General features: G+C 33.8%; 61 protein-coding genes and 1 tRNA gene (1 of these 62 running past the window's edge). 43 read left to right on the top strand and 19 right to left on the bottom strand.

What is annotated here, in order from left to right:
- The 5 genes from J3U56_RS02250 to tenA form a co-directional block, all read left to right on the top strand.
- A protein-coding gene (locus tag J3U56_RS02250; protein WP_267333007.1) for an FAD-binding oxidoreductase crosses the window boundary here: on the top strand, nucleotides 1-793 show its 3' portion. Its footprint begins 566 nt before the window's first position; the window shows 793 of its 1,359 coding nt (coding positions 567-1,359); the start codon falls outside the window, past its left edge; it ends in the stop codon at nucleotides 791-793.
- 876 nt (nucleotides 794-1,669) lie between these two features.
- Entirely contained in the window at nucleotides 1,670-1,933 is a 264-nt protein-coding gene (locus J3U56_RS02245; RefSeq protein WP_081297501.1) for a SemiSWEET family transporter, read from the top strand.
- Nucleotides 1,934-2,406: 473 nt separating this feature from the next.
- Entirely contained in the window at nucleotides 2,407-2,631 is a 225-nt protein-coding gene (locus J3U56_RS02240; protein WP_065634167.1) for a hypothetical protein, read from the top strand.
- Nucleotides 2,632-2,783: 152 nt separating this feature from the next.
- Nucleotides 2,784-3,194: a DUF1161 domain-containing protein gene (locus J3U56_RS02235; RefSeq protein ID WP_267333006.1), complete on the top strand. Its 411-nt coding sequence runs from the start codon at nucleotides 2,784-2,786 to the stop codon at nucleotides 3,192-3,194.
- A gap of 238 nt (nucleotides 3,195-3,432) precedes the next feature.
- Complete coding sequence (tenA, locus tag J3U56_RS02230) at nucleotides 3,433-4,095, top strand: thiaminase II (protein WP_267348521.1); 663 nt, start codon at nucleotides 3,433-3,435, stop codon at nucleotides 4,093-4,095.
- Nucleotides 4,096-4,141: 46 nt separating this feature from the next.
- Here the strand turns inward: tenA and asnA are convergent, their stop codons facing one another.
- The 5 genes from asnA to J3U56_RS02210 form a co-directional block, all read right to left on the bottom strand.
- Nucleotides 4,142-5,134: an aspartate--ammonia ligase gene (gene asnA / locus J3U56_RS02225; RefSeq protein ID WP_267366553.1), complete on the bottom strand. Its 993-nt coding sequence runs from the start codon at nucleotides 5,132-5,134 to the stop codon at nucleotides 4,142-4,144.
- 996 nt (nucleotides 5,135-6,130) lie between these two features.
- Nucleotides 6,131-6,520: a replication initiator protein A gene (locus J3U56_RS12110; protein ID WP_416380269.1), complete on the bottom strand. Its 390-nt coding sequence runs from the start codon at nucleotides 6,518-6,520 to the stop codon at nucleotides 6,131-6,133.
- Nucleotides 6,521-6,830: 310 nt separating this feature from the next.
- On the bottom strand, nucleotides 6,831-7,091 hold the full coding sequence (locus tag J3U56_RS02220) for a helix-turn-helix domain-containing protein (RefSeq protein ID WP_267366551.1): 261 nt from the start codon (nucleotides 7,089-7,091) through the stop codon (nucleotides 6,831-6,833).
- A 24-nt stretch (nucleotides 7,092-7,115) separates the two neighbouring features.
- Nucleotides 7,116-7,745, bottom strand: a complete 630-nt coding sequence (locus J3U56_RS02215; protein WP_267366549.1) for a hypothetical protein — start codon at nucleotides 7,743-7,745, stop codon at nucleotides 7,116-7,118.
- A gap of 87 nt (nucleotides 7,746-7,832) precedes the next feature.
- Complete coding sequence (locus tag J3U56_RS02210) at nucleotides 7,833-8,015, bottom strand: hypothetical protein (protein ID WP_267366547.1); 183 nt, start codon at nucleotides 8,013-8,015, stop codon at nucleotides 7,833-7,835.
- A gap of 215 nt (nucleotides 8,016-8,230) precedes the next feature.
- Between J3U56_RS02210 and J3U56_RS12105 the strand changes: the two genes are divergently transcribed.
- The 15 genes from J3U56_RS12105 to J3U56_RS02140 all read left to right on the top strand — a co-directional run bounded on the left by J3U56_RS12105 (nucleotide 8,231) and on the right by J3U56_RS02140 (nucleotide 21,068).
- The gene (locus J3U56_RS12105) at nucleotides 8,231-8,425 is read left to right on the top strand and encodes a TraY domain-containing protein (RefSeq protein WP_416380254.1); all 195 of its coding nucleotides are present in this window, start codon (nucleotides 8,231-8,233) and stop codon (nucleotides 8,423-8,425) included.
- A 5-nt stretch (nucleotides 8,426-8,430) separates the two neighbouring features.
- A complete protein-coding gene (locus J3U56_RS02205) occupies nucleotides 8,431-9,048 on the top strand; it encodes a hypothetical protein (protein WP_267366545.1) in 618 nt (205 codons plus the stop codon).
- A 19-nt stretch (nucleotides 9,049-9,067) separates the two neighbouring features.
- Nucleotides 9,068-9,364, top strand: a complete 297-nt coding sequence (locus J3U56_RS02200; protein WP_267366543.1) for a hypothetical protein — start codon at nucleotides 9,068-9,070, stop codon at nucleotides 9,362-9,364.
- Between the two features lie 38 nt (nucleotides 9,365-9,402).
- On the top strand, nucleotides 9,403-9,768 hold the full coding sequence (locus J3U56_RS02195; RefSeq protein ID WP_267366541.1) for a VirB3 family type IV secretion system protein: 366 nt from the start codon (nucleotides 9,403-9,405) through the stop codon (nucleotides 9,766-9,768).
- On the top strand, nucleotides 9,737-12,133 hold the full coding sequence (locus J3U56_RS02190) for a hypothetical protein (RefSeq protein WP_267366539.1): 2,397 nt from the start codon (nucleotides 9,737-9,739) through the stop codon (nucleotides 12,131-12,133). Before J3U56_RS02195 ends, J3U56_RS02190 begins: the two co-directional genes overlap by 32 nt.
- 4 nt (nucleotides 12,134-12,137) lie before the next feature.
- Nucleotides 12,138-12,797, top strand: coding sequence for a type IV secretion system protein (locus J3U56_RS02185; RefSeq protein WP_267366537.1), 660 nt, complete (start codon nucleotides 12,138-12,140; stop codon nucleotides 12,795-12,797).
- A 2-nt stretch (nucleotides 12,798-12,799) separates the two neighbouring features.
- Entirely contained in the window at nucleotides 12,800-13,738 is a 939-nt protein-coding gene (locus tag J3U56_RS02180) for a type IV secretion system protein (RefSeq protein ID WP_267366535.1), read from the top strand.
- Nucleotides 13,739-13,909 carry a hypothetical protein gene (locus tag J3U56_RS02175; RefSeq protein WP_267366533.1) on the top strand — a complete coding sequence of 57 codons (171 nt, stop codon included), beginning with the start codon at nucleotides 13,739-13,741 and terminating at the stop codon, nucleotides 13,907-13,909.
- Entirely contained in the window at nucleotides 13,906-14,652 is a 747-nt protein-coding gene (locus J3U56_RS02170; RefSeq protein ID WP_267366531.1) for a virB8 family protein, read from the top strand. The genes J3U56_RS02175 and J3U56_RS02170 overlap by 4 nt, the downstream gene beginning before the upstream one ends.
- Nucleotides 14,636-15,412, top strand: a complete 777-nt coding sequence (locus tag J3U56_RS02165; RefSeq protein WP_267366529.1) for a TrbG/VirB9 family P-type conjugative transfer protein — start codon at nucleotides 14,636-14,638, stop codon at nucleotides 15,410-15,412. The genes J3U56_RS02170 and J3U56_RS02165 overlap by 17 nt, the downstream gene beginning before the upstream one ends.
- Entirely contained in the window at nucleotides 15,402-16,607 is a 1,206-nt protein-coding gene (gene virB10 / locus J3U56_RS02160; protein WP_267366527.1) for a type IV secretion system protein VirB10, read from the top strand. Before J3U56_RS02165 ends, virB10 begins: the two co-directional genes overlap by 11 nt.
- Nucleotides 16,608-16,741: 134 nt before the next feature.
- On the top strand, nucleotides 16,742-17,758 hold the full coding sequence (gene virB11 / locus J3U56_RS02155) for a P-type DNA transfer ATPase VirB11 (RefSeq protein WP_267366525.1): 1,017 nt from the start codon (nucleotides 16,742-16,744) through the stop codon (nucleotides 17,756-17,758).
- Between the two features lie 2 nt (nucleotides 17,759-17,760).
- Nucleotides 17,761-19,677 carry a type IV secretory system conjugative DNA transfer family protein gene (locus tag J3U56_RS02150; RefSeq protein ID WP_267366523.1) on the top strand — a complete coding sequence of 639 codons (1,917 nt, stop codon included), beginning with the start codon at nucleotides 17,761-17,763 and terminating at the stop codon, nucleotides 19,675-19,677.
- 35 nt (nucleotides 19,678-19,712) lie between these two features.
- Complete coding sequence (locus tag J3U56_RS02145) at nucleotides 19,713-20,012, top strand: TrbM/KikA/MpfK family conjugal transfer protein (RefSeq protein ID WP_267366521.1); 300 nt, start codon at nucleotides 19,713-19,715, stop codon at nucleotides 20,010-20,012.
- A gap of 732 nt (nucleotides 20,013-20,744) precedes the next feature.
- Nucleotides 20,745-21,068 carry a hypothetical protein gene (locus J3U56_RS02140; protein WP_267366519.1) on the top strand — a complete coding sequence of 108 codons (324 nt, stop codon included), beginning with the start codon at nucleotides 20,745-20,747 and terminating at the stop codon, nucleotides 21,066-21,068.
- Between the two features lie 937 nt (nucleotides 21,069-22,005).
- Here J3U56_RS02140 and J3U56_RS02135 read toward each other — a convergent pair.
- Complete coding sequence (locus J3U56_RS02135) at nucleotides 22,006-22,572, bottom strand: hypothetical protein (protein ID WP_267366517.1); 567 nt, start codon at nucleotides 22,570-22,572, stop codon at nucleotides 22,006-22,008.
- Nucleotides 22,573-22,726: 154 nt separating this feature from the next.
- Nucleotides 22,727-22,855, bottom strand: a complete 129-nt coding sequence (locus J3U56_RS02130) for a hypothetical protein (RefSeq protein WP_267366516.1) — start codon at nucleotides 22,853-22,855, stop codon at nucleotides 22,727-22,729.
- Between the two features lie 576 nt (nucleotides 22,856-23,431).
- Between J3U56_RS02130 and J3U56_RS02125 the strand changes: the two genes are divergently transcribed.
- Entirely contained in the window at nucleotides 23,432-23,554 is a 123-nt protein-coding gene (locus tag J3U56_RS02125; RefSeq protein ID WP_267366514.1) for a hypothetical protein, read from the top strand.
- A 421-nt stretch (nucleotides 23,555-23,975) separates the two neighbouring features.
- Here the strand turns inward: J3U56_RS02125 and allD are convergent, their stop codons facing one another.
- From allD to allC, 5 genes are all read right to left on the bottom strand, one after another.
- Nucleotides 23,976-25,025 carry an ureidoglycolate dehydrogenase gene (gene allD / locus J3U56_RS02120; RefSeq protein ID WP_065634163.1) on the bottom strand — a complete coding sequence of 350 codons (1,050 nt, stop codon included), beginning with the start codon at nucleotides 25,023-25,025 and terminating at the stop codon, nucleotides 23,976-23,978.
- A 40-nt stretch (nucleotides 25,026-25,065) separates the two neighbouring features.
- Nucleotides 25,066-25,968 carry a carbamate kinase gene (locus J3U56_RS02115; protein WP_267366512.1) on the bottom strand — a complete coding sequence of 301 codons (903 nt, stop codon included), beginning with the start codon at nucleotides 25,966-25,968 and terminating at the stop codon, nucleotides 25,066-25,068.
- Between the two features lie 283 nt (nucleotides 25,969-26,251).
- Nucleotides 26,252-27,031, bottom strand: a complete 780-nt coding sequence (gene allE, locus J3U56_RS02110; RefSeq protein WP_267333002.1) for a (S)-ureidoglycine aminohydrolase — start codon at nucleotides 27,029-27,031, stop codon at nucleotides 26,252-26,254.
- 137 nt (nucleotides 27,032-27,168) lie between these two features.
- Nucleotides 27,169-28,416: an MFS transporter gene (locus J3U56_RS02105; protein ID WP_267348519.1), complete on the bottom strand. Its 1,248-nt coding sequence runs from the start codon at nucleotides 28,414-28,416 to the stop codon at nucleotides 27,169-27,171.
- Between the two features lie 12 nt (nucleotides 28,417-28,428).
- Nucleotides 28,429-29,655, bottom strand: coding sequence for an allantoate deiminase (allC, locus tag J3U56_RS02100; protein ID WP_267343888.1), 1,227 nt, complete (start codon nucleotides 29,653-29,655; stop codon nucleotides 28,429-28,431).
- A gap of 482 nt (nucleotides 29,656-30,137) precedes the next feature.
- Here allC and fdrA point away from each other — a divergent pair, with 482 nt between their 5' ends.
- The 8 genes from fdrA to J3U56_RS02060 all read left to right on the top strand — a co-directional run bounded on the left by fdrA (nucleotide 30,138) and on the right by J3U56_RS02060 (nucleotide 38,871).
- Nucleotides 30,138-31,805 carry an acyl-CoA synthetase FdrA gene (gene fdrA / locus J3U56_RS02095; RefSeq protein ID WP_267332999.1) on the top strand — a complete coding sequence of 556 codons (1,668 nt, stop codon included), beginning with the start codon at nucleotides 30,138-30,140 and terminating at the stop codon, nucleotides 31,803-31,805.
- A gap of 14 nt (nucleotides 31,806-31,819) precedes the next feature.
- Nucleotides 31,820-33,076, top strand: coding sequence for a DUF1116 domain-containing protein (locus tag J3U56_RS02090; protein WP_267332998.1), 1,257 nt, complete (start codon nucleotides 31,820-31,822; stop codon nucleotides 33,074-33,076).
- 3 nt (nucleotides 33,077-33,079) lie between these two features.
- Nucleotides 33,080-34,033 carry a DUF2877 domain-containing protein gene (locus tag J3U56_RS02085; RefSeq protein WP_267366510.1) on the top strand — a complete coding sequence of 318 codons (954 nt, stop codon included), beginning with the start codon at nucleotides 33,080-33,082 and terminating at the stop codon, nucleotides 34,031-34,033.
- A gap of 3 nt (nucleotides 34,034-34,036) precedes the next feature.
- A complete protein-coding gene (allS, locus tag J3U56_RS02080) occupies nucleotides 34,037-34,960 on the top strand; it encodes an HTH-type transcriptional activator AllS (RefSeq protein ID WP_267332996.1) in 924 nt (307 codons plus the stop codon).
- Nucleotides 34,961-35,015: 55 nt separating this feature from the next.
- Nucleotides 35,016-36,251 carry a pyridoxal-phosphate-dependent aminotransferase family protein gene (locus J3U56_RS02075; RefSeq protein WP_267332995.1) on the top strand — a complete coding sequence of 412 codons (1,236 nt, stop codon included), beginning with the start codon at nucleotides 35,016-35,018 and terminating at the stop codon, nucleotides 36,249-36,251.
- 354 nt (nucleotides 36,252-36,605) lie between these two features.
- A complete protein-coding gene (locus J3U56_RS02070; protein ID WP_267332994.1) occupies nucleotides 36,606-37,388 on the top strand; it encodes a basic amino acid ABC transporter substrate-binding protein in 783 nt (260 codons plus the stop codon).
- A 12-nt stretch (nucleotides 37,389-37,400) separates the two neighbouring features.
- The gene (locus J3U56_RS02065) at nucleotides 37,401-38,162 is read left to right on the top strand and encodes an amino acid ABC transporter permease (protein ID WP_267332993.1); all 762 of its coding nucleotides are present in this window, start codon (nucleotides 37,401-37,403) and stop codon (nucleotides 38,160-38,162) included.
- Entirely contained in the window at nucleotides 38,149-38,871 is a 723-nt protein-coding gene (locus J3U56_RS02060; RefSeq protein WP_267332992.1) for an amino acid ABC transporter ATP-binding protein, read from the top strand. Before J3U56_RS02065 ends, J3U56_RS02060 begins: the two co-directional genes overlap by 14 nt.
- Before the next feature lie 125 nt (nucleotides 38,872-38,996).
- Here J3U56_RS02060 and fabB read toward each other — a convergent pair whose 3' ends face one another.
- Nucleotides 38,997-40,208 (bottom strand): beta-ketoacyl-ACP synthase I, encoded by a 1,212-nt coding sequence (fabB, locus tag J3U56_RS02055; protein WP_267332991.1) that lies wholly within the window; start codon nucleotides 40,206-40,208, stop codon nucleotides 38,997-38,999.
- Between the two features lie 303 nt (nucleotides 40,209-40,511).
- Between fabB and J3U56_RS02050 the strand changes: the two genes are divergently transcribed.
- Together J3U56_RS02050 and J3U56_RS02045 are read left to right on the top strand one after the other, a co-directional pair.
- On the top strand, nucleotides 40,512-41,777 hold the full coding sequence (locus tag J3U56_RS02050) for a putative DNA modification/repair radical SAM protein (protein WP_267348511.1): 1,266 nt from the start codon (nucleotides 40,512-40,514) through the stop codon (nucleotides 41,775-41,777).
- Nucleotides 41,778-41,780: 3 nt separating this feature from the next.
- Nucleotides 41,781-42,584 (top strand): TIGR03915 family putative DNA repair protein, encoded by an 804-nt coding sequence (locus J3U56_RS02045; protein ID WP_267332989.1) that lies wholly within the window; start codon nucleotides 41,781-41,783, stop codon nucleotides 42,582-42,584.
- 51 nt (nucleotides 42,585-42,635) lie between these two features.
- On the opposite strand, the gene J3U56_RS02040 is transcribed toward J3U56_RS02045, so the two are convergent.
- The gene (locus tag J3U56_RS02040; RefSeq protein ID WP_267332988.1) at nucleotides 42,636-43,394 is read right to left on the bottom strand and encodes an MlaA family lipoprotein; all 759 of its coding nucleotides are present in this window, start codon (nucleotides 43,392-43,394) and stop codon (nucleotides 42,636-42,638) included.
- Nucleotides 43,395-43,520: 126 nt separating this feature from the next.
- Here J3U56_RS02040 and J3U56_RS02035 point away from each other — a divergent pair.
- Nucleotides 43,521-43,592 (top strand) — tRNA-Arg (locus J3U56_RS02035).
- Between the two features lie 346 nt (nucleotides 43,593-43,938).
- Here J3U56_RS02035 and J3U56_RS02030 read toward each other — a convergent pair.
- Complete coding sequence (locus tag J3U56_RS02030; protein ID WP_065634191.1) at nucleotides 43,939-44,187, bottom strand: hypothetical protein; 249 nt, start codon at nucleotides 44,185-44,187, stop codon at nucleotides 43,939-43,941.
- 538 nt (nucleotides 44,188-44,725) lie between these two features.
- Between J3U56_RS02030 and J3U56_RS02025 the strand changes: the two genes are divergently transcribed.
- The 3 genes from J3U56_RS02025 to J3U56_RS02015 are packed head-to-tail and all read left to right on the top strand — an operon-like array spanning nucleotide 44,726 to nucleotide 46,946.
- Nucleotides 44,726-45,514 carry a transporter substrate-binding domain-containing protein gene (locus J3U56_RS02025; RefSeq protein WP_267366508.1) on the top strand — a complete coding sequence of 263 codons (789 nt, stop codon included), beginning with the start codon at nucleotides 44,726-44,728 and terminating at the stop codon, nucleotides 45,512-45,514.
- 7 nt (nucleotides 45,515-45,521) lie between these two features.
- Nucleotides 45,522-46,205, top strand: a complete 684-nt coding sequence (locus tag J3U56_RS02020) for an ABC transporter permease (protein WP_267332985.1) — start codon at nucleotides 45,522-45,524, stop codon at nucleotides 46,203-46,205.
- A 15-nt stretch (nucleotides 46,206-46,220) separates the two neighbouring features.
- On the top strand, nucleotides 46,221-46,946 hold the full coding sequence (locus J3U56_RS02015) for an ABC transporter permease (RefSeq protein ID WP_267366506.1): 726 nt from the start codon (nucleotides 46,221-46,223) through the stop codon (nucleotides 46,944-46,946).
- A 64-nt stretch (nucleotides 46,947-47,010) separates the two neighbouring features.
- On the opposite strand, the gene J3U56_RS02010 is transcribed toward J3U56_RS02015, so the two are convergent.
- Nucleotides 47,011-47,382: a hypothetical protein gene (locus J3U56_RS02010; protein WP_267332983.1), complete on the bottom strand. Its 372-nt coding sequence runs from the start codon at nucleotides 47,380-47,382 to the stop codon at nucleotides 47,011-47,013.
- A gap of 51 nt (nucleotides 47,383-47,433) precedes the next feature.
- Complete coding sequence (lexA, locus tag J3U56_RS02005; protein ID WP_267332982.1) at nucleotides 47,434-48,060, bottom strand: transcriptional repressor LexA; 627 nt, start codon at nucleotides 48,058-48,060, stop codon at nucleotides 47,434-47,436.
- 369 nt (nucleotides 48,061-48,429) lie between these two features.
- Between lexA and coaE the strand changes: the two genes are divergently transcribed.
- The 4 genes from coaE to tsaD are packed head-to-tail and all read left to right on the top strand — an operon-like array spanning nucleotide 48,430 to nucleotide 51,039.
- On the top strand, nucleotides 48,430-49,038 hold the full coding sequence (gene coaE / locus J3U56_RS02000; protein ID WP_267343894.1) for a dephospho-CoA kinase: 609 nt from the start codon (nucleotides 48,430-48,432) through the stop codon (nucleotides 49,036-49,038).
- Between the two features lie 2 nt (nucleotides 49,039-49,040).
- Nucleotides 49,041-49,778, top strand: a complete 738-nt coding sequence (gene zapD, locus J3U56_RS01995) for a cell division protein ZapD (protein ID WP_267366504.1) — start codon at nucleotides 49,041-49,043, stop codon at nucleotides 49,776-49,778.
- A 38-nt stretch (nucleotides 49,779-49,816) separates the two neighbouring features.
- A complete protein-coding gene (gene yacG, locus J3U56_RS01990; RefSeq protein WP_416379730.1) occupies nucleotides 49,817-50,020 on the top strand; it encodes a DNA gyrase inhibitor YacG in 204 nt (67 codons plus the stop codon).
- On the top strand, nucleotides 50,020-51,039 hold the full coding sequence (tsaD, locus tag J3U56_RS01985) for a tRNA (adenosine(37)-N6)-threonylcarbamoyltransferase complex transferase subunit TsaD (RefSeq protein ID WP_267366502.1): 1,020 nt from the start codon (nucleotides 50,020-50,022) through the stop codon (nucleotides 51,037-51,039). The genes yacG and tsaD overlap by 1 nt, the downstream gene beginning before the upstream one ends.
- An 83-nt stretch (nucleotides 51,040-51,122) precedes the next feature.
- Here tsaD and J3U56_RS01980 read toward each other — a convergent pair whose 3' ends face one another.
- A complete protein-coding gene (locus J3U56_RS01980) occupies nucleotides 51,123-51,470 on the bottom strand; it encodes a DUF4282 domain-containing protein (RefSeq protein WP_065634591.1) in 348 nt (115 codons plus the stop codon).
- A 123-nt stretch (nucleotides 51,471-51,593) separates the two neighbouring features.
- Between J3U56_RS01980 and ycaO the strand changes: the two genes are divergently transcribed.
- Entirely contained in the window at nucleotides 51,594-53,360 is a 1,767-nt protein-coding gene (gene ycaO / locus J3U56_RS01975) for a 30S ribosomal protein S12 methylthiotransferase accessory factor YcaO (RefSeq protein ID WP_267366500.1), read from the top strand.
- A 55-nt stretch (nucleotides 53,361-53,415) separates the two neighbouring features.
- Here the strand turns inward: ycaO and J3U56_RS01970 are convergent, their stop codons facing one another.
- A complete protein-coding gene (locus J3U56_RS01970) occupies nucleotides 53,416-54,246 on the bottom strand; it encodes a shikimate 5-dehydrogenase (protein WP_267332976.1) in 831 nt (276 codons plus the stop codon).
- Between the two features lie 75 nt (nucleotides 54,247-54,321).
- On the opposite strand from J3U56_RS01970, the gene J3U56_RS01965 reads away from it, so the two are divergent.
- The 3 genes from J3U56_RS01965 to J3U56_RS01955 all read left to right on the top strand — a co-directional run bounded on the left by J3U56_RS01965 (nucleotide 54,322) and on the right by J3U56_RS01955 (nucleotide 57,264).
- The gene (locus tag J3U56_RS01965) at nucleotides 54,322-54,657 is read left to right on the top strand and encodes a nitrous oxide-stimulated promoter family protein (protein WP_267343899.1); all 336 of its coding nucleotides are present in this window, start codon (nucleotides 54,322-54,324) and stop codon (nucleotides 54,655-54,657) included.
- A gap of 302 nt (nucleotides 54,658-54,959) precedes the next feature.
- Nucleotides 54,960-56,600, top strand: a complete 1,641-nt coding sequence (locus tag J3U56_RS01960) for a hypothetical protein (RefSeq protein WP_267366498.1) — start codon at nucleotides 54,960-54,962, stop codon at nucleotides 56,598-56,600.
- Between the two features lie 112 nt (nucleotides 56,601-56,712).
- Entirely contained in the window at nucleotides 56,713-57,264 is a 552-nt protein-coding gene (locus J3U56_RS01955; RefSeq protein WP_267332973.1) for a hypothetical protein, read from the top strand.
- Nucleotides 57,265-57,671: the final 407 nt, after the last annotated feature.

Genomic DNA, 57,671 nt, shown 5'->3' with positions numbered 1-57,671 from the left:
TATTGGCAGTGAAGGGACACTGGGTATTATTACGCAATGCACTTTAAAGTTAATTGCTAAACCAAAAGCTTTCGAAACCTTAATTATTGGTTTTAAAAGTATTGATTTAGCTATAGCAAATATCACAACTATATTACAAACGTTAACACCCACAGCATTGGAGTTTGTAGAACGTCAGGTTGCGCAGTGGGGTGAAAGATATTCAGGTTTTCAATTTCCATTACCCAATGCACAAGCCTATCTTATTATTATGTTAGATGGTGCTGATCATCAAACTATATTACAACAGCGTCAGCAACTATTGGCTAATTTGACTGATTGTGAACATTTTATTGCAGAAACAGTAGAACAAGCTAGTCAAATTTGGGCAGTGCGCGGGTCGCTTGTTCGCGCTGTTGAAGCGGTGACAGAGCAAGATCCTATTGATATTGTTGTACCCATTAATAAAATTGCTGATTTTATTCATTACACCAAACAATTAGAAGCGAAAACCGGTGTAAGAATGTTAGCTTTTGGACATGCTGGTGATGGCAATATCCATTTATGTCTATTACGCGATGGTAGAGAGCAAACGCAATGGCAACGCTTACTAGAACAAGTCCATTGTGCTTTGTATCTAAAATGTCATCAATTAGGCGGGCTTCCTTCTGCTGAACATGGAATTGGTACTGCTAAAGTTAACTATTTTAAGCAGGCCATACCAGAAGATAATCGCCAATTAATGCAAGCAATTAAACAGCAGTTTGATCGTAAAAATATTCTTAATAATCAGGTTTATATTTTGCAAATTTAGATGTTTTTTTATTTGTAATTAACTGAAAAGTCTTTGATGATAATCAAAGGCTTTTTGTTATTACCTAAAGCAAAGGTTTGCTCATAAAAATAGGGTAACTTTACACGCTCAATAAACATCATAACAAAACCCTTTTTTTTACTATAATTTAAACTTGTTTATAATCAATAGGTTAAATTTTAATGTAAAAAAAGGGTTTTTAAGCCTAAAACAAACATTTATCTTTTACCTAACAAGCGTTATAGTGTATCGGTTTCTAGTTTAACGCCGTGTAGGTGGTTTAGAAAGTGATTTTCTATATTTGAGACAGCAGAACCTGGTTTAACGCCGTGTAGGTGGTTTAGAAAAATATACATTTCGGAATTATCACCTTTAGTCCGTTTAACGCCGTGTAGGTGGTTTAGAAATGTTGCGCTTGAGCGCGTTTTAAGTGACGAAGGTTTAACGCCGTGTAGGCGGTTATAGTTTTTAAAATTCCATTTAAAAGATGGGATTAAAGGTTATGCCAGATTTATCTGGGTTAGATGAGTTGCGCCTGTTATCATTTTTAGGTTCTGAATCCTCCCTTTACCCATTGCGGTATATTTTTTATCTGCATGATTAAATAAAGTATTTTTGAGTTTAGTCTTTCGCTTGTTTTATAAATTGATAATTTTAATATGTTATTTGGCCTACATTAAACAATCAACCTCGACAGCACACATTACTCTTTTTATTAGAAGGTATTAACTTGTGATGCTGGGCGTCATGAATGCAAAATCTTGTTAAATCCTTTATCAATAATTAACATTCGGGATCAAGTTTATGAGTACAATTTTTAAGGGATCTATGCTAGAGTTGAATCCCTTATTTTTCGACTCAGTAGGGAGGTAGGTCTTGAATCTTTCACCTAAAGCATTTCATTATTTGGGCGTAATTGCTACTATCGCTTCACTTGGTATGTATGTTTCTTATATTCCACAAATCATTGATAATCTTCATGGTTACAAATCTAATCCCACTCAACCATTGGCTGCAGCAATAAACTGTTCGTTATGGGTTTGCTATGGTTTATTGCGTGAAAAGAAAGATTGGCCAATTGCTATTGCCAATTCACCGGGTGTCATTTTTGGCTTAATGGCTTTTTTCACCGCTTTATAAATCGCATTATTGATTAAACTACAGTGAAATCGATCTCAATTCCTGTAGTTTTCTCTCCTTTTTTCTCTTAATTGTGCTGTCGTTGATTATGTTGAATGCATATTTTAATAAAGTTTGAAATTAATACAGCAGCAGGTTAATATTTAACCTTAGTAATAAGATTAAATAAATCAATACAATACGGAGTTATCAACAGGTTTGTTAAATACTTATCAAATAGTACAGTGAATAATTTGCTAGTTATCCCCTTTTAATGGTTTTATCACTGTGCAAAATTTGTTCATTGTCATGTCGTTTATATACTATTATAGTAAAAGCGATTAATTCGATTTTTTATCTGGATTTCAACTTCAAAAAATTTTTGATAAATGTTAGTGGTTTAATTAGAAACGTTGTATTAGCAAAGTCGTACCACAAATCTGGCAAGATGATCGTTTTGCTGGGTAAAAATCGTGATAAAGGAAGGAAATATTATGACAGAAATTAATCTTTCAGATGAGTTAATAAAAGACTTCATTTATTCAGTTTATCGAAAAGAAGTATTGTTAAATTTAGATGGGGTGGTTTTAACTGAAGATGATCGAAAAACGTTACATGAAAAACGAGATTTTGTTAATAGCTTGAGCGAAACAGAACTAGCTAATATTCGATCATGGATCATCAATAAATTAAAATCATTAGAAGATAAACACCATTAAAATTGCGTGAGTTTACTGCGTTTTAGGCGGGCTAACGTTCCTTTTATTTTAATAAAAATATTTTTTTATCTTTATCAAAAACACTATAGACAGATTAACCAATAGTTTTATAATGCATTCGATAAAATATCATTTATAAAAAAGGAAATAATATGAAAAAGTTAGCCTTTGTTTTATTCGTTAGTCTACCAATGATAGCTAGTGCATCCAACTGTGATGAGATCAGCGCTAATATCGCAGAAAAAATTAAAAATAATGGTGTTGAAGCCTCTCAATTTCAATTGAAACTCGTTTCATCAAATGAATCTCAACAACAAATTGAAGGGCAAATTGTGGGGTCTTGTGATCGTGGACAACAAAATATTGTCTATGTACGTTATGATTCTGCTAGCAAAGCTGCAAAAAGCACAGATAAAAAAGCAGTTGATACAAAGTCTCAACCTGAGCAACCAAAAGCAGAAACAGTAGCTCCAACTACGACAGCGCCAGTTGATTCTAGTGAACAACAAAAAACGGAAAACCAAACAAGTCCTAACCAAACATCAGAATCAACCACTAACTAGTAATGTTGATAATAAAGCGTCGATTAGAATTAAACATTCAATATCCAAAGCGAGTTTTTGTTAATTAAGTTGTTTAATTTATTTTTCGACGCTGCTCATTAATCCAATATGCTTTGGGCTCAAATTATACCCATTGAATCTGATTTGCTTAATGTCGACAAAAGGCGTAAAACACGTGTTTATTAGGTAAAATCAGTTTTATGCCTTTATAAATTGATTATTTAAGTGATAGTATTTTATGTTTTCATTTTATTCCCTTATTGATTCATGCCAGACAGATTGGAATAGTTATATACAGCATGAGTTTATCGAACAACTTGGTAAAGGAACCTTAGATAAGTCTTGTTTTCAACACTATTTAAAGCAAGATTATCTATTTTTGGTTAACTTTTCGCGGGTTTGGGGACTTGCCGTTTATAAAAGCCGTAATCTTTTAGAAATCAAGCAGGCATTACATAGCCTTAAAGCTATTGTTGAAGTAGAACTGGATTTACATATTGGTTATTGTAAACAATGGCATATCACTGAATCAGAATTAACCCGTTTAGTTGGAGCCAAAGCTAACATAGCTTACACCGATTATGTTTTAGATGTAGGCTTAAAAGGTGATATTCTTGACTTACATATTGTTTTAGCGCCATGCTTGATTGGTTATGGCATGATTGCAAATTGGATAACAGCCCAGTCTTGGTATAATGCAGAAAATAATCCTTATACAAGTTGGATCGACATGTATTGTGGTGATGAATTTCAAAAAGCAGTGCAAAATGAAATCAATTGGATTAATGATAATTTATCTAACATCAAGTCAGAACGTTTTGAACAGTTAAAAACCATTTTTAAAACGGCAACCCAGCTTGAAGCTGGTTTTTGGCAGATGGGATTAGAAAAAAGCTGTTAATAATTATCATACTTCACCAATGATGGCAAAGTATGATGTAATAAGGTTATAGCAAATTCGAGTAACTTTGTTTGGTTTTTTCATCCCAAACACTTGCTTGTACTTGTCCAATATGTTTTAGTTGTAACAACAACATGACTAATCGAGATTGTCCAATACCACCACCAATAGTTTGTAATAACTCACCATTGACTAATGCTTGATGCCAAGCTAATTGTAATCGAGATTCATCATGAGTGATCTTAAGTTGACGTTTCAATGCTTCAGGATCAACACGAATGCCCATTGATGAAATTTCAAATGCACTATTTAATGCTGGATTCCAAACTAAAATATCACCATTCAAGCCTTTAGAACCCATTTCATTATCACTACTCCAATCATCATAATCGGGTGCACGGACATCGTGTTTTTCGTTATTAGATAAATAGCCGCCTATACCAATTAAAAATACAGCCCCCAGTTCTTTAGTAATTGCATTTTCACGCTCTTTTGGCGATAAGTTAGGGTAACGTTTTAACAGTTGTTCACTATCCATAAATGTAATGGATTCCGGCAAAAAGCGTGAAAGGTGATATTTTTCTGATACGGCTTTTTCTGTTGCTTTAATCGCTGAATAGATCTTTTCAACAGTTTGCTTTAGGTAAGTAAGAGTACGATCTTTTGGACTTATTACTTTTTCCCAATCCCATTGATCGACAAATACGGAATGAATTGGTGAAAGCTGATCTTCATCCGGTCGTAACGCTTTCATATTAGTATATAAACCTTCACCCTCAGCAAAATGGTGATCAGTTAATACTTTACGCTTCCATTTAGCTAAAGAGTGAACGACTTCAAATTGTGCATTAGCAATCGTTTTAACTTTAACCTGAACTGCTTTTTCGGTACCAGATAAATTATCTTGAATTCCATCACCAACTTGACTTAATAATGGTGCTTGCACTTCAATCAGGGATAAATTTTCGGCTAACTTATCAGCAAAAAAATGTTTCACAAAGCTTATTCGTTGTTGTTGTTCTTTGAATGATATCGTCATGTTTACTCTCTAATTATTGTCAATTTGTGTATGTAAATTAAACTAGAAAATAGAAATATGCAAGTTTCAATACGGTAAAAATAGATACAAATAGCGATGAGTTTGTCTCTCAACTTTATTGATTATTATAATTGTTATCTATTTTGTGTTAATTGCTGATTAAAAAGAACATTAAGACAAAAATTGAACAATTTAGTGGGTTGCATTTTTAAGTCAGCAACCAAATCGATGAAACTAGGATGTTGATCAGTTTAAGGTAACTATCTGTAAAAACGGATATTTTATTTCAAATTAATTATTATTTAATGATATTATCAGGATAATAAACGTTGAAATCATCCCTCCAAGGGGATTGATACCTGTTATTTTTTATATAATCAACTGATGACAATTGCACAATTGTTTCTTGGATAATGCTAAATATCAATGCCCGGCGTGTATAACTTATTTTATATACCATCAGTCATTTTTTATATCGTAGATTACAAGCTAATTAAACCTGTCAGCATTGCTAAATAGCAATTCTCATGACGAATTTATATTTGAGTATCAAGTTGGATCTTTTGCCTAAAAACTTCGACAAAGCTGTTTATAAACTCACAATTGAATGCTAACGCGTATACGACTAACCCTTTTACCAACCCTTTTTTTTTATCAAATATAAAAAATAATAAAATCAATACATTACAAATCACATAAAAAAAAGGGTTTTTTAGTAGCAAAACATCATTTACCTTTCTGCCAACAACAGTTATAGTGGTTTAGCTTCTAGTTCACTGCCGTATAGGTAGTTTAGAAATGCGCAGTTGTATTTTCCAGATTTGAAAATGAGTTCACTGCCGTATAGGCAGTTTAGAAAACCACCTAACGCTTTATCAAGTGCTTGCTGAGGTTCACTGCCGTATAGGCAGTTTAGAAATTAATCATTTTAATCTCCTAATTTTTGTTTCTGTTCACTGCCGTATAGGCAGTTTAGAAAAATCACAGCGAATGAAATTAAAGCAGTGGCTCGTTCACTGCCGTATTCTCGATTAGACTGAAGCTATTTGTTTCACAAGTTTTATTAGTTCTTAGATTTTTCGTTATTCTTATTCCGCCCAATCGTTCCAGTGAGTTTTCCAACTGTTTATACGTTCTCCTTATATATCTTTGTTTGCCGTTACTGAGAAATAATATGTTGTAAATCGAATCTTTCTCTTCTGTTCTTTTTTTGAATTTAGCCTGCATTAACTTAAATATACAATGTATCCAAACGCCTTTATCAAAGATGTTAGCGTGACCTAGTTCAACAGCAGGTTTAATTAAAATATTTACATTGTTATGATTAAATTTAATAGCATTAGTATCACCCTGTTTTAAGGAAAAAACAGATGCTACATACTTAATAAGTCGTCAGAAAAGATATAATATTGTATATCTCAGCAACAAAGAAATATAAATCATTGTATTTTGGGGGGATATTGTTGATATTTTACTTGTTTCTATCTGAATTTACACATGGCTATTTGAGATCTACATATAACGATATATTTTTTATTTATGAAAAATAACATGTAATTACAATTTATTATTTCTTTTTAATACGATCTCTTAATAAAAATAAAATAATTAGAATTTTATTGTGGATAACTCAATAGCACACAAGCTAAAGCTTGTGTGCTATTACAGCGGGATTTTTGAGTTATCGCCAGCTAAATCAAATTTTATTTTTTTTAGGTATGTAAGTTTTTCTAGCAATAAGTACTAATTCATAGCCACACGGTTTAAGATATCTTTTCAATGTTTCAATTTTTGGATTACCTCTATTGCCGTTCTCTAGATTTGATATATTGCCTATTGAAATATCAGTACTCAGACTGATATCTAACACACGTAAATTAGCTTTTAATCTAACGTTTTTTAATTTTGTTAAATCATTAATAATAATATCATCGTTTTTTATATTTCTAATATTCACTGTTTCTTTCCTTATTTAAATAAATTAAATTTCCATTTCATCTAATAAAATTGATGTGTTTTCGATATTACAATTAACATGAAAATTCAATATCCAGTTTTTAAAACTATCGTTATAAATAAGTGTGTCTATCGGTAAATTGAATAAATTTTTAATTTTCTGTTTTGTATTAAAAACATGAGTTACTGTTGTATTAGCTAAACGTGCAATTAATTTTGATTCAAATTTAAATATAAGAAACCATAAAATATTTTTTTCTTTTGTACTTAATTTGTCTAATAATTCAATTGATAAATCAACATTATTATTTTTTATAATAATAAAATTGAGGGGTATTGTTTTAAATTCATTTCCTCCAAAAAATACATCATTATCATCAAGAGAAATTTTATTTATCAAATAAAATTTACGCTTATTATCAATGTGATCGACAATGTAATAATCTAATGTTGTTATTTTCTTTTTTTGATTAAGTAATTTATTGTAATAATTGAAAATATTTATATTTTCATTATTGCTGAATATTTCAGCAGTTTTATCGTTAAGAGGCGTAAACGTTTTATTTTTTTCTTTTATTCCGACTATATCAAATGCTATATTTAACTTTGCATAAAGTTGTTGATAATTACTTTTATAATTAATATTATCTATCACTCCAACTATCCTCATAGTTTGGTTGGTTTTGTTTTTCGTCCTTGCCTGCCCCCACAGGGAAGGGCGATCCTTTTTTGTAAATTAATTTTATTTTTTTCCCTTCTTTCTTTTATCTCCATCTTCTTTTAATTGTTCAAATACTTCAGGTGATAAGCAATAAAATGCTTTTTTATTATGGTTTAAAATTAATAAAATTTGCTTATCTTTCATAAAAGACATTGGATTTTTTTTAAAATCCGAAATACCTACTATGTTTTGTTCAATTATCATTTTTATTTCACCTTACTGTGTGTTTTTTGGGTCTAAATTTTGATCAAAATATAAACCTAAAAAAAGTAAAAATCAACTACTATAAAATGTTGATTAATTGTTGATTAATTGTCGATCAATAACTGATTTATATATAAATATAAATTAAATTTTAGTCTATAAGATAATTTTAAAACGTATAAAATTCAATTCATTATTTATTGGCATAGAAATGGATGAGAATGCTTATGTATGAGAGAGCAATAACAATTACATTAATTCTTGATGAAGAAACTAATAAGGCATTAATTCAAGCTACTAAAAATTCAAGAAGGTCTAAAAGAACCGAAGCAACAATTAGGTTAAAAGATCACTTAAAAAAATATCCCTTCTCAAATGATAACTTTAGTCAAATTCAGAATGAAGGATAATCAAAATGAGCATTACAAAAGAATTATTGCTAACGTTAGCAATGCAATGTTCACCAAATATTCCAGTTGATGAAATACTTTTGCTTTCTGAAATTACGTCAAACCATACACAATTTTTAGTGACGACGATGGGGGAGAGTGTTGATTATAAGAACGAAATAGAAGCCAAAAAGAAATTGAAATATTTGTTAGAAGAAAAGAAACCAGTCCAAATTGGGGCATTACAAGTTAATTCTTTATTGTTTGAAAAATATGGCGTCGATCCGATGGACGGTTTCAATGCATGTAATGCTTTAAAAATAACCGAAAAAATTCTTAATGAATGTACGGTTGAAGAAATGGAAAAGGATAATTTCACGGATGATGAACGACTTCGAGGTGAACTTAATTGCTTTATATCAGCAAATGATGTAGGCAACTTAGAAAATGATGATAATCGTCAAGCTATGCAAAAAAGATTAACAAAAAGTTTAGAAAATTATTTAAAAGGAGGTAATCAGGAAAAAATTGTCGAAGTAAAAAAAGAAAAAGATATACAACAATCTAAAAAACGCTCAGCTGTGAGCGATGTAGAAACCCCCCTCAAAAACAAAGAGGTTTGGGATGTTTTTGGGGATTTTTAAAAATTATAAAAGGTCTTTTATGAACAAATTAAAAATTAATAAATTTCAATTGGTTATTTTTACTTTATTAATGTCATTCATTAGCGTTGCTTCAGCTGGTGGAGGATTGCAAGCTGGTACCAATGCGTTAGAAGAATTTAAAACTTGGCTATTCAGTATAGCTGGGATCGGTGCATTAGTTTATCTAATTTACAATATTACAATGGCATTTATGGAGCGTAAACAATGGAATGAAGTTGGAATGGCTTTTCTTTATTGTAGTGTAGCTGGTGGTGCATTAGTTGGTGGAAACTGGATGTTAACACTTTTCAAATAAAAAAAAGGGTTTAAATGACCCTTTACAAAGGTATTGTCATGGAATCAGATAAAAAAGTAGATGAGTATATTACTTATAACGGTTTAAATCGACCTGCTCTAGTGATGGGAGTTCCGCTCCTTTTATTATTGGGATTGGGTATGTTTGGAATGTTTGGGTTTTTTCTTTGTTTTGTTTTGCTCGGTTTTTTTAAAGCAATAATATTTCCTTTTATATCTGGAATGATTTTTTTTATTGTTAGGTCTATGTGTGAAACTGAACCGAATGCAATGAGAATTACAAAGTTAAGATTGAATGGTTATTTACTAAAAGTGTTACAACGTAATAACGTTATTAGTTTTCATTGTGGAGATATGTTTATAAGGCGTAAGTATGAAAAGCAAAAATTCAAATTCGAAAATTAGTAATGAACCAAATCAACAATCGTCATCGATTGACAGATATATACCAGACTATGGTTATCATTTAAGCGATAATATTATATCGATTGGTAGTAATAAATTATTGTGCACATTAGTTATTGATGGCATGCCATTTGAATCGGTTTCTGATAATCAAATTGAGTTAGCATTTTTAAACTTCAAAGATTATTTAACGGTATTAGGTAAAGAATATAGTGGCTCATTGGGCATATGGACACATCTAATTAAGAAAAAGATAAAGTTAGATACAAAATACAATTTTGAAAATAATCTTTTTGCTCAGAAATTTGTTAATAAATATTGCAATCTATTTGATAACAATAATTTTTTTAAAACAGAATATTATGTCAGTTTCATATTAAAAACGTCGGATATTATTGAAGGCATGGAGTTTTTGAACACAATAATAGAGCAATCTAAAGCCGTTTTAAAAACATTTAGTGTTACTGTTTTAGGTAGAAATGGTTTTAAATCAGAGATCGCAGAATTTTTAGCATATTTACTAAATAATCAGTCACTCGATATTCCGCTTTCTGATACACCTATTCGACAACAAATACCTGAAAGTGAATGGTATTTTGGCTATGATTTATTAGAAATTAGAAATAAATCAACAACAAAAGTAAAATATGCAACAAATTATATTTTAAAAGGTTTCTCTTTTAGAACAGTAATGAGCCAATGGGATTTTCTTTTAGCGTTGCCTTATGAATTTGTGCTCACACAATCTTTTATTTTTGCATCAACAACTAAAGTCCAGAAGCAAATTGATCAACAAATAAATCAATTAGAATCATCCGGAGAAATGAGCGAAGCTACAGAGGAACTTCTAATTGGTAAAGCTACTCTAGCAGAAGGCAAAGCAATGTTTGGTAGTTATCAGAGTTCTTTGACTGTTTTTGGTGAGACAGCTAAAGAAGCATTGGACGGGGGGACAAAAGTATCCAGTGAATTTTTAACTAGCGGAGGTGGCTTCAGTTTGATGAAAGCGACTGTTGAAGGTTATCAAGCTTTTCTTAGTTGTTTACCCGATTCAAATTTGCGTCCCCTTGATTCTAGACGAACAACAACTAATTTAGCTTGTTTGTTTTCGATGCATAATTATTCGTTTGGTAAAGAAAAAGGCAATCCGATTGGTGATGGAACGGCTATCATGCCGCTTAAAACTGTTGCAGATGGATTATATTTTTTTAATACCCATTACAGTCATCCTCACAAAAATGTAACAGGAAAAGCTATTGCCGGTCATTTTCTATTACTTGGTGCGACAGGTGCGGGGAAAACAACATTAGAAGGTGCAATTGCAACTTTTTTACAGCGCTTTCACCCTATGATGTTCGGTATCGATTATAACCGTTCTCTTGAAATGACATTTAGAGGTTTTGGTGGGGCGTATTTTTCTATAAAAGAAGGTGAATTTACTGGTTTTAATCCATTTCAGCTTGAAGAAAATGCTAGTGATAGCCTGAAATCATTTTTATATCGTTGGGTTGAATCTTGTGCCAGAGATGTAGATGGTAGAGTGACAGATGAAGACGCTGAAATAATTAGACGTTCTGTTAATGCTGTTTTAGAAATGCCGTTATTTATGCGTCGATTCGGTTTACTACTCTCGTCAATTAATAAAGGTTCTAGTCTTCGTTTACGTTTAAGTAAATATTGCGAGAGCGAGGGCGGAAAGTTGGCTTGGGCGGTTGATAGTCCGACTAATACATTTAATCCTATTCATTATACAAAAGTAGGTTTTGATACTACTGTCGTACTTGAAAAAGATTCATCTGGTAATGACCATCCGGCATGTGAACCTTTATTAGCCGTTTTGTTATATTACAAACAGGTAATGCAACAGCATAATGCGGGTAAGTTGATGTTAACGTTAATTGAGGAGTTTTGGAAACCCGCAAATTATCCGACCACACAAGAATTAATTAAAAGCACGTTAAAAGCTGGGCGTATTAAAAATGAGTTTATAGGACTTGTTTCACAATCTCCAGCGGATGCTATTAAATGTAATATTTTTGAAGCTATTGTTGAGCAAACACCGACTAAAATATTCCTACCAAATCCTGATGCCGAATATAAAAATTCATATGAGAAAGTCGGCCTAACAGTTAAAGAGTTTGAACGATTACGACGTTTAGATCTTGCTAGTCGTACATTTCTTATTAAGCAATCTAATTCATCATGTTTTGCAAAAATGGATCTAGAAGGTTTTGATGAGTATTTACCAATCATATCAGGTACACATAAAGGAATTGAAATTTGTGAAAGAATTAGAAAAGAGGTTGGAGACGATCCAACAATTTGGATGCCTATTTTTATAGAAGAAATATTACATAAGGAGTAATAAGATGAAAAAATTTTTTTTATTAATGGGATTACTTGTTAGTTTTAATTCCTATTCTACTGGTATTCCAACCGTTGATGCTGCTGCAATAGCTCAAACGATACAAAATGCATTACAGCAGGCTCAACAAGCGATGGAACAATTAAACGCTTTAAAAGAACAAATTGATGAAGCAAAAGATATTAATGCAAAGTTGAAAAAAGAGTCAGAAGAGCAACTTCGTCGATTTGAGGGAAACTGGGGGCTTGGTAATGTCTTTGTGGATCCGACCATTTCGAGTTACTTAAACATTGACGATTGGAAAACTGAGATGAATGACTCTCAAAATTTGCCATCATTGCGTGAAAAATTTGGGGTTATTTCTGAATCAGAATCATTTCAAAAAAACATCGATTCTTTGCTGATTTCTTATGATCTCATGCAACAGTCATATGATGCTAGTACAAAACGAGCTAAAAACATCGCTGATATAGCAAAATTGCTAAATGAAGCGAAAACACCACAGGAAAAAGAAGATTTAAATAATCGTCTGGCATTTGAGATAGCACAAAATCAAATTGATAAAACTCGAATTGATACAATGGCTCAACTTTTAGAACAACAGGATAGACTTAAAAAAAATAAGATGGCTGTCGAGTTTGAAAAATTCTATCGAGGTAAATAAGAATGGCTTTTGGCGACAGCATTTTGACCAGTCTACATGATAATGTATCCAAACTCGTTGATTCACAAATAGCATCGAATATAACATCAATAAGCACCGCTATCTTGCCACTGATTTCTGCGGCAATCATGGTGTATTGCGTTTATGTCGCATGGCAAATTGTTACTGCTCAGAATGATATGTTTATAACGGACATATTAAAAAATATAGTGATGATTGTTCTGGTCGGCGCTGTTTGTTATTCGACCAAATATTATCAAACATATGTTACACCGTTTGTTTTAGAAGCGGGTGACAATCTAAGCTCCGCACTTTTTGGTGATAATAAAGTAAGCACAACCATGCTAGATGAATTTATGGCACAGATCAATAAGTCACTTGACAAAATGCAAGAAAAAATGAAATTTGGGTGGAGAGATAATTGGGGCTTAGGTATGCAAGCCGTTTTTTATTGGCTTTTACTCTGGATAACATCTGGCGTTTTTGCGTTATTCGCAACGGCATATTTGCTTGTTGCAAAACTAATGGTTGCTATCTTGTTGTCTGTTGGGCCAATATTTATTTGTCTATCAATTTTTCCTGTCACTAGAAGCATGTTTACATCATGGTGTGGTCAATGTGCTAACTATATTTTATTAACACTTGGATATTGCATTGTTTTGAAACTATTTATTTCGTTTATTAATGAGAAATTTAAAACAGAAACACTAAATTTTGAGGGTGCATTTCAAATCGTTATTGTGATGCTTATAGGCGTTTACATTCTCGGCCAAGTGGGAACATTGATTTCAAGTTTAACAGGTGGCGTGGGTATAAATAGTTTAAATGGCAATATAAATAGTATGTTAGGTCGTATGGGCGGAGGACTTAAAGGTGGGGCTAAGGCCACTAGCAAAATGGCTAGTAGTTTAATTGGTTTAATGAAAGGGAAAGGGGGATAGATGGTTAATATGTTGAAAGTTCTATTATTGAGTTTTGTTTTTGTCAGTGTAATTAGTTGTTCTGCTCCTATGCCAAAACAACCAAAGGGTAAGTGGGAAATGGTTAATCCTGCTATTCAAAAACAAGAAAAATTAGATAATAAAAATACTCAGCAAGGAGTAAATAAGTGATAAAACAATATTACGATGAAAATATAGAAAAAACACAAATGGCATCGAAAGCATTGACGTCAGAACAGAAAAAAGAAGCTGATCTATATTATAAGTCGATTCAAAACTTTATTGTCAATGAAAATGAACGTAATTCAAAATTCTCAAAAATGGGGTGGAAACTGACGATAGTGCTTAGTATTTGTTGTGTTTTGCAAAGTATTGCACTTACAGTTTTAACCCCTTTAAAAACTGCCGTTCCCTACGTTATGCGAGTAGATTCAACGAGTGGCTATATTGATATTGCCAAACCTTTAGCTGACGATAAAGTCACATATGATGAAGTTTTGTCTAAATACTTTTTAAAAGAATTTGTCATTAATCGTGAGTCATATGATTGGGATACCATTCAAAATATGTTTGATATAACAAAGTTATTAAGTAATAACAATGTATTTTCTGAATACGAGTTTAATATTCAAAGTGCGTTATCTCCTTTAAATGTTTTGAGAAAAGATAAAAAAGTTGTTGTAACAGTTCGCGGGATTACATTCATTAATAATTTAGCACAAGTTCGGTTTGTAAAATTGGTTAAAAATAAAGATGGTACGCCAGCAACTGGTTATAAGCCAACAACTTGGATAGCAACGATAGATTTTGATTATAAAAAAGAAATTAAAACTGAAGCGGAACGGCTAGAAAATCCGCTAGGTTTCGAAGTTATTAGTTATCGGGTGGATGTGGAAAATGTTGAAGTTAAATAAATATAAATATCTTATTTGTCCTCTTATTTTTTGTATTTCAATGCCTGTATTTGCTGAGATTAATCCGCAACGTACTGGTTATGATAAAAGAGTACAAGTTGTTAAATATAATAGAGATGATGTAACAAAAATTAGTGTTAAAGAAGGTGTGTCAACCCTTATTCAATTAGATAAAACAGAAGTTTTAACAACAAATAATGCAGGCATGGGATTAGGAGATCCGCTTGCATGGAATGTTTCTGTTAGAGCTAATAATATTTTTATTAGACCGATTGCTAAACAACCCGACACGAATGTAACGCTTGTTACTAATAAGAGAACGTATGTTTTGAGTCTAAAAACAGCGTCTAGTGCTGATAACGCAAGCTGGCTTGTTAGATTTACATATCCAGAAAATGAAGTTAACGAAGAACGAACTACGCCATGTTCAACTAGTTTTATGAATTGGAATTATTATAAAAAAGGCGATAAAGAATTATCCCCATCAGCTGTATGGGATGATGGCCGTTTTACCTGTATGCGTTTTTCATCTGCAAAAGATTTACCGATTGTTTACAGAGTAATGGAAGATGGAAAAGAAGCTATTACTAATACACATCTAGAACGTGATGTAATGGTCATACATGAAATAAGTAATAATTATATGCTTAGACTCGGAGACCGAGTAATGGCTATAAAAACTAATAGTAGTATTCCTCAGTCATACAATGACGATGGTACGACAACAGGAGAGAAGAGGACTGTAATTAATGACTTCTAATGATCAAATTAATGATAATGAGGATTATATTCCCCCATTAACAGGCAAAGAGGGAAAAGATAGAGGAAAAATAAATGTAACAGGACGTTCAAAAAATAAGAAGTTGATGATGTTACTAGTGTTATTTTCAATCTTTTTCATAATGCTACTTATTTTAAGTTCTATTTTATTTCGTAGTAGTGAAGATTCATCATATGAAACTAAAAAAGATGAAGCGCTTAATGTTGGGGGAGACTATAACAATAAATCTAGTATTAATTCGACGATGGCTGAGATAATCAGACAAGAAGAACAGAAAAAGCAGGAGGAGGCGGATAGAAAAAGGAAGCAAGAAGAGGCTGAACTTAAAAGAATAGCTGAAGAAGAAGCACAACGTCAGAAACTTTTACAAGAAGCAGAGCTGTTAGCTGAGAAGAATGGAAATTTATCTTCATCTTCATATTCATCTAATGGTGATAATTCTAATGATAAACAACAGCACCCAGCTGATAGAAAATTATTGGGTGAAACACTGGTTGTTATCTCATCAGGCAGTGAATCTAAAGAGAGTTCAAGTACTGATTCAAGTTTAAATGATTCATTGAAGGGTGAAGATTTCGAAAATGGGAGCATATCCCAGCTTGAGGATCTGAAGTTTTTGTTATCTAGAGGTACTTTACTACCATGTGTGTTAAAAACAAAAATTGTAACTGATTATCCAAGTGTACCTGTATGTATTTTAACTAAAGATATTTATTCCAGTAATGGTGATGTTTTATTATTGCGAGCAGGAACCACGTTTATGGGTGAACAGAAAAAAGTTATAAAACAAGGAAAAGCTAGAGTATTTGTTAACTGGACTATAGCACAAGACGGAAAAGTCCGCATTAAAATTGATAGTCTGGGAACAGATACGCTTGGTGCAAGCGGTGCACCTGCGTGGGTCGACACTCACTTTTGGGAGCGTTTTGGCGGAGCTATTATGCTGTCTTTTGTAGATGATGCTTTTAAAACTGTATCTAATAATTTATCGAAAAGCGATAACCGAATTAGTTATGATTCGACAACCGACTCCATGAATAACATGGCGTCAATTGCTCTTGAAAATACTATTAATATTCCGCCGACGGCATATATAAACCAAGGCACGATGCTTTATATTTTAGTGCCTCGTGATGTCGATTTTAGAGATATATACAGGACAGTAAGAAAATAGGAAATAACAATGATCAATAAAATGACCATAGTTGAAAGGTTGGGGCAAAATCCAATTTTACATTATTTAATGGATAGTACGCCGAGAGTAGCATTTATTGTTGCAACAAATGATGAGATGGTTGGATTCATTCTATGAATATTCCACATAATAAATTGATGGCTTACCAATTTCTGAAGAAAGTTGGTATTCAGGAAATATTAGATCTAGAAGGGATAACAGAAGTAGCTGTTAATCAACCCAATAGAATTTGGTTTGATCGGGGAAATGGCTGGGAATTTATCGATGAGCCTAGAGCAGATTATGCATCATTAGAGCAATTAGCAACGGTGTTATCAGTTATGAGTAATGATGGTATACCTTTGGATTTTAATAATCCAGTTTCGTCAGTTATTTTGCCGGATGGCGAACGGGGACAAATTGTAATTCCACCAATGGTTGAGGACGGTAGTATATCAATGACATTTAGAAAGCCCTCAAAATCAAGGTTTACCTTATCTGACTATGAAAATACGGGAAGATTGAGCGGCTTTAAATATGCAAGTCGAGCAAGTAATGGTTTAACTGATCAACAGGCGATCTTATATAAGCTTTACAAGGAGGAAAAAATAAAAGATTTTTTCACTATGGCTGTTGAAAATCGCCTAAATATTTTGCTTGTTGGAGGAACAGGTTCAGGCAAAACAACAATAATGAAGGCATTAGTTGATCTTTACCCTCCAACAAGAAGAATATTTACTATTGAAGATGTTCATGAGCTTGATTTACCCAATCATCCCAACCATTTACATCTTTTCTATAAAAATAAAATTCGCCCACCTAGATACGTTATTGAATCATGTATGCGCATGAAGCCAGATCATATATTTTTAGCTGAATTACGTGGAGATGAAGCATGGAACTATATTGAAGCATTAAATACAGGTCACTCGGGGAGTGTTACCACTACACATGCAAATGATTGCTATAGTGCATTTAGTCGTATTACTGGATTGGTCAAGCAATCAGAAGACGGCCGAACATTAGACTATGATCACATTTTTAAGATTGTTAGGTCATCAATCGATATTGTTTGTTTTTTTAAAGGTTCGTTTTTAAAAGAAATATTTTTTGATCCTATGGAAAAAAATGAAATTTTAGCAATGGGTTAAATATGAATAGACAAAAAAAAATAAGCTTATTTTGTTTCGCTTTATTGGTTACTTTAGCATTTACTATTGGTAGTCAGTATGTGGCTGGCTTTATTTTTATGAAAATAAAGGGATTAGATGTAGCTTCTCTAGGGATTTTTAGTTTTTGGAAATATTACTTTAATTACCGCCAATTTGACAGTAATCAAGTTGCATTTATTTGTGGTTTCATTGGTATGGCCATTACTTTTTTATTGCCATTCATTTTTACCATAATTATTTTATCAAATTTACGAAAAAAGGAAGAATTGTTTGGTAGTGCAAGACTTGCAAATGATATGGATTTATCTAAAAGTGGACTTTTTCCTTCTAATAAAGAATTGATGGACAGTAAATATCCTGCTGTATTAATCGGTAAGATGCATAAAGGACGTTATAAAGGTAAATTTTTGCAATTTATTGGTCAACAATTTATTTATATTGCCGCACCAACCCGATCGGGTAAAGGGGTTGGTGTTGTTATACCGAATCTTCTAAATTATCGAGATAGTGTTGTTGTTCTCGATGTTAAGCTAGAAAACTTTATTTATACGGGAGGATATAGAAAATCGAAGGGTCAAGAAGTGTTTTTATTTTGTCCCGATGGTTATTCATTCACTGATGCTGAGTTTAATAAATTTAAAAGCTCTGATAAATTCAAATCGATGTCTGAAGAAGAACAAAATGACATTATCAATAGATATGAAAAAGGCGAGCTTTTACGGTCCCATCGATACAATCCTTTAACATATATAAATCGAAATCCTAATTTTAGGGATGGCGATATTATGAATATTGGTAAGATTTTATATCCAAATAGTGGGGGTGATAATGATGTATGGAATGAACTAGCAATTAACCTATTTAAGGGGTTAGTGTTGTATATGCTTGATCTCGAATACACCGATATGCCAGTTACTATGGCCCAATTATTAACTCTAACTTCACCAGAGCAAGGTTTGGCAACATGGATGGACGAAGAAATCGAAATTGCAGATCTCAAAGGTCGGCCACTTTCCGATGGCTGTATTGCGGAATTTCGGCGTTTTATGGCTACGCCCGAAAGAACACAGGGTAGTATTTTATCAACTCTTACCGCTCCACTGTCCATATTTACTAATGCAGCTTGTAAAGCTGCAACTGCCGGTGACGATTTTGATTTGCGTGACGTTCGAACTAAGAGAATGTCTATTTATCTTGGACTTGCTCCGACTTCATTAATGACTTATGCAAAATTGACAAATCTTTTCTTTAGCCAATTAATTTCCGTTAATACTAAAACATTACCGGAACAAGACCCATCTTTGAAATATCAGTGTCTGTTAGTATTAGATGAATTTACATCTATGGGTAAGGTTGAAATAATCGAAAAATCAATTGCTTATACAGCAGGATATAATCTTAGATACATGATAATTATACAAACTAGGGGACAAATAGAAAACGATAAACTTTATGGAAAGGAAGGAGCTAAAGTATTAATAGATAACTGCGCAGTACAAATAAATTATCCGCCAAAATTAGTTTCTGATGATGCAAAAATTATCAGTGAAACCATTGGTAAAAAAACAGTCAAAGTAAAAAATAAATCAAATTCACGTTCTAAAGGCGGAGCATCTAAAAGTGATAATTTTTCGGAGCAGGGACGTGATGTTTTATTACCGCAAGAAGTTGTAGAACTTGGCTCAGAAGTTTATATAACTCGTGCAGGTAAAAAAACTAATTTAGGGATTAATGAAATTGTGATCATGGAAAAAGTTCGCCCTTTTATTGCCCATAAAATAGTTTATTTTGATGAACCGGCTTTTATTGAAAGAAAAACTTTTTCTGAAAACAACATTATAGACGTTCCGTTACTAAACCTAAAATTTAATTCATTTACATCTACTCATATAGTTTAAAGAGATGATGTACCAGAAATAAAGGAGAATAAATTATGAAAAAAATGTTAGTTGTTCCATTCATTGCTTGCTCGTTGTTAACAGCACCGTCGGCATTTGCAAAAAGTGATCCGTGCGAAGTTGTTTTATGCATGTTTGGTAAAATGAAGGGTGCAAATCCATCCGAATGCTCTTCGGCAGTAAAAGACTTTTTTAGTATAGTTTCTAAAAAACATGGAAAATTTAACGGTGTTCGTACCTCAAATGCTAGAAATAGCTTTTTAAACAGCTGTCCTACTGCTGATCCAAAAATAGTTAAAGATATTATTTCTAAATTTGGTGCTTTAAGAGGTTGATTAATAGATAATTTTAAAGCCCTTTAGGGCTTTTTTAAGAAAATATGCGAGTATTTATAGCAGAAAAACCAGAGTTAAAAGAAAGCTATCGCTGATGCTCTTGGAGATTGCGAAAAAAACGGGTTATCATAAATGTGGTGATGATACTTTACTTGGTATGTTGCGCATTTATAAGCATTAGCATCACTGGAGAAGCATAATTTTAATTATGTTTTGTTGATACAGCTCGGGGAAATGGGCAAATTCAATGGTTCATTCTAACTAATATTTATTTAGTGTTAAGGGATAAACAAAAAAACTATTGCAGAATTTCATTTTTTATTACAAGAGATAGGGGGATAAAATAAGATGAAAAACCATAAATAAAAAAGCCGATTATTTCAGATTCAATGCTGTCTTTTAAAAATGAGAAAGATTTTATAAATGATGTTTCACATGGTAATGTAGTATCTGATCATTGAAAAAATAAGCTGTGTCAAAATTAGATAAAGCAACAAACAAAAGGGGCAACACGAATGTTTTGTAAGTTATCATAAAGTGATTAATGTTATTCATCTGGAAAAATTTATTAGAGGTAGTTTAGGTGTTAATCAACATAGCCATTCGTTAACTAACCTTGAAAAAAATTATTACTAAATTGTATAATGAATATATAAATAAACTTTATCAAGCTAATATTAATGATAAATATCAACAAATTGAAAACAATATAAATTAGATTGGAGAAAATTAATGATGTTAAAAAAAGTAATGGCAGTTTGCCTTTTTTCTGTTGCCCTAGTTGGTTGTAATGATAATGTTTCAGGAAAATTTTCCGGAACGTGGGTTGAGCCTAATCCTGACTCTAATTCAAGTACCGTTACAATTACTGCAAAAGGTGATCATTATGAAGTGAATCATGTAGACCCGATGATGAAAAGAAATTCAACATTTGATGTAAAAGAAGATTCCAATTATTTAAAAACTATAAGTAGTGATCATATTGAATATACTTTAATTTCACCCAATGAACTTGCATTCGGTAATGATAAAAAAGTCATGTGGATCAAGAAATAGAAATCGTGTGATATCTTAAATGGTACTTGTTACCATTTATCGTTGACTAAATTATTAATAAAAATTTGTCACAATCACTGAAAATTAACTTTGCTGTACATTTAGCCCTTCCTTTTTGACTGTACTCAGTACATGTAAACTTATTTCGAGTTCCTGCATTTTTATCCATCGGTTTTTGTAATTGTTATTGTGTTATCTACATTCGATATTTTAATGTCGTTATTATTTACTATTTTTTAATTTATTAATTAACTCGATGTTATCCAGTTTGTTAAAATGTCATGATTAGCTTTTGATATATTCGACACTTTCAGAATATTTATCATACCAAGATATTTTAAACTCATTACTTAGTAAGTTATATACAACTTGCTGGAGTAAGCCATCTTTTATAATGTAGTGTGTCATTTGTTGACCCGTTTTTCGCCTTGTAAACCAGTATTTGATGGCATCAATCTGATTGATCCCATTTTTTTGATCCCAGACTCTATCATGATATCAGCTTCTATATTATGATCATGTTCATTATGTTGCCAGACATGGCATATTTCATGATGCTAGTTTTGATAGCGTATCAGCCAGCGAACGTTCTACAAAATAATTTGGGTTTAATGCTACTTCTGATACAGTTGATTTTCAGTAAATCGTTCAAAAGAGGAGTAACCAAATGTGTATTTTCTTCGTTGTAACGTAATCAGTAAATTTGGTAATTTATTATTAAATAGATTTTCATTAAAAAAATCTTAGGTATTCTAAAGTTCTTTATATCCAATAATCGATGGTTTCATATTCTTAACCATTACAATTAGATAGGATAATAAACGAAGCGGGACAATTAAATACTTAACAGTTAACTCAATCAAATCAAAATGAATCCGGGTTTTATATCTAGTAAAAATCTAAAACTATATTTTATAGTTTTAGATTTTTGTTAATATTAAAAAATTTTCCGACTTTTTAAAAACTGCTCGTCTATAAGTATCTGATATCGTTGTATACTATCGTTATCTTGAAATATAGTTAATAAAAAAGAATTGTTAAATGAAATCAGATTAGCTCCAATGCTTTTATCGATATAAATTATTCCATTATCAAGATAATTATTGTAGTTGACAGTAATACCTAATTTCGTTAAATCATCGATAATATTTTTATATATGCTTTTGGTTATAATTCTGACTCTAACCCCCCTGCTGTTTGCCATTTTAATTCTATCTAATAAAGCTAAGTCAAAAGAGGGAAGTATTAAATCAATTTCAAATTGAGAATTATCTATCATATCTCTAATGGTTGAATTAATCTGTGAGTAATCTATTAAAAACTCAGAATGATAATTAACTCTATCCACAAAATTTCTTACTCTATTTTTTTCACTCTCGATAATATTAACAACTGGATCAAGTTGCGATTTTTCACCCCAAAATTGCAACAATATAATAATGAAAATAACAGCTACCCAGACTTTTATAAAGCTATTATTTAAAAGTTTAGTCAAAAATGTCATTAAAATTTCATCCCATCATTTCGATTTACAGGTTGACGACTTTTTGTATTAATGGATTAGTGGCTTTTTTAATAAAATCGCTAAAATTGCTAACTTCTTTTGTAATTTTTATTAAATTATTGCCTAATTTAGCAATAGCAAGTTCTAAACCTACTTATATGTCGTCACTTTCTTGATTCTTTTTATCAAATACAATTTTATCTTCACAACCTATAAACGGACGTTCTTTGCTTTCTGCAACAAAATATTGTATATGTCCATTCTTATTAGATTTTTCAGCCATTAGATCACGCATTTTAATCAAAAATTTTCTTCTCACTCCTTTTTTTTTCTCTAATATTATGGTATCACTCAACTTATCGAGAATTAATCAACTTGATACGCTATTTTCGGTATCATTTGTACGAATATTTGTTACTATTTTTTTAAGCTCAGATATCATCCTTGTGTTACATTTCAAAATCATTTACAAAAATCTTTTTTTGTTATTAATAAAATCATGATATTTATTATTTAAATTATCATCAATAAAGGTGATTGTATTGATTTTTTGCTTTACGCACCTATTAATAAACTTAGTTTTAAATTCGTTACTACCCATTAAATTAATATTGTTACCATATTTAATAATATCAGTGTCACAGCATTGGTTATTGTTTTTTATTCAAATTTGTAATAATAAATTTATCATGTTTATTAACAAAATATTTTGAAAAGTTTTTATTTGATTTTAAAAAAATTTTATATTAATCAATGTGTTGTTAATTAAAAATTGGTCAATTTATAATAATCGCTTTTTTTTTGTTAAAATATTCTTTAATATTTTGAACAATTTTTTCAAATTGAGCAGTTTTTTGCAATGAATAAAAAATTAAAAAATACTGCATTAAAATCATATAACATATCTCAAAATATAATTAAATTATTGCCAGCAGACAAACAAGGAAAAGCTAAATATCTATTAGGTGATTCTGTAAAATAAAAAGCTTAATATTTTATAACTATATCATATATTTATAAATAAACTTAAAACTATATGGTATAGTTTAAAAAAGAAAACTTAAAATTAAATTGTACATCTAATAGTTAACCCTCAAAATATATAATATAGTCATTAAAAAACTTAACTAACTCTATACGATAGAGTTTTATGTTGTTTTGATAAAATTTGCTTTCTTGCTATATTTTATTCGTGATATATTGCTATTGATTAGTAAATTAATACCAGTAGGTTTTCTGTTAATCATTACTGCTGATAGTTGGCTTTAATTTGTTTATAAGCGATAGAACTAAGCTTTTAATATTTGTTTTGGTTGACACCTGTAAAGCCGGTATCAACCATGAATAAGCAATGATGTTCGTATGCGAACAGGATTTTACTTACCTATGTCAAAAAATCGTGTTTACTCGGCAAATTTATTTTTATGATCATACCGGTTGTAGTGGATGTCATCACTAATTAAATAGTTATAAATATCATCGACAATTTCGATACCATTTTTTAGGTAGTCTGCTTCACGTTTTTTACCTCGTTCACCAGGAAAGAATACTTGGCTATTGCCTTTAGCGGGTTTGACATTTTTTAATTGATCGAGCATCGAAGACATAGTTTGTTTGAATATTTCAAGGCCGATAAAATATTCTGGGTTAATGACAATATGTAAATGCCCAAGATCGCGTCCTTTGGATAAGTCCGCATACATTGACGAGACATTTTTACCAAAAGGTAAGCCTAGTAATATCCCCGATAAGATATCAACCATCATCATCAAACCATAACCTTTTGCATCAGCAATTGGTAATAATGCATTGACTTTATGAGGATCGGTGGTTGGTTCACCGTGCTCATCAACGGCCCAAGTTGGCGGAATAGGAGCGCCTTTGGATCGTGCATAAAGTACTTTACCCCAAGCTTGCACCGTAGTTGCCATATCAAATGATACAACTCGCTCATCAGCTGTTGGGGCTGCAAATGCAATTGGATTGGTACCAAAAAATTCTTCGGCTCCACCATAGGGCACAGCCATTGGATCTGATTGACACATTGAAATGGCAACTAAATTTTGTGCAGCTGCCATTTCGGTAAAGTAACACAGTGATCCACTGTGTGACATACGGCGTATACCGACGACCGCGACACCATTCTTCTTCGCCATTTCAATGGCTTTATCCATGCCAACTTTGGCTGCAACCAAACCACAGCCATTATCAAAATCGAGAATAGCGCTCGCTGGACCTGTTTCTTTATAAGTGATGTTAGGATTAACGGTCATGCCACCTTTAGCAATACGCTCTGCATAGTATTCAACCCTTACGGCACCATGCGAATGAATGCCTCGGGCATCAGCAAAAGCTAATGCATCGGCAGCGATGTTTGCATGTTCCTGACTTAAACCGGCTTTATGCATTTTATTCGCGATTAGATCATGTAATGTTTTTTTGTCAACTCGCATCGTAAACTCCCTTAAATATATGTTTTACTGTTTGGTTATCTTATTTTGTAATGATTGTACCTTTAGTACCCGCTAATAAAGACTCTATATCCGTTAGATTACCGATGTATGCCTTGTTACTGGTTTTTTCAACAAATTCAATGACAGATTTGACTTTAGGACCAATAGCACCATCATCAACTGCAAGCGGTTTTAATCGTTCTGTATTAACATGATGTAATGGCGTTTGTTGTGGGGTTCCCCAATTTTCATATACCGCATCAGCATCAGTTAAAATCATTAAGTGATCGGCTTTTAATTGTATGGCTAATTGCGCTGCACTGTGATCTTTGTCGATAACCGCTTCTATACCTTGATAACCAAGTTGATTTTTAATGACAGGTATACCGCCACCGCCATTACAAATGACAATAGTGTCTTGGTTAAGTAATTGTTTGATAGCATCGATTTCGAGGATTTTTTGCGGTTTGGGGGACGGCACTACTCGACGTAAATACTGTCCATCTTGTTTAAATTGCCATCCATATTGTGTTTGTAACTGTTGCTGTTGCGCTGGTTGATATACTGGCCCTATATACTTGGTTGGATCTTTAAAAGCAGGGTCGTTGGGATCAACTTCAACTTGGGTCAGCACGGTGACAACATGTTTAACATGTTCGTGTTGCTGTAAACTGCGACCTATCATATACCCGAGCATACCTTGCGTTTGGGAAACCAGAATATCGAGTGGGTAGGCAGCAACCTGTGTATAAGCCGCATTTTGTAGTGCTAATAAACCTACTTGTGGGCCGTTGCCATGCACAATCACTAAATGATATTTTCCCGCTAGTTTTGCGATAAGCTGGGTTGTAGCATCAATGTTTCGATATTGATTCTCTATTGATAGTGGTTCATTTCGTTTAGAAATTGCATTGCCGCCTAATGCAATAACAATCAGTTCCATATGATATCCTTGATCATTTATTAAAATTGCTTATTGTTTTAAAGTATTAACACATTTACTCGCCATTCACTGTGTTTTCTTGTTAATATTGAGCTAATTAAATGCGGTAATACCGCTTTTTTTGTCACTATCCGAATAAGAAAGTGACCTGGTTTTTAATGATGCATTTACCTACTTAGTCATTCATAGATTCGCTATATTCGTCTATCGATATTGCTTTGGTAACTGTAGTTGCTTAACTCAACTCACCGATTTGGCTTCAGAAATAAAATAGTACGCTGCTTTAAATTTCGACATCACGATGGCAATCTTTTGAATAAATATAACTTAATGGCTCTTTACCCACGGCATAACAAGCTTGCAATGCATAAGCGCCCATAAAAATATAGTCATCTTTTTTGACCGGTATCCACTCATTGTCAAGCAAGTACATACCTTCACCACTGAGTAAATACGCGCCATGTTCCTGAACATGAGTTTCAATATAGCCATGACTTGCGCCTGGTTGGAAAGTTAAAATATGAAAGTTCATATCAAAGCCAAGTTCTTTTGGTAATAAGTCTTGCACAAATACATTATCCATATTCTCATAATGAATATTTTCCAGATTGATAACATGGTTCGAAACAACCCGAGCTTGGTATCCATCAAGCGGGGTATAACGTCTTTTGTACAAGAATAGGCGAGATGAGCTGGTCATATTTTGTAAATAAAGTTTTACTCCGCAAGGACAGTAAAGATAGCCGCCTGTTTGTAAATGAAACGGTTGTTGATCAGCTTTAGCGGTTATTTCGCCTTGAATAACATAGACAAAAACTTCAAGATCTTTACCACCAAATCCTTGTAGGTTTTTGCCATCTTTATGCATGGTGACTAAATAATCAACAAATGACGCGCCCAATTTAGGGGTTGATAAAATGGTGATGTCACAATTATCAAAACCAGGAATGATATTTTTTACCAATCCATCAGGCGGAATGAGCGCGTAATTTTGTCGTTTAATAATTGCTCTTGATGCTAATAAGTCTTTTGGGTAACCTGTGTTGTTGTTGATATATCCCATAATTATCTCCTTGGAACATATTGATTTTTTACTTCGGCTGACTATTTTTTAGGTAATACAATAGCGCGCCATTAAAAACAGCTTAGTTTAGAAAAATGTGTGTTGCCGATCATAAATATAATGATCGGCACAGATTATTAATTGTTATTTGCGCTTTTATGCATGTTAAGAAGGAAGAACAGCACGGTTGCAACAATTAAAATAGCAATTGCCACATAGAATCCGGTAATTTTGGTGCCGGTAAAATCTGCTAAATAACCAGTTAATGGTGGCGCGATAACAGACGAGCTCATACCAAAAAAGTTAAATACGCCAAACGAAGTGCCATAATTGGTTTTAGGGGCAGTTTCGGCAACATGTGAAATCAGAATTGGTTCTACAGTTAATTTACCAAATAAACCGTAAAAAACTAATCCAGCGAGTAAGAAAGTAATCGTTGCTGATTGCACTGTAGTTAGTAATGTTGCTGCGGCGATTAGTTCAAGTGCAATGATAAATAATAGGCGTTTATTTCTGTATTTATCAGAAATTTTACTGATGATTAATGCCCCAGGAATAGCTGCAAATGCAACTAAAGAAGACGCAGAGCCAATGCTACCACCAGTAAAACCACGTTCTGTTTCAAGAAAGTTAGGTAACCAACTGACAATCATATAATAACCATAGCATGTGGCAAAATACATGATATATGATGCAACCATCTGACTACTAAAAAAGCTATGTGTTTGTGATTCTACTTGATCAGCAGAGCGTGTGTTAGCGGTATTTTCATGTTGTTTTGCTTGTTTAATTTTCGGTTGTTCTTTAATAATAATTGCAAAACCTGCAACTAAACAAAGTAGCAATGCAGCAATTATGTATAACATGTATTGCCATGGCATGCCTAATGATTTGACTAAAAAGCTTGTTGCTAACAAACTAATCCCCATACCTAAAGCCGAGCCGGTATTGATAATTGCTGATGCAAAGCCACGGTGCTCTGACGGAATATTTTCAGCTGAAAGTGACCATGCCGAACCATAATAAGAACCACAGCCTAAACCAGCAAGCAAACTACCAATATAGATCATTGTGATTGAATGAGCATTACCGATCATTAACGCAGCAATAGTGAAGAGTAAAAAGCCGGGGATAACTACCGCTTTTTTACCAAACTTATCAACTAACATACCTGCGGGTATTTGCATTGCGGTGTAGGCAAAGAAGTAACAGCTGGCAATGAGTCCAAGAGCAGTATTGGATTGTGGTCCTATAGTTTGTTGAACTTCTGGAAAAATCGCGGTTAATACTGGGCGATAAATCCACATAACTGTCCAACCTAGGCATAATAATACAACGATTTTATGCCAGTATTTAATTCCACCCGTTTTTTCTATTATGGTCATGTTAATTCCTTATTATTCTTGATAAGCTAATTTATATAGGGCGTGCGTGAGTGCTTTAATGCCTTCTACTAAATCTTTTGTGTCTGTATCTTCAGCAGGATTGTGACTAATACCTTTAATGCTTGGCACAAATAACATTGCTGTAGGCACACGTGGCGCAAATATTTGTGAATCATGACCCGCACCACTGTGCATTACCCGATAACTGAGTTTTTCTTCTTTACATATCGCTTCTAACATTTTGATTAGCTTGTTATCCATTGGGATCGGATCTTCATCCATCCAGCGATTTATGTCGATTTCAAGACCAAGTTCGTTGGCGATACGCAGCATATCAGCTTCGATTTCTTCGGTGAATTGAACTAATTGGGCTTTATTCGTATGACGACAATCCATAGTGAATAATACTTCACCGGGTACAACATTGACGACATTTGGTTTGGGTTCTACGTGACCAAAAGTAAGCACAAGTGGATCACCAACTTTGATTGCTTTGTTGATTGATTCATTACAGATTCGACTAAATGCATACACCGCATCTTTACGATATCCCATAGGCGTTGTACCGGCGTGATTGGCTTCACCAACTAATCGAATGTTATAACGTCGTTGACCTACAATACTGGTTACAACACCAATACTTTTTTGTTCTTTTTCTAGAACGCCACCTTGTTCAATATGAATTTCTAAAAACGCTTTAATATTGTCGCGTGCAGGTTGAGTATTGAATTTAAATCCACATGTTTGCATGGCATCAACAAATTTTATGCCTTCGCTGTCTTGTATTGTTTCGACATCGTGATGATTAGCGATAGCAAATACATTTTTACTGCCCCAAAAAACGTAAGGAAAACGGCTACCTTCTTCTTCTGCCATCGAGATTAACTCTAATGTGCGTAGTGGTTGACCATAGTTTTCTTTCAGGTATTGCATTGCAAGTAAAGCCGCTATAATGCCTAACTGTCCATCAAGTTTTCCACCGTTTACTACAGTATCAACATGCGAACCTGACATGATAACTTCATTTTTGTATTTACTGCCTTCAAATCGTCCATATAAATTTCCAATGTCGTCAAAATAGCTATGCATGCCAATTTCGGTCATTCTTTGTTTCAGTGCATTTTGGGCAGCGAGCCATTCGGCGCTATAGAGTAGGCGCGTTGTACCACCTTGTTTTAATCCGCCAAAGCTAGATATCCAGTCTACTGCGTTAGCAACATCATCATATAAGATATTCATGTGTATTTACCTGTTGTTCAACTTGTTACTGTCATTAAGTGTCTTTATATATAATGAAACACATTAAAAGTGAATTTGTCATCTACCATACTATTAATAGCAAATAATAATGTGATCAAACTAGCTTTTTTATTTTTTTAAAATTTAATTAAATTAATGAATTGGTATTATAAAAAATTTTTTAATAATCATTTATGTTACTGATTTTAATATGTTTTATTTTTTATGATTAATCGTCAATTTGTGACATCCAACCTATTTATTCACTATTTTTTACGTAATATATAAATACAATCTGTAAATTAGATGTGATAGTGTCATACTATTTATTGTTATCAATCAGAATTATCAAAAACGGGTAACAGGATGCCACCTGTAAAATCAATCATTCCCGTCTATGAAAGTATCTCAATAAGTAATAAGTGAGTATTGTCTATATCTAAACAGAACTTAATTTTTTCATAACTGAAAGGCCAAATCTCATGATTCAATCTTTTATAAAAAAAGGCAGCTTTCAAGATTCAGTTAGTTTAATGCTAATTTCAAAAAAACTCAGTAATCTTGACGAAGTTGATGAAGTTTCCGTCATGATGGGTACCCCAGCCAATAAATCGCTGCTTACTGCAACCGGTTTTTGGGATGATATGTTTAATGAAGCAACACCCAATGATATTTGTGTGGCCATTAAAACCCATGATAATTCTTGTAATGTGGTGGCGTTGATTAGTGAACAATTGGAAGATGCGTTAAAAAATATTGCGCAGCAACAGCAAGGTGGGCGTAAATTACTCAAAGCAAGACGTTTTGCTAGCGCTAATCAAAAATTGCCTGATGCTAATTTGGTGCTTATTTCTATAGCCGGTGAGTATGCTGCTGGGTTGGCTGAACAAGCTTTGGATGATAATAAAAATGTGATGATATTTTCGGATAATGTCTCACTTGATGATGAAATTCGCTTGAAAACCAAAGCGTCAGAAAAAGATTTGATTGTAATGGGACCCGACTGCGGTACTGCCATTATTGCTGGTGCACCTTTAGCTTTTGCCAATGTCATTCCAAAGGGAAATATTGGTGTAATTGGTGCATCTGGAACAGGTATTCAAGAAGTTATTTCACAAATTGCCTTATTAAATCAAGGGATTACTCAAGCTATTGGTTTGGGTGGGCGGGATTTATCTCAAGAAGTCGGTGGCATTAGTGCGTTAACTGCGTTAGATATGCTAGCTGCGGATCAGGCAACACAGGTGATCACGTTTATTTCTAAGCCACCAGCAGAAAGTGTGCGTAAAAAAGTGATTTCTGCCATGAAGTTGATTAACAAGCCAATTGTTGCAATATTTTTAGGTTCTAACATAGATAAACCACAAGATGAAAACATTTATTTTGCCAGAACGTTGGATGAAGCGGCGCGATTATCATGTTTATTAGCTAAAGTAGAAGCAAGTGCAACTCAATTAAGTCATGCGGAACATCGTTCTATTTTAGGTTTATATACTGGCGGCACATTAGCTTCAGAAGCGGCGATGTTACTTGCTCACGAGCTTGGCTTAGCGGTTAGCAAAAATCATGATAAAGGCATCATGTTAGCGCAAAATGGTCATAAGATAATTGATCTTGGTGATGATTTTTATACTGTAGGTCGCCCACATCCAATGATTGATCCTTCAATTCGTGAACAAGAAATTTGTCAGTTAGGTGATAACACAAGTGTTGGTGTTCTATTATTGGATTTGGTTATTGGCTATGGCGCTAATACTAACCCTGCCGAATCCATTATTACTGGTTATCAAAAAGCGTGTGCTAAACGTGCTGCTGATAATCCTTTAATTGCCATTGTTACTGTAACCGGTTCTGAGCAAGATCCACAATGCCGTAGCAAGCAGATTGATGCCTTAAAAGCTGCCAATATTGTGGTAATGGACAATTTACCGGAAGCAATTTTATTGGCAAAAAAACTCATTTCACCATTAAAGCAAATACGTTCGTTAAAACAGTACCCATTACTTGATCATATTAGTGTGATTAATGCAGGTCTTAGAGGCTTTGCTGACGATCTTCAAGCATCGAATGTGCCTGTTGTGCATTATCAATGGGCACCAGTAGCGGGTGGTAATCAAAAATTAGCGGCTATTTTGAAGAAATTAAATTAAGAGGTTTTGACAATATGAATACATCAATAAATGAAGCAAATCAAGCTATTATTGAACGAATTAAAGCGGCTAGGCCTCATTGGATTGGCGTAGTTGCAGCAAAAGAAGCGGTACCAACGTTAGCACAAGGACAAAAATTATTGCATGCTGGCCCACCTATTGTTTGGACTGATATGACAGGACCAATGCAAGGTGCTTGTATTGGTGCCTGTTTATTTGAAGGTTGGGCGAAAGACGAAAATGAAGCTTTACAGTTATTACAGTCAGGTAAAGTAGAATTTATTCCTTGTCATTCAGTCAATGCCGTTGGTCCAATGGGCGGAATTACCTCTGCTAATATGCCAATGGTTGTTGTTGAGAATGTTACTCATGGTAACCGAGCATACTGTAATTTGAACGAAGGCATTGGTAAAGTCATGCGCTTTGGTGCTTATGGTGAAGAAGTCTTAAATCGTCATCGTTGGATGAAAGAATCATTAGGTCCAGCATTAAATGATGCACTTAAACTATTTGATAAAGGCATTGATTTAACTGCATTGATGGCGCAAGCCATTACTATGGGAGATGAATTTCACCAACGTAATATTGCCGCTTCTGCATTATTATTACGTACATTGTCACCAAAATTAGCTGTACTTAAACGTAGTCAAGAAGAGATGGCAAAAATCTTTGATTTTTTAAGTGTCACAGATCAATTTTTCTTGAATTTAGCAATGGCATTTTGTAAATCCGTAATGGATAGTGCCGCCCAGATTCAAGCTGGTACTATTGTTACAGCGATGACACGTAATGGTAAAGATTTTGGTATTAAAGTTAGTGGTCTTGGTGATCAGTGGTTTACCGCTCCAGTAAATACACCTCAAGGACTATTTTTTACCGGTTATTCACAGCAAGATGCTAATCCCGATATTGGTGACAGTGCTATAACTGAAACTTTTGGTATTGGAGGCGCCGCAATGGTTGCTGCGCCAGGTGTTACGCGATTTGTTGGTGCTGGTGGTGCTGATGTTGCGTATGAGGTATCAGAAGAGATGAGCGAAATATTTTTAGAACATAACATGCTATTTCAAATACCATCTTGGAATTTTCAGGGCTGCTGTATGGCATTAGATATACGCCGAATTGTTGAAACAGGAATCACACCATTAATCAATACCGGTATTGCTCATAAAAAGGCAGGTGTTGGTCAAATTGGCGCAGGAACAGTGCGTGCACCGTTAGCTTGTTTTGAAAAAGCACTAGAAGCACTGGCTAAAAAGCTCGAAGTATAATTTATGAACATTATGCATGCTAATGGCAATCGATTAAATCAACATATTGATAATTGCTTATTAAACTCGAGTTTTACGCTGAATAATCGGTATAGCTGCATGTTATCGAATCAAAATTACTTACATAAAATTAAGCCTTTGCTTGTTAGTGCGCATGCGCCAACAATCGAAGGTGCTTTATCGTTATTTAGTTTACATCAGCACACGATTAATTTAATTAATACGCATCAGCAGTTAATTACGCTTCATCGATATGCAAGTGGCATATCACCAATGGGGTGGGTGCTTAAATCTGAAGATTTTGATTATATTAAATCGGTTTTATTAAACAATGAATTCAAAATAGATCAACTCATGAATGGTGATTTGATTTGCGGTGATATTTTAATCATGAATCATACTCATAAATGTCATTTGCAAATCAAACGTGATGAAAAGCTGAGTTTCAATAAACAGTCTATTGTACAGCTATTACAACACGTCGATTATCCGACTGGATTGTTTGGCAATTTGAAAGATAATATTATTGATAAATCGCCACCGCAACTTGATTTATTGTGTGCTAAAATTAAACAATTGATGGATGGACAAGTTGTTGACATTACACCATTTATCGGTTTAGGTCCAGGTTTAACACCTAGTATGGATGATATTTTAGTGGGGATTCTCGCGGTCATTTCAAGCGATGTTCGTTTTGTCGGTAAATTAAGTCAACTAAAGCATGGCTTGTCAGCGTTATCTTTAAATTCTTTGACAACGTTAATTAGTGCATCTTTTCTAAATTATGCATTAGAAGGTAAGTTTTCGTTATTAGTACTACAGATGGTTAAGGCGCTTAACCAAAATAGGTTAGATCATTCATCAATAAATAAATTATTAAATTATGGTCATACCTCTGGCGCTGATCTTTTACTTGGTATGTGGTTAGGCATTGATCGTTTTATTTTAGAGGATTGAATCATGTTAGATACTGAAACAATGCGAACATTTACCAAAGTCGTTGAATGTAATAGTTTTTCAAAGGCGGCTAAATTACTTTATAAAACGCCAGCAGCAATTAGTTATCGCATTAAATCATTAGAAACTGACTTAAATACCCAATTATTTGAACGGACCACGCGATCGGTTTCGCTTACCTTGGCAGGTCAACATCTTTATGAACATTGTAGTCAATGGTTGCTTTGGTTATCGACCATGCCCGATGAGCTCCAGCAAATCCGTGATGGTGTTGAGCGTAAAGTCAATGTAACAATTAATAATTTATTATATGATGTTGAAGCCGTAACAGAATTGTTGGCCCATTTAAAAGAGAAATTCCCTTTTACCAATTTTAACTTTACTCGCCAAGTTTATATGGGGGTTTGGGATTCATTATTGCATGGCGAATGCCATCTTGCGATTGGTGCTACCGGTACTGAATCGCTAGATAATATGATCAATATTTTTCCATTAGGCGAAGTAAGTTGGATTTTTGTTGCCGCTAAAAATCATCCGGTAACACAAATTGAGGGGCCATTATCTAATGAATCATTACGAAAATTCCCAGCCATTAACGTTGAAGATACTTCAGTACATATGAATAAACGCGTAGCTTGGTTATTACCGAGTCAATCAGAAATTATTGTACCAAATATTTCGACCAAATTAGCTTGTCATTTAAAAGGTCTTGGCATTGGATTTTTACCAAAATCGATTTGCCAACCCTATTTAGATTCAGGCGATTTAATTGCTTGCCAAGTGGTTAACGAACGAAAACCCTCTCCATTATCACTAGCTTGGAAAAAAGCACATATGGGAAAGGTTATGAGTGAAATTGTTAATTTATTCAAATTTCATCATCCTTTAGCAAATAATTTTTTAAAAAATATTGATAAAAAACGATAAATCACTATGCCGTGTGATTATTGAAATAATTAAATATAAACAAAGGAAAAAATAAATGTTAGACCTAAACAAATATGATCAAATTAATCCGCCTACGCGGTTACTTATGGGTCCTGGTCCAATTAACGCAGATCCACGCGTGACAAGAGCAATGGCTGCTCCATTAATTGGTCAATTTGATCCTGTTATGACTGATTATATGAATCAAACCATGGAACTTTATCGAGAAATTTTCAAAACTAAAAATGAGCAAACATTTGTTATTGATGGTACCGCTCGTGCAGGTATTGAAGCGGTGCTTGTTTCTACCATTCGTCCTGGTGATAAAGTTTTAGTGCCTGTTTTTGGTCGTTTCGGTTTATTACTTTGTGAAATAGCTCACCGTTGCCGAGCAGAGGTGCATACCATTGAAGTCCCATGGGGTGAAGTTTTTGATCCAAATGTGATTGAAGATGCCATTAAAAAAATCAAACCTCGCTTATTACTTTGCGTACAAGGTGATACCTCAACGACATTGTTGCAACCATTAGATAAGATTGGTGAAATTTGTCGTCGGCATGGCGTATTATCTTATGTTGATGCCACTGCATCTATTGTTGGTAATGAACTTGAAGTCGATAAATGGCAGTTAGATGGTGTTTCGGTCAGCTTACAAAAATGTCTTAGTGGCCCTCCTGGTGTTGCACCCTTAACGTTAAGTCCACAAATGGTTGATATCATTCAAGCACGTAAATGTGTGGAATTGGGTATTCGAGCAGATGGCGATAGCAGTGGTAGTGACGAAATTATTTATTCTAACTATTTCGATATTGACATGATCATCCGTTATTGGGGGGCTGAACGTATCAATCATCATACTGAAGCAACATCGATGCTTTATGCTGCCCGAGAATGTGCACGCATTGTTTTACAAGAAGGATTAGACAATGTTATTGAGCGTCACCGTGTTAATGGTGCGGCAATGGTTGCAGGATTACAAGCTATGGGACTTGAGCTATTTGGTGATATTTCTCATAAAATGAATAATGTGGTTGGGGTTAAAAAACCAGAACATATTAATGATCTAGAAGTCCGAAACCTCATGTTAAATGATTTTGGCATTGAAATTGGCGCATCTTTTGGTCCACTTAAAGGTAATGTATGGCGTATTGGTACTATGGGATATAACGCTAGAAAGCAATGTGTAATGCAAACGTTAACTGCATTTGAAGCTGTTTTAAACCGTGTAGGCTTTAAAACAACCCAAGGTGCTGGATTACAGGCTGCTTGGGATATCTATCAGAATCATTAATCAATCAATAGTATAATAATAAGCTCACATGTGTGAGCTTTTTTATGTTTAGCTCTACTTTATTTAATACTAAAAAATGAGTTTAACAGTAGTCAAAATAAATCATTAAAACAAAATGTTAATCACATCATGTTTTTAAATTATTATTCATTGAGTTAATGTAGTTGTAATGCATTACCAAAGCGTTGGTTGTGCTAGAAAATTTTTGCTAGTGATTGTGATTAATCAGTAAAAAAACGCAGTACTCTATTATAACTATTAACGTTATTTGTTAATACGCTCTAATATAGTGTTGCAATATTTTGTTCAAAAGTTATTATATTTTTCCCCATTTATTTCAAGGCAGGATAGACAATGATCAAATCTTTTTTTTCACTCATTTTTAGTATTGTCATTTTATTAACAACCAGTTTTTCGTATGCAGATGAGCCAACTTATGTAGTCGGCGCGGGCGGTACATATCGACCATTTGAATACGAAAATAGCGCAAAACAACTTGAAGGGTTTGATATCGATTTAATTAAAGCCATTGCAGATGTTCAACATTTTAAAATTAAATTAATTAATACACCATGGGAAGGTATTTTTGCTACCTTAGATAATGGTGAACGCGATATTATCATTTCCGGTATTACCATTACCGAAAAACGTAAAAATTCTGTTGATTTTTCTTTACCTTATTTTCCTGCTGAGCAAGTTATTGTGACTCAAAAAGGGTCGAAAATCACATCTATCGCTGATTTGAGCTCTCATACTGTTGGTGTTGTTAATGGTAGTACAGCTGATGTGGTTGTATCTAAAGTATTAGGAAAAAACAGTACGTCAATTAAACGTTTTGATAACACACCTTTGTTACTGCAAGAATTATATGAAGAAGGCATTAATGCTGCTATTGGCGATGTTGGTGTTGTTAAGTTTTATATCAAAATGCATCCTGGTAAAGAGTTTAATCTGATTTCAGATCAAAATTTTGAGCCGCAATATTTTGGTATTGCTGTTGCAAAAGGTAATGATAAATTGCGCAATATGATTAACCAAGGACTGAAAAAAATTATCGATAATGGCACTTATGCCAACATTTATTCAAAATGGTTTGATAATAATGTTCCAACGTTACCTTTAACCGATAAAGAATAATGTGGATTTTTTATGGCGTTTAATTGGGAAATAATTAATGAGTACTTGCCCTTATTTATAGAAGGGGCAAAAATGACTATTGAATGTACGCTGTTTTGTGTCATTTTAGGTACATTATGGGGATTATTGCTAGGTATTGGTCGCACTGCTTCAGCAAAATATGGGGTTTGGAAATATACATTATATTTTTGTGTACAATGGCCAGTTAGAATATATGTTAGTGCTTTTCGCGGTACGCCATTATTTGTGCAAATTATGGTCGTTCACTTTGTCCTTATGCCTTTGTTAATTAACCCACGAGATGGTTTGCTTGTATCGGATAACTTGATTTCGGTTGATACCGCTCGCTTTTTACGATCTCAATATGGTGCATTTATTTCATGCGTTACAGCCATTACTTTAAATGCTGGTGCTTATATATCAGAAATTTTTAGGGCAGGGATTGAGTCGATTGATAAAGGACAAATGGAAGCTGCACGTTCATTAGGTATGGGATATGGCAGTACCATGCGAAAAGTGATATTACCCCAAGCTTTTCGACGAATGTTACCACCGCTAGGTAATAATGCTATTGCTATTTTGAAAGATTCTTCCCTTGGTGCAGCTATTGGTCTGGCTGATTTAGCTTTCGCTGCAAGAACGTCTGGTGCGGCTTATGGCTCATATACTGAGCCCTACCTAGTCATATCTTTGGTTTATTGGATAATGACATCCTTGCTATCGCTACTGGTTAAATATTTAGAAAAAAGGTTGAGCAAAAGTGATTCACATTAAAAATCTACAAAAGCAATTTGGTGATATCCATGTGTTACGTGGTATTTCGTGTGATATTCAAGAAAAAGAAGTGATCTCGGTAATTGGTCCATCTGGTTCAGGTAAAAGCACTTTTTTACGATGCATCAATGGATTGGAAGATATTACATCAGGTGAAATTGAAGTTAATGGTTTTAAAGTGCACAATCCTAAAACCAATATTAATCAATTACGAGAATCAGTAGGGATGGTGTTTCAGCGCTTTAATCTTTTTCCACATATGACAGTACTGGAAAATCTTATTTTAGCACCTAGAGACGTGAAAAAGATGCCCAAAGATCTGGCGATTAGCAAAGCGGAGAAGTTGTTAACCAAAGTCGGGTTGATTGATAAAATTGATGCTTATCCAAGTCAACTTTCCGGTGGACAACAGCAGCGCGTGGCTATTGCTAGAGCACTTATGATGGATCCTAAAGTAATGTTATTTGATGAACCAACTTCGGCGCTTGATCCCGAATTAGTCGGTGAAGTGTTAGCGGTCATGAAATCACTTGCGCAAGAGGGCATGACAATGATTGTTGTGACTCATGAAATGGGCTTTGCTAAAGAAATGTCTACTCGGGTGATTTTTATTGATCAGGGCATTATTCAAGAACAAGGTTCACCCGATCAAATCTTTAATCATCCACAAAATGAACGAACACAGTTATTTTTAAGTAAAGTTCTATAAAACTTGAAAATAAAGGCACTAAACGTGATGTGATAATTTTATTTACGCTTATCTATCGCCACCTTAAATAAAAAAACCGTTCTAAGTTGAACGGTTTTTAGTTAAGTTTTTAGCAAGCAGCTAAATTATGCTTTATATTTTTTCATCACAATTGAAGCATTAGTTCCACCAAAACCAAAACTATTTGACATAACAGTTGTCAGTTCACGTTCAGTCGGTTCAGTAATGATATTCATACCAATAGCGGCTTCATCAAGTTCGTCAATATTAATGCTTGGTGTAATAAAACCATGCTCTAGCATTAATAGTGAATAAATTAACTCTTGTGCACCGGTGGCGCTTAATGAGTGACCTGTCATTGATTTTGTGGAAGAAATAGCTGGAATATTGTCACCAAACACTTGTTTGATTGCCCAAAGCTCTTTAACATCACCAACTGGTGTTGAAGTACCATGAGTATTGATATAATCAACAGGGACGTCTAAATCTTGAATAGCAAGCTGCATACAACGCATAGCGCCTTCACCAGATGGTGCAACCATGTCATAACCATCCGAAGTCGCACCATAACCGACTAGTTCGCCGTAGATATGTGCACCACGCGCAAGCGCATGTTCTAACTCTTCAACAACTACCATACCGGCGCCACCTGCGATAACAAAACCATCACGGTTTGCATCATAGGCTCTCGATGCTTTTTCTGGCGTATCATTATATTTGGTTGAAAGGGCACCCATTGCATCAAATTCGCAAGACATTTCCCAACAGAGTTCCTCACCACCACCAGCAAAAACAATATCTTGTTTGCCCAATTGAATTAATTCAGCCGCATGACCAATACAGTGAACCGATGTTGCACAAGCAGAAGTCATGGAATAACTTACCCCTTTAATCTTAAATGGCGTTGCTAAACATGCAGAAATTGCCGATGACATTGATTTTGTTACCGCATAAGGACCTACTCCACGTAACCCTTTTTCTTTCATACCTGCAACAACATTATATTGCGTTTTAGTTGAACCACCATAACCGGCAATTAGACCAGTGCGAGGATTTGATACTTGTTCAGGGGTTAATTTGGCATCTTCTATAGCTTGTTGTAAAGCTAAATAGCCATAAATAGAAGCATCATTCATAAAGCGAACAATTTTACGATCGATTAATCCTGTTGTATCTAGTTTTACATTTCCACATACATGGCTACGCATTCCGCTATCTTTCATTTCTTGTGAAAAAGTAATGCCGCTTCGACCTACTTTTAATGATTCTAGAACTTCTTTAGTATTGTTACCGATACTTGATAGAATACCTAACCCAGTAATTACAACACGTTTCATTTAATGCTTTACTCCTAAAATTATCTGGCTTCATATGAAAAATTGATGTGATTATAGCGTACACTTGTAAGCTGAACAATACCTTATTATCTATTTTATTTAAGCTGATGAAAGATAATAATCCGTTTTCATCACAAAGCGTGATTAACTCTACGTTTTTCATTCCGGTTGTTTAGACAGTAATTATGATGAATTTACTGATCTGATGAGGTAGATCAAATAAAATTAACCTTTATTAAATTGTTGCACACAATAATATAATCCTTATAATACTGTATATAAAAACAGTTATTGTGGTGTGCTATGAATGACAAAATGATTAATAAACTTGAAATATTAGCAGAATCAGCTAAATATGATGTTTCTTGTGCTTCGAGCGGCAGTTCTCGATCAAATAAACATAAAGGTATTGGTAATGCTCATAGTCGAGGTATTTGTCATACTTTTACCGCCGATGGTCGATGTGTTGCATTGCTTAAAATTATGTTGACTAATTACTGTATGTTTGATTGTGCTTACTGTATTAATCGACAGAGTAATGATATTCCAAGAGCGGGTTTTACCCCGAAAGAGTTAGCCCAATTAACAATAGAATTTTATCGTCGTAACTATATAGAAGGGCTATTTTTAAGTTCCGGTATTGTTAGAAGCCCTGACCATACAATGGAAAAGATGATCAAAGTTGTTACCATTTTGCGTAAAGAATATGATTTTAATGGTTATATTCATATGAAAGCGATACCCGGAGCAAGTAATGATTTGATTAAACAAGCTGGATTATTAGTTGATCGAATGAGTGTTAATTTAGAAATTCCAACAGAAAAAAATCTTAAATTATTGGCACCAGACAAAGATCATCAAACCATTTATCAACCCATGCGCCATATCCAACAAAATCTATTGGAAAATGTGGAAGATCGTAAAAGAATAAAATCGACTCCCAAATTTGTACCTGCAGGTCAAAGTACCCAACTGATTATTGGCGCAACGGATGAATCGGATAATCAAATTTTACAATTGACCGCTAAGTTATATAAAAGACCCAGCATGAAGCGTGTTTACTATTCAGGATTTGTGCCAGTAAATAGCTATGATAAAAGGTTACCTGTATTACAAGACGTGCCTAGAGTTCGCGAAAATCGATTGTATCAAGCTGACTGGCTTTTGCGTTTTTATGGTTTTAATGTGGATGAGATTGTGAATGACAGTTATCCGGATCTCGATTTGACAGTTGATCCTAAATTATCGTGGGCAATACGTAATCCACAATTTTTTCCGGTAGATATTAATTACGATAGCTATCAAAAAATTTTACGCGTTCCCGGTATTGGTGTTAAATCGGCCAAACTTATTGTTATGGCAAGGCGCCATCGAAAACTTAATTTAGCAGCACTTAAACGCATAGGGGTAGTTTTGAAGCGTGCACAGTTTTTTATCATTTGTCATGAGATGCGAGAATTCAAGTTACTCGACTCTTCAGCTGAATATATTCGTCTTTCTTTACAAGAACCGCCTTTGTTAGAAGCGAAAGCCGCTTCTTTACCTCAGCAATTAGTCATGGGGTTTTAGTTGATGATAGTCTTTTATTATGACAAAACTTTTGAAGGGTTACTTTGTGCCGTGTTTGACATATTCAAGTTAAAAAAAATGCCAGAGTGTTTATTGCTTGAAGGCGATGTAGCCCCTTTATTAGCGTCTGAAACGCATGTAGTTGAATTTCGTAATAGCAAATATGAACGGGTACAACTAGCACTCGAAAAAAAAATTTCTAAAATCGCGCTTAATCAGTTGTTGTATGTTTGGTTATCTGAACTTCCTGAAAGTGACTTAATTATTTTGCGCTATATCTGTAAAGTTTTTCAATCAACACATTCAATTGAGACCGATTTTGGCGATCCTGATGTGCTAACTGTGCATGATATCGCTAAAAAAGTGAGTCGCGAAAAGCATCATTTAGTGCAGTTTGTACGATTTAATGCGATAAATAATCCAATAAGCGCCAGTGAAAATAGTTTAAGTGAAAAAATTTATTTTGCGGTCATTGCACCCATTTATAATGCATTACCCTTAGTGTTAAATTTTTTTCAAGATCGTTATGCGGATCAAAAATGGGCGATTTATGATGAGAAGCGGCAATATGGCTATTTTTATAATCTTGAAAAGATTGAACGAATCTCGCTAGCTAATCATGAAGATATCGTTGTTAACAGTATGATCAATCAAGATTATATGACTAAAGATGAACAACTATTTCAAACCATGTGGCTGCGTTATTGTAACGCGCTAACTATTAAAGAAAGAGTGAATCCTAAATTGCAACGTCAACAGATGCCAAAACGATTTTGGCAATATCTACCTGAAATGAAAGGTAAATAAAAAACCGCCAATGTTAGCGGCGGTTTCATTATTTGGTAATAGTGAAAATGGCTATTGTGAATCAATATCGTTAATAAAGCTGTTAATACTCTCTTCACGTTGCTGTTGCTTTTCTTCGTCCACTTTGCCGCCCGAGGCAATAAAGTCATTACGTTGGAAGTAAGCATTACGCATAAAATTGTATGGGTCATCACTATTTTTAATAAGATCTTCATATTGAATAGCGACAGCACGCGCTTCAATACCATCAAACACACCTCGTACTAACGCCCATTGCCAATCTAACCAAACTAGTGGGGGATAAAGGGTATCAACTAATCCTCCGCCTTCTTCACGTAATGTCGCTGAACCATAGAAAGGTAACACAACGTAAGGACCATAAGGAACATCGTAATGACCTAATACATCACCAAAAGTACGTTTATTGCCTTTTTGTAATTGGGGTTCGACCATACTTGCAACATCAAAAAGACCTGCAACACCAAAAACAGTATTCAAAAAGAATCGAGCTAAATGTGTACCAGCTTTATGCACATCTCCCTGTAAAAGGTTGTTTACCATCGATGCTGGTTCGGAAAGGTTTGATGACACATTAACTATCCCTTTTCGCATAGGCGTAGGGACATAATCTTTCCATACAACAGCGGCAGGGCGTAAAACATAGGGGTCAAGCGCGTAGTAGTTTACATTGAACATCGCTTTATTAAATCCTGATAATGGATCACTATAGGTATTGGTTTCTGGTTGATAAGTTGCACAACTAGTAAGCGCCATTACAGAAAACATCATGCCAACGATTCTTTTTTTCATAATATCTTCGACAAAATAATATAAGATTAGAGATGATGCGATTGTATCATGTTTACTTAAAATAGAAAATTTTTCGTTATTTAATTGGTATTATTGATATAAATTTATTAAAATACACGCCGCTGTGACCTCATAGTTAAATGGATATAACGAGCCCCTCCTAAGGGCTAATTGCAGGTTCGATTCCTGCTGGGGTCAAATTTTGATAAGAATATAACGATTTTAAAAAGCGTTTTTATTGAAAGTTTTACGATAAAATCTAAATAGAACCTCAACGATTGACTAAATTATATAATATCCTATATTACAAGGATTTATGCATATAAAAGCACTCGTCAACCGAGTCTACTTTTTCTCGATTTCAATCCTCTAATATATATCCGATAACTAAAATCGCTCTAATTGAACTGTTATATTATTTAGCATGAAATAGCCAAAAAATAGCTATTTATTTGTACAAGGATATAACTGTTATTTACGTGGCACTGTAAATTTTTATTTTTTATTAAGTTAAAATAGATTCGTTTAACTATCCGATTAATTATTATTTAACTCCAGGAAACGAATCGACATACTGAATAGTAAAATCAGGAAAAGAATCGACAATCTGTATTTTGTAATTTGGAAAACTATCGACTATTTTCCACTCTCCGGGTTTATTTGCAAAACCATTCGTTTTTTTGACCCGCAGATCGGGAAAACTTTTCACGACTTTCACCCTGTAATCGGGGAATGAATCAACAAATTTTATTTTTCCATAGATTTTTGACACATCGGGTTTTGCCTGTAGCATAAATGGAATCAGAATTAATATAATTGTTTTGATAACTATTTTCATAAAATTTCCTTTAATTTATAAAGTAAGTGTTGTTATCACTATATCTATTAATAAATATTATAATTAAAATATATCAAATGTGTTATTAAACAAATGTTAGACATGGTGTTAAATTGCGTTGAGTTAAATCAATAAGCATCTAGCACTAATTTGTTTATATTTATTTGGTTATTGTTGATCCTTATTTAATTATAACGGCAATGAGTAAACTTTATTACAGTCTAGTAAAATCTTGCTGTTAGCTTAATAGGTCTAACAATTTTATCTTGCAGTTAATGGTCATGATTAATATTGTCTTTAATTAAGAGATATAATTTATCATTTTAATATGGCGATGTGATTTTTGGAGTTTTAATACGATACTTTTTACTCTAAATAACTACTTCAAATAATCAATCCTTATACTATACCGGATATTAAAGATTTTTTTATTATTAAATTTATTCATAACACGTTATATTATGCGCCTCAAAAAATTATAAGAGACATCATTATGAAAATATTTTTAAAGGTACTATCCCTTATTAGTTTGATTAGTTTACCATTATATAGTCAGGCAAAATTACCAGAATCAATTAAAATTGGTTCAGATACTTCCTATGCCCCATTCGATTTTATTGACGCAAATGGTGAAATTACAGGTTTTAATATTGAAATAACAAAGGCACTTTGTGCTAAAGCAAATATTGAATGTGTCTTTAAAACTACTGATTTTGATGCACTGATTCCTTCACTTTTATCGAGAAAGATTGATATGATTTCGTCATCTTTGATGATGACCGAAAAACGTAAAAAGCAGATTGCGTTTTCTGATGAAATTTTTGTGACTAATTCAAGATTAATCACAAAAGAAGGTGCCAATATTATGCCTACAGTTGAATCTTTAAAAGGTAAGCGAGTAGGTGTTGAACAAGGTACTTCGCAAGAACATTTTGCTAATGAAGTTTGGCGTCCAAACGGTGTGATCATTGTCCCTTATCAAAATCAATTACAAGTGTTTTCTGATTTAGTGGCGGGGCGTTTAGATGCGTCATTACAAGATGAGGTAACCGGTAGTTATGCATTTTTAAAACAACCGCAAGGAAAAGGTTTTGCGTTTGCAGGCAAAGCATTAACCGATAAAACGTATTTCGATGTTGGGGTAGGGTTAGGCTTCCGTAAAAATGATACTGAATTACGAGAGGCTTTTAATAAGGCTCTTGTTGAGATTCTAAATGATGGTACCTATAAAAAAATCAATGATAAATACTTTGATTTTAGTGTTTATGGCAATAAAAAATAATTAAGTAATGCAAGGTTATATTCCGCTTATTTTGCAAGGTGCTTTAATTACCATTGGACTAGCAATCACTTCGTTGATTGTGGCTGTATTACTTGGTGTGATTTGTGCTTTAGGCAAAATGTCTAAAATAAAATTACTACGATTACTTTGTCAGGCTTATACCTCTTTAATTCGAGGTGTGCCTGATTTAGTTCTTATGATGCTAATATTTTTTGGATTACAATTTGCGCTCAATAATATTACCGATTTTTTTAATATGGATATTATCGAAATTAATCCTTTTGTAGCTGGAATGATTACGTTAGGTTTTATTTACGGCGCCTATTTTACTGAAACCTTCCGAGGTGCTTATCAGTCAGTATCGAAAAACACCTTGAATGCTGCTATTGCACTTGGATTAAGTCAAACTCAAGTTTTTCGTTATGTTATGTTTCCACTTATGATGCGCTTTGCTTTGCCGGGAATAGCAAATAACTGGTTGGTTGTTTTAAAATCAACTGCGTTGGTTTCGTTATTAGGTTTATTTGATTTAGTTAAAGCAACAAAAACGGTAGGCGAAGCAACGTATCAACCACTATTATTTGCTTTAATCGCTGGCGCGTTTTATCTGTTTTTCACCACTATTTCAAATCTTGCTTTGTGGTGGCTAGAAAAGCATTATTCCATTGGTATAACCAAAGCAAAATTATAAACAAAGAGCCTTATCATGTTAGAGATTCTTCAAGACTACTGGAAAGCGTTGTTATGGACAGATGGGTATAATATCACTGGGCTAGCTATGACACTGTGGATTTTGGTCTTATCGATTTCCCTTGGCGGTATTTTGTCTTTAGTTTTAGCGGTTGGTCGTAATTCAAAAAATCAATACATCAAGTTACCTATTTGGTGTTTCACCTATGTCTTTCGAGGCACGCCTTTGTATGTTCAATTATTAGTTATCTATACAGGACTTTATACATTGAGTTTTGTGCAGAATCATCAATGGGTTAATGATTTTTTTCAAAGTGGCTTAAATTGTACTATTTTAGCGTTTACCTTAAATACTTGTGCTTACACCACTGAGGTTATAGCGGGCTCAATGCGTAATGTGCCCAATGGTGAAATTCAAGCGGCAATAGCCTTAGGTTTTAATCGATTTCAATTATATCGATATATTATTTTACCAAGAGCCTTTCGTCTTGCTTTGCCTGCTTACAGTAATGAAGTTATTTTTATGTTGCACTCAACTGCATTAGCATTTACCGCAACCGTTCAAGATGTAATGAAAATTGCTCGTGACATTTATGCTGAAACATATCAACCTTTTCATGCCTTTGGTATTGCTGCGGTTATTTATCTTTGTGTTAGTTTTACATTAATTTGGGGATTTAGAAAATTAGAAAGGCGTTGTTTGGCATATATGCAAATAGATTGGTCTGTAAAAGCTAATTAAATATTCAAAATATTAAGCCATTATTGTATCAATAATGGCTTTGGTAAAATGATCATTTATATAATTAATTAGCTGCTGGGTAGCCATAGTCTTCGGTATGATCTTCATGATCTGAAGAACCCGGTAACGCTCTGGTGCGATCGATTGGTACATAACTCCCACTTGGTGTTTCGATCTGACATTCTTCTAAATAGATTGAGTACTTGGTATTAGCATGCATACTCACACCTCTAAAGTAACAATGTGTCGCATTATATAAGTCGTTACGACAGAGCACGGCTATGACTAGCCAAACGGCAACAATCGCTAATGCTACCCATTTTAAGTGTCGCCAAATAAACGACCAAAAGCCTTGTCCACGAAATCGACAATAAGCAAATATAAGTAAAAAAATCGCAACAAATCCTAAAAATTCATATAACCAAAATAGCCACATGTTGTTATCTCCTAAGCAATAATTAGTTGCTATTTTATACTAACTTTTTATTTACATCCATGACCCATTACGAATAATACCTACAGCAATACCTTCAATAGCAAAGCTCTGTTGTTCTAAATCAACTTCAATAGGTGAAAAGTCTTCATTTTCGGCCAGTAAGTGTACATGTTTACCATGGCGAGATAGTCTTTTAACGGTGACTTCATCATCAATTCGTGCAACTACCACTTGGCCATTTTTTACATCTTGGGTTTTGTGCACGGCAAGTAAGTCACCATCTAATATACCAATATCTTTCATTGACATACCGTGAACCCTTAATAAAAAGTCAGCTTGGGGTTTGAATACAGAAGGATCGATTTGATAATGACTTTCAATATGTTCTTGCGCTAGGATAGGTGAGCCGGCAGCCACTTGCCCAATAAGTGGAAGACCTTCAAAATCATGTTGATCATCGGACGTTTCGAGCAGTAGACGAATACCACGAGATGAACCAGCTATCATTTCAATCGCCCCTTTTTTAGCTAAAGCTTTCAAATGTTCTTCAGCCGCATTAGCGGAGCGAAATCCTAATTTTTGCGCAATTTCAGCGCGTGTTGGTGGCATGCCAGTTGTTTGAATATTTTCTTTGATCAAATCGTATATTTGCTGCTGACGTTCTGTTAATGGTCTCATTATCAATTTCCTGTGTTTATATACAGATATATGTGATTATATACAGCTAATACTATAAAACCAACAGTTTTGTTGATTTTATTTTTTATTGGTTGATTAATTTTTCAATATGTTGATAACTTGTTCATTTGGATAAAATCAAGTTCTATTGAAAAAGATAAATTTTGTTTTATTCCAATAGTGATCATTTTTATCATCTTAACTTAATTTTTTTATGTTGGTTTGCAATAAGTGATTTTTATTAAAAAAATTATAATATTCTGAATAAAATGTATTTTTTGTTTTTAGGTAAGAAAAATTAGCATATATAATGAGATTCAGTTATATGATATACTAATCATGGTAATTATTAGATCGGAAACTATATTCATGTCTTATATTGTTGCACTTAGTGGTGGTGTTGCCAGTGGTAAAAGTACCATTGCAAATCTTTTTGCACAATTAGGTGTGCCGATTATTGATGCTGATGTTATTGCTAGGCAAGTTGTTCAGATTGGAACTGATGCTTATCTTGAAATTGTTAAACATTTTAGCCAGGAAATCTTATTACCTGATGGTGAATTGGATCGCAGTCAATTGCGGGAAATTATCTTTAATAATTCGCATGAAAGGCTTTGGTTAAACCACTTATTACATCCGATTATTCAACAAAAAACGCAGGAACAAATTGCAAAACAGACTGCGGTTTATGTAATTTGGGTGGTGCCACTTTTGATTGAAAATAATTTACATCACTTAGCTGATCGAGTTTTGATGATCGATATTCCGAAAGCACTACAATTACAGCGTCTGGTTCAAAGAGATAATATTGATATAGCGTTAGCTCAAAAAATGATTCAATCTCAAGTTTCTGGTGAAAAACGATTATCCTATGCTGATGATATAATCATCAATAATGGTGATTTAGCTTGTTTGACTGAGCAAGTAAATGAATTACATCAACAATACTTAAATAACCTTAAAATTAATAATGGATAAGTATGGATAAGATTATTTTTGAACATCCACTAAATGAAAAGATGCGTACCTGGTTACGTGTTGAATTTTTATTAAAACAATTAGATCTACATTGTCATTTTGATCAAAATAATGCGTTACTTTTTTTTCATGCACTGTCTGAGTTATTAGAAATTATTGAACGTAATGATGTTAGAAGTGATTTGATTAAAGAAATCGAGTCTCAAAAACAAAAACTATCTTCTTGGTTAAATATTGAAGGCGTTGATCAAGAGTTAATAACCGAATTACTTAATAAATTTGATCATTATTTACTAAAATTTAATACAGCACCTCGATTAGGGCAAGCATTGAAAGATGATCGTTTTATTACCTCAATTCGCCAACGCTTAATGATTCCTGGCGGGTGCTGTAGTTTTGATCTTCCCTCTTTCTATCTGTGGTTAAAACAATCAGCAGAAAAACGAGATAGACAAGTACAAAGTTGGTTGCAGCATCTTGCTATTTTAAATGAATCGCTCTCATCATGTATGCAGTTGATACGCCAACTTGGCGAATTTAAATCATTCACTTGTGCCAATAATTTTTTTCAAGAAACCAATGGTGACATTAACCTTATTCGTATTCGTGTTTCGTTAGATAAAAATGTTTATCCACAAGTATCGGGTCATATGTCGCGTTATAGTATTCGATTTATTCCGCTTGAAGCTTGTGATAATACGAGTACCGATACGATAGAATTTGAATTAGCGTGCTGTTAATAGCATAAAATTAAAGAGTCAAAATGAACAAAAAAATAATGCAATTTGTGAAATGTCCAACATGTCAAAAAGAGGTGGAATGGTCGGAAAAAAGTTTATTTAGACCATTTTGTAGCAAACGTTGTCAGCTTATTGATTTGGGCGAGTGGGCAGCAGAAGAACATCGAATTCCCGATAAAGAAATCACAGAACACGATCTTTGGAGTGAAGATAATCTTTCTGATTTAATAGGAAAACATTAATGAAAGTGCTTGGTATTGAAACGTCTTGTGATGAAACTGGAATTGCTGTTTATGACGATCAATCTGGTCTATTAGCTAATCAACTTTACTCGCAAATTAATTTACATGCTGATTATGGTGGTGTCGTGCCTGAGCTTGCATCACGTGATCATATTCGCAAAACGGTACCATTGATTCAAGCCGCGTTAAAACAAGCTAACATAACGGCAGAGGATATTGATGGCGTCGCTTATACAGCAGGGCCCGGGTTAATTGGCGCTTTAATGGTTGGTGCATCTATCGGCCGTGCGCTTGCTTACGCTTGGAATGTGCCAGCAGTTGCTGTCAATCACATGGAAGGACATTTACTTGCCCCGATGCTGGAAGATAACCCACCAGAATTTCCCTTTGTTGCGTTATTGGTTTCGGGGGGACATACTCAATTAATTAGTGTTACAGGCATAGGTCAATATCAGTTACTCGGTGAATCGATTGATGATGCAGCAGGTGAGGCATTTGACAAAACAGCTAAATTATTGGGACTTGATTACCCCGGTGGAGCGAAGCTTTCAAAACTAGGAGAGCAGGGGATTGCAAATCGATTCTATTTTCCTAGGCCAATGACCGATCGGCCTGGATTGGATTTTAGTTTTTCAGGACTCAAAACCGCTGCTGCTAACATCATTCATCAAAATACTTGTGATGGCACTATTGATTTACAAACTAAGTCTGATATTGCTCGAGCTTTTGAAGATGCATTGGTCGACACCTTAGTAATTAAGTCACGTAGAGCTCTTGATGAAACAGGCTTTAATCGACTAGTTATTGCCGGCGGCGTTAGCGCCAATAAAACATTACGTCAACAATTATCGGTATTGATGAAAAACCGCAAAGGACAAGTTTATTATCCGAGATTAGAATTTTGTACAGATAATGGGGCTATGATTGCTTATGCAGGAATGGTACATTTAAAGGAAGGGCAGCATAGTGATTTAGCTATTGCGGTAAGACCTAGATGGCCTTTAAGTGATTTAAAGTAACAATAAGATTGTTTTTAAACGTTAGTTAAAGCTCAATCAAACGATATTTAACAGTAGGCAAATGCCTACTGTTAAAATAAACACTACTGTTTGTCGTCACTGTTTTGGTCTTCGTTACTGCTGTTTTGGTTTACGGCTAATTTTTCAATATTACGATTGATATTGAATAACACACAAACTAATTCAAAGCCGATTCTTGCAGAAATAACACCAACAATAAGACCTATGACACCTGTAAAAAATGCGATAAGTCCACCTAAAAAACTGTATTGAAAACTATGGAAACTGGCAATAATGACACCTAATCCACTTAAAACTATTAACACCAATGTTACCCAATAAAGGATAGTGATAATTACTGGTGTGATCATTTTATTGAAAAAGAAAAAATCTACTAATGAAAAACCCTCGGAATTTATAATTTTCTTCATTTTATTTCCTTAATTAAAAATTATTAATGATTATTACTTTTCATTTTAGTTAATAGCGTATACATTTAAGAATAAATAAATGAATAAAGCAATCTATTATTACACAATATTCTGAGATAACACATGAAAACTTATATTCCAGGCAAAGATGCCGCCCTTGAAGATTCCATCCAATATTTTCATCAACAACTCGCTAAATACCAATTAGAGGTAAAAGAGGCCTCTTGGCTTAATCCTGTGCCAAATGTTTGGTCGGTGCATATTCAAAACACACAGTGCCCACTCTGTTTTGCTAATGGTAAAGGCGCAAGTAAAAAAGCCGCTTTAGCTTCTGCACTCGGGGAATATTTTGAACGTTTATCAACTAATTACTTCTTTTCTGACTTTTACTTAGGACAACAAGTTGCTAATTCTGATTTTGTTCATTATCCAACTGAAAAATGGTTTGCAATACCTCAAGATAATAGCTTACCAAAAGGAATCTTATCCGAAAAATTACTTAAGTTTTATGATCCTGATCAGGAATTAACTGCTACTGATTTAGTCGACTTGCAATCAAGTAATGCTGAGCGTGGCATTTGCGCACTGCCTTTTGTACAACAATCCGATCAGAAAACGATTTATGTACCGGTTAATTTAATTGCTAATTTATATGCTTCCAATGGTATGTCAGCGGGCAATACGCGTAATGAGGCTCGAGTGCAAGGGTTATCAGAAATTTTTGAGCGTTACACTAAAAATAAGATAATTGCTGAAGCAATAAGCTTACCAACTATTCCGCCTGAAGTCATTAACCGTTATCCGGCTGTTTTAGCCGCTATAAATGCGCTTGAAAGTGAAGGCTTTCCACTTTACTGTTTTGATGCTTCTCTTGGCGGTGAATTCCCTGTTATCTGTGTCGTATTATTGAACCCAAACAATGGTACTTGTTATGCCTCATTTGGTGCGCATCCTGACTTTGGTGTCGCGCTTGAAAGAACGGTTACGGAACTACTACAAGGACGTAGTTTGAAAGATCTTGATGTGTTTTCTCCACCAAGTTTTGATAATGACGAAGTGGCTGATTTAAGTAACTTAGAAACCCACTTTATTGACTCAAGTGGCTTAATTTCGTGGGATCTATTTAATCAACAAGCTGATTATGAGTTTGTTGATTGGGATTTTTCTGGCACAACAGAACAAGAGTTTGATAACCTTATGGCGATTTTTGCTCGACACAAAACAGAGGTTCTTATCATGGACTATGAACATCTTGGTGTTTATGCCTGTCGCATTTTAGCTGTAGGTATGTCAGAAATCTATCCGCCTGAAGATCTTTTAATTGCGAATAATAATATGGCAATTGAGTTTAGAGATCTGATTTTATCTTTACCGAATAAAAAGCTGACAGCAAAACAGTATTTGGCAATTATAGAGCAGCTAGATGAGCAGGGGCTAGATGATTTTGCTCGCGTTCGTGAATTACTCGGTATTGCAACAGGTAAAGATAATGCATGGTTAACTTTACGTGTTGGTGAGTTAAAAGCAATGTTAGCATTAGCCGCAAAAGATTTAATTCAAGCACAAACATGGATCGATTGGACAATTGAAATGAATGAATCAATTTTTACCTCAGAACGGAATCATGCCTATCGTTGTCTGCAAACATTAGTCAGTTTTATCATTGATCGGGATAAAAAACAGTTTGAAAATTATCAAGACGCATTTAATAAAATGTATGGCAAAAATTGTGTTGATCAAATGTGGCAATATGCCAATGGTGAGAAAAAGTTTTTTGGTTTAACGGATTTATTTAACGATCCTAATATGTCAAATAACGATCTTGAACAATTTACAATGCATCAAAAATTGCTTTCTGTTTATCACAAACTGCATCAGGCAATGTTATAAGAAATTGAATTATATTCCACCGATTGTTTCGGTGGAATAAATCTAACATTGATGTTTAACCTTTTCTAGCAAAGTCTGCGGCTTGTTCAACAAGCTCCTTTTCAGGTCTAATTCCAGTGTACAATACAAATTGTTCAAGTGCTTGGATCACCGCTACATCAGCGCCAGAAATTATTGTTTTGTTTAATTTGCTTGCGTATTTAATCATTGGCGTTTCAACAGGTAATGCGACTACATCAAACACAATTTCGGCTTGTTCAATCATTGTCGTAGGGAAAGATAATTGATCAGCTTCGATACCGCCCTGCATTCCAATTGGTGTAACATTAATAATTAATTTTGCTTGTTCAGCAGGAACTTCTGTTTCATCTTTTACCCATTTATAACCATAGCGTTTTGCCAGTGCTTGTCCTTTTTGTTGGTTTCGAGCTGCAATAATCCCGTTTTTAAAGCCTTTATCGTAAAACGCACCGATAACGGCATTGGCCATACCGCCACTCCCTTTTAGTACAAACGGCGTGGTATTTTCTATCTGATTTTCTTCAATAAGTTTAGCAACAGCAATATAATCAGTGTTATAAGCAGTTAGATGATAATTGGTATTAACAATGGTATTGACTGACTGGATTGAACTTGCTGAAACATCTAATTCATCGATAAACTCAATACACGCTTGTTTATAAGGCATTGAAATTGCACAACCGCGAATGGCTAACGCTTTAATACCATAAATAGCGTCTTTTAAATTATTGGTTGTAAATGCTTTATAAATATAATTGAGATCAAGCTTTTCATATAAGAAGTTGTGAAAACGGGTTCCAAAATTGCTTGGCCTTGCAGAAAGTGACATACAAACTATGGTATCTTTATTAATAATTCTTGCCATTGTAACGAATCCTTGTGATTATAATTGATAATTAACTTTATTTTACCACTTTTTATATTAGCGTATATTTTGATTATGGTAGCCAATAATACTGGTCCTAAAATACAGCAAGAAAAAGCAACGATTAAGGTAATGATTCATTTATATTGCCACAAAAAACATCATACTGAAAAGCATCAATTGTGTAATGAATGTGATGATCTATTGCAATATGCGATGCGAAGACTCATCTTATGCCGCTTTGGCGAAAATAAAACAACTTGCGAAAAATGCCCTAAACATTGTTATCGTAAAGATTACCAACAAAAAATCAAACAAGTGATGCGATTTTCTGGTCCAAGAATGCTAATTTATCACCCGATTATGGCATTGAAGCATTTATATAAAAATTTGTTTGATTTAAAAAAATAAAGCTATTAGTTTTATTGTTAAACGTCGTTTGAAAATAGGTTGATCATGATAGGGTTAAAGTTGCCAGTGATAAAAATAAATCATTTATTTGAGGTTGATTGTTTTAGGTGTTAATCATTCTTAACAAACATTTACATAAATACACATTACAATTTGATTATTCTATTTTACTATTAGACTGAATGTTTGATATTATCGCGCACAAATGAGTTACATTAGATAATATATATAAGCTAATATATTGTATTTTATGAAAAAGTTAATAAAATTAGCTACAAGGAGTAGTAAAAATATGTTAAAATATGGTCTTAATCGGGCATCGGGCATCGGGCATCGGGCATCGGGCATCGGGCATCGGGCATCGGGCATCGGGCATCGGGCATCGGGCATTATTAGATAGTCTAGTTACAACAAGTCATCGCGTCAGTGGATTATCCTCGCACTTATCGACTTTTATCTCTTTTTTCATATTTTTAAAATTTTTATATTTCCTTAAACACTTTTCGAGCATTATTTCGTTAAATAATTCATATGTAAAAGATTATTTTAAATCAATTCAATCGGCATTAGCGCAATGTTCTTTATTGATATTTTTTATTTTATTGACGACTCATACCGCTCAAGCATTAAGTACAACGACAGCGAAAGCGATAGAAGGTAGTGCGCCGGAAGTGATAAATATCGATTTGGCAGCGAATAAGCAAGGATTTACGGTTAATGGTGTTTTTTACAGTGAAGCAAGCAACAATATCAAAGGTGATGTAATTAAGGAATTTAGTGGTGAGTTAAGCCCTGCTGATTTTATCGTTAAGAATTTTTACTATAATTCATTGGATAACACATTAAATTATGCGGATAAAGATGGTGATGGGATAGATACATCAAAGCCATTTTTACTTTCATTTACCAGTAAACAGTGGTATGACGGTAATGGAAAATTAATTACAGATATTAGTAAAACGATGGGATGCGGAAGTAGTTATCCGATGCCACTAACGCTTGAAATAACAACACAGGTAAAGACCTATTCTAAATATGGTATCCCTCGGGAAAGTGATTATGTGCCAATAGTGAAACGTTATCAAATTTCTTCTAAACCTCAAGTTTGTTATGCTAAACCTTATTCTTTAGAAATATTTCCTATGTATCAATGGCGTGGGGTTAATTCATCTACAGGTGGTATTGCTGATTGGAATCAAGAAACGTACAAAGTTCCAAATCCTGTCTATGGGGGTGGCTATACTGCAGATTATGTGCCTAACATGGGGTTTAAAGTAAATCCAACGGTATCAGCTGGCAAAAAATTCCCAATGACAGGTTTTCCTGGTGCAAAATTTCAATTAATTGTTTCAGGCGCACAGACTGATTATAGTTTTAGTATTCCCAATAATCCTGGTGGGCAAGTGACTATCGACCCACAGGGGTATGTCTTACTAAAAGGAAAACCAACCGGTGATGTTACGGTACGGGCTGCATTGAAACGAGATCCAACAATTAAATTTGATTATACGTTTAATCCAACCAGTGTTTGGGCTATTCCACAAGGAGACTTTTATGGTACTTACGAGCAGGTCAAAATTAAATGTGGTGGTGAACAAAATATGTTTTTACGTAGTGAGTTAACGAATTCTCCTGTTAAATCAGCTCCTTTAAATTGGGTGTTACATAATAATGTTTATACACGATCTATTGGTGAAAGTATTTTATCAGAATGGGGATATATTGAAGGCAAAAAGTCTTATCCTGATGCCAATTGGGGAGCTCAAACCTTAGCAAGTACAGCTGGTTATTCCTATTCTCATTATTGGACTAAAGAAGTTCATGATGCGTTTTCTCACTTTATTGTTATTACTGGCGATGGCGCAGTTTCTTTTATGGGCAATAACAGTGATATTGATCTAGTAGATAGTAGAAAATATCTTAGGGCAGTTTGCAAAGGTTAATTCTTCACTGAAGTAAATTATAACATTAACTTTTATTTTAATTAAAGAAAGTTACCCAGTCACCGGCGTGTTAGCGCGAAGTCGCTAGCACGCCAAAATTGAAGAACAAAAAATGAGCATGCATATTACTAAAAAGTTAGAAATTAGTCGTCGACTTGGCTATCTAAGTTTAATTGATGAGGGGAGTTTTTTAAGAATTTATAATCAATCAGCTTATATCATTAGTGAGCTATATCAACAGAAGTTGAAGATAATGCATAATATCCTAGGTAAATTGAACAATTACCCTATAGTTTATTGCGGGTTTCCTAAAAGAAATCTTTCATTTCATTTTAATAACGCTCAAAAAATGGAATGGGGCTATCAAATAGCTGGAGATTTCGATTTAAGTGGATATCAAATGTGGTTTAATCAATTTTTTACTTTATCAAAGAAAGATATTAATACTAGAGTCAATCCGCTAGTTCATCATCAATCTAAAATTATAAATCAATCACAACAACCTGAAATAATGCCAAAATTATCCCCAAAAACTGTAAGAACAACGCTGCATCTTAATACTAATCAATTAATTTTTCTAAAAAATTGGCAGCCTGATAGTGATAATAACAAAATAACCCAACAATTTATGCTTAGTTTACAGCGGCAATTGTTCAGATCTTAAGTGAGATCATTATTTAATGAAAGGATAACTATTTTTTTACTTTTGTTTTGTAGATCTTCAGTAAACTGAATTCAATAAACTAACGATTAATAATCGGTGAGATTAGTCAATAAAATATAGATTTAACGTTCATTTTAATCGACTTATCGTAGATTCTTAACAAACATTTACATAAATACACATTACAATTTGATTATTCTATTTTAATATTAGACTGAATTTTTGATATTATCGCGTACAAATGAGTTACATTAGGTGATATATATAAAAGCTAATATGTTGTATTTTTTGAAAAAGTTAATAAAATTAACTACAAGGAATGGTAAAAATATGTTAAAATGTGGTCTTAATCGGGCATCGGGCATCGGGCATCGGGCATCGGGCATCGGGCATCGGGCATCGGGCAT

Origin of the sequence: Gilliamella sp. B2824 (assembly GCF_026536245.1) — a bacterium.
Taxonomy (GTDB): domain Bacteria; phylum Pseudomonadota; class Gammaproteobacteria; order Enterobacterales; family Orbaceae; genus Gilliamella.
Note: the sequence above shows the minus strand (reverse complement) of the source record. Positions and strands in the feature narration are given on the sequence as shown.

Coding starts and splice junctions, on each gene's coding strand:
- J3U56_RS02165 (WP_267366529.1), top strand. CDS start 14,636: ATGTTGAAGTTAAATAAATATAAATATCTTATTTGTCCTCTTATTTTT.
- J3U56_RS01955 (WP_267332973.1), top strand. CDS start 56,713: ATGAGCATGCATATTACTAAAAAGTTAGAAATTAGTCGTCGACTTGGC.
- J3U56_RS12105 (WP_416380254.1), top strand. CDS start 8,231: ATGAGAATGCTTATGTATGAGAGAGCAATAACAATTACATTAATTCTT.
- J3U56_RS02045 (WP_267332989.1), top strand. CDS start 41,781: ATGATAGTCTTTTATTATGACAAAACTTTTGAAGGGTTACTTTGTGCC.
- J3U56_RS02205 (WP_267366545.1), top strand. CDS start 8,431: ATGAGCATTACAAAAGAATTATTGCTAACGTTAGCAATGCAATGTTCA.
- J3U56_RS02065 (WP_267332993.1), top strand. CDS start 37,401: ATGGCGTTTAATTGGGAAATAATTAATGAGTACTTGCCCTTATTTATA.
- J3U56_RS02020 (WP_267332985.1), top strand. CDS start 45,522: ATGCAAGGTTATATTCCGCTTATTTTGCAAGGTGCTTTAATTACCATT.
- J3U56_RS02070 (WP_267332994.1), top strand. CDS start 36,606: ATGATCAAATCTTTTTTTTCACTCATTTTTAGTATTGTCATTTTATTA.
- J3U56_RS02030 (WP_065634191.1), bottom strand. CDS start 44,187: ATGCTACAGGCAAAACCCGATGTGTCAAAAATCTATGGAAAAATAAAA.
- J3U56_RS02010 (WP_267332983.1), bottom strand. CDS start 47,382: ATGTGGCTATTTTGGTTATATGAATTTTTAGGATTTGTTGCGATTTTT.
- fdrA (WP_267332999.1), top strand. CDS start 30,138: ATGATTCAATCTTTTATAAAAAAAGGCAGCTTTCAAGATTCAGTTAGT.
- J3U56_RS02085 (WP_267366510.1), top strand. CDS start 33,080: ATGAACATTATGCATGCTAATGGCAATCGATTAAATCAACATATTGAT.
- J3U56_RS02240 (WP_065634167.1), top strand. CDS start 2,407: ATGACAGAAATTAATCTTTCAGATGAGTTAATAAAAGACTTCATTTAT.
- J3U56_RS01980 (WP_065634591.1), bottom strand. CDS start 51,470: ATGAAGAAAATTATAAATTCCGAGGGTTTTTCATTAGTAGATTTTTTC.
- J3U56_RS02210 (WP_267366547.1), bottom strand. CDS start 8,015: ATGATAATTGAACAAAACATAGTAGGTATTTCGGATTTTAAAAAAAAT.
- allE (WP_267333002.1), bottom strand. CDS start 27,031: ATGGGATATATCAACAACAACACAGGTTACCCAAAAGACTTATTAGCA.
- fabB (WP_267332991.1), bottom strand. CDS start 40,208: ATGAAACGTGTTGTAATTACTGGGTTAGGTATTCTATCAAGTATCGGT.
- J3U56_RS02105 (WP_267348519.1), bottom strand. CDS start 28,416: ATGACCATAATAGAAAAAACGGGTGGAATTAAATACTGGCATAAAATC.
- zapD (WP_267366504.1), top strand. CDS start 49,041: ATGGATAAGATTATTTTTGAACATCCACTAAATGAAAAGATGCGTACC.
- J3U56_RS02135 (WP_267366517.1), bottom strand. CDS start 22,572: ATGACATTTTTGACTAAACTTTTAAATAATAGCTTTATAAAAGTCTGG.
- J3U56_RS02150 (WP_267366523.1), top strand. CDS start 17,761: ATGAATAGACAAAAAAAAATAAGCTTATTTTGTTTCGCTTTATTGGTT.
- J3U56_RS02050 (WP_267348511.1), top strand. CDS start 40,512: ATGAATGACAAAATGATTAATAAACTTGAAATATTAGCAGAATCAGCT.
- J3U56_RS02190 (WP_267366539.1), top strand. CDS start 9,737: ATGAAAAGCAAAAATTCAAATTCGAAAATTAGTAATGAACCAAATCAA.
- J3U56_RS02140 (WP_267366519.1), top strand. CDS start 20,745: ATGATGTTAAAAAAAGTAATGGCAGTTTGCCTTTTTTCTGTTGCCCTA.
- J3U56_RS02235 (WP_267333006.1), top strand. CDS start 2,784: ATGAAAAAGTTAGCCTTTGTTTTATTCGTTAGTCTACCAATGATAGCT.
- J3U56_RS02130 (WP_267366516.1), bottom strand. CDS start 22,855: ATGGCTGAAAAATCTAATAAGAATGGACATATACAATATTTTGTTGCA.
- J3U56_RS02145 (WP_267366521.1), top strand. CDS start 19,713: ATGAAAAAAATGTTAGTTGTTCCATTCATTGCTTGCTCGTTGTTAACA.
- allC (WP_267343888.1), bottom strand. CDS start 29,655: ATGAATATCTTATATGATGATGTTGCTAACGCAGTAGACTGGATATCT.
- virB11 (WP_267366525.1), top strand. CDS start 16,742: ATGAATATTCCACATAATAAATTGATGGCTTACCAATTTCTGAAGAAA.
- allD (WP_065634163.1), bottom strand. CDS start 25,025: ATGCGAGTTGACAAAAAAACATTACATGATCTAATCGCGAATAAAATG.
- coaE (WP_267343894.1), top strand. CDS start 48,430: ATGTCTTATATTGTTGCACTTAGTGGTGGTGTTGCCAGTGGTAAAAGT.
- J3U56_RS02090 (WP_267332998.1), top strand. CDS start 31,820: ATGAATACATCAATAAATGAAGCAAATCAAGCTATTATTGAACGAATT.
- lexA (WP_267332982.1), bottom strand. CDS start 48,060: ATGAGACCATTAACAGAACGTCAGCAGCAAATATACGATTTGATCAAA.
- tsaD (WP_267366502.1), top strand. CDS start 50,020: ATGAAAGTGCTTGGTATTGAAACGTCTTGTGATGAAACTGGAATTGCT.
- J3U56_RS02125 (WP_267366514.1), top strand. CDS start 23,432: ATGAATAAAAAATTAAAAAATACTGCATTAAAATCATATAACATATCT.
- ycaO (WP_267366500.1), top strand. CDS start 51,594: ATGAAAACTTATATTCCAGGCAAAGATGCCGCCCTTGAAGATTCCATC.
- yacG (WP_416379730.1), top strand. CDS start 49,817: ATGCAATTTGTGAAATGTCCAACATGTCAAAAAGAGGTGGAATGGTCG.
- J3U56_RS02175 (WP_267366533.1), top strand. CDS start 13,739: ATGGTTAATATGTTGAAAGTTCTATTATTGAGTTTTGTTTTTGTCAGT.
- J3U56_RS02040 (WP_267332988.1), bottom strand. CDS start 43,394: ATGAAAAAAAGAATCGTTGGCATGATGTTTTCTGTAATGGCGCTTACT.
- virB10 (WP_267366527.1), top strand. CDS start 15,402: ATGACTTCTAATGATCAAATTAATGATAATGAGGATTATATTCCCCCA.
- J3U56_RS01965 (WP_267343899.1), top strand. CDS start 54,322: ATGGTAGCCAATAATACTGGTCCTAAAATACAGCAAGAAAAAGCAACG.
- J3U56_RS02075 (WP_267332995.1), top strand. CDS start 35,016: ATGTTAGACCTAAACAAATATGATCAAATTAATCCGCCTACGCGGTTA.
- J3U56_RS01960 (WP_267366498.1), top strand. CDS start 54,960: ATGGTCTTAATCGGGCATCGGGCATCGGGCATCGGGCATCGGGCATCG.
- J3U56_RS02180 (WP_267366535.1), top strand. CDS start 12,800: ATGGCTTTTGGCGACAGCATTTTGACCAGTCTACATGATAATGTATCC.
- J3U56_RS02200 (WP_267366543.1), top strand. CDS start 9,068: ATGAACAAATTAAAAATTAATAAATTTCAATTGGTTATTTTTACTTTA.
- J3U56_RS02195 (WP_267366541.1), top strand. CDS start 9,403: ATGGAATCAGATAAAAAAGTAGATGAGTATATTACTTATAACGGTTTA.
- tenA (WP_267348521.1), top strand. CDS start 3,433: ATGTTTTCATTTTATTCCCTTATTGATTCATGCCAGACAGATTGGAAT.
- J3U56_RS02115 (WP_267366512.1), bottom strand. CDS start 25,968: ATGGAACTGATTGTTATTGCATTAGGCGGCAATGCAATTTCTAAACGA.
- J3U56_RS01970 (WP_267332976.1), bottom strand. CDS start 54,246: ATGGCAAGAATTATTAATAAAGATACCATAGTTTGTATGTCACTTTCT.
- J3U56_RS02185 (WP_267366537.1), top strand. CDS start 12,138: ATGAAAAAATTTTTTTTATTAATGGGATTACTTGTTAGTTTTAATTCC.
- J3U56_RS02025 (WP_267366508.1), top strand. CDS start 44,726: ATGAAAATATTTTTAAAGGTACTATCCCTTATTAGTTTGATTAGTTTA.
- J3U56_RS02015 (WP_267366506.1), top strand. CDS start 46,221: ATGTTAGAGATTCTTCAAGACTACTGGAAAGCGTTGTTATGGACAGAT.
- allS (WP_267332996.1), top strand. CDS start 34,037: ATGTTAGATACTGAAACAATGCGAACATTTACCAAAGTCGTTGAATGT.
- asnA (WP_267366553.1), bottom strand. CDS start 5,134: ATGACGATATCATTCAAAGAACAACAACAACGAATAAGCTTTGTGAAA.